Source organism: Mycobacterium gordonae, from assembly GCF_001417955.2.
GTDB classification, from domain to species: Bacteria; Actinomycetota; Actinomycetes; order Mycobacteriales; family Mycobacteriaceae; genus Mycobacterium; species Mycobacterium gordonae_B.
Genome location: NZ_LKTM01000307.1, coordinates 1 through 50373 on the forward strand (window position 1 = coordinate 1; position 50373 = coordinate 50373).

Annotated in this window: 53 protein-coding genes and 1 pseudogene; 28 read left to right on the forward strand and 26 right to left on the reverse strand. The window is 65.9% G+C overall.

Going from position 1 to position 50373, the window contains the following annotated elements; genetic code table 11:
- The coding region (locus tag AO501_RS20025; RefSeq protein ID WP_156452696.1) for an alpha/beta hydrolase at positions 1-306 on the forward strand (306 nt) is incomplete at its 5' end.
- Between the two features lie 43 nt (positions 307-349).
- Here the strand turns inward: AO501_RS20025 and AO501_RS20030 are convergent.
- On the reverse strand, positions 350-1999 hold the full coding sequence (locus AO501_RS20030) for an MFS transporter (RefSeq protein ID WP_063892899.1): 1650 nt from the start codon (positions 1997-1999) through the stop codon (positions 350-352).
- A gap of 220 nt (positions 2000-2219) precedes the next feature.
- Here AO501_RS20030 and AO501_RS20035 point away from each other — a divergent pair, with 220 nt between their 5' ends.
- On the forward strand, positions 2220-2594 hold the full coding sequence (locus AO501_RS20035; protein WP_055579399.1) for an FKBP-type peptidyl-prolyl cis-trans isomerase: 375 nt from the start codon (positions 2220-2222) through the stop codon (positions 2592-2594).
- A 28-nt stretch (positions 2595-2622) separates the two neighbouring features.
- Here the strand turns inward: AO501_RS20035 and AO501_RS20040 are convergent, their stop codons facing one another.
- Both AO501_RS20040 and AO501_RS37350 read right to left on the reverse strand, forming a co-directional pair.
- On the reverse strand, positions 2623-3414 hold the full coding sequence (locus AO501_RS20040) for a methyltransferase (protein ID WP_055579359.1): 792 nt from the start codon (positions 3412-3414) through the stop codon (positions 2623-2625).
- Between the two features lie 118 nt (positions 3415-3532).
- Positions 3533-3727 (reverse strand): hypothetical protein, encoded by a 195-nt coding sequence (locus AO501_RS37350; protein WP_156452697.1) that lies wholly within the window; start codon positions 3725-3727, stop codon positions 3533-3535.
- Positions 3728-4032: 305 nt separating this feature from the next.
- On the opposite strand from AO501_RS37350, the gene AO501_RS37355 reads away from it, so the two are divergent.
- The 3 genes from AO501_RS37355 to AO501_RS20050 all read left to right on the forward strand — a co-directional run bounded on the left by AO501_RS37355 (position 4033) and on the right by AO501_RS20050 (position 8319).
- A complete protein-coding gene (locus tag AO501_RS37355; RefSeq protein WP_156452698.1) occupies positions 4033-4191 on the forward strand; it encodes a hypothetical protein in 159 nt (52 codons plus the stop codon).
- A gap of 93 nt (positions 4192-4284) precedes the next feature.
- Complete coding sequence (locus AO501_RS20045) at positions 4285-5121, forward strand: DUF1206 domain-containing protein (RefSeq protein ID WP_082658741.1); 837 nt, start codon at positions 4285-4287, stop codon at positions 5119-5121.
- A 45-nt stretch (positions 5122-5166) separates the two neighbouring features.
- Complete coding sequence (locus tag AO501_RS20050) at positions 5167-8319, forward strand: cytochrome P450 (protein ID WP_055579361.1); 3153 nt, start codon at positions 5167-5169, stop codon at positions 8317-8319.
- 9 nt (positions 8320-8328) lie between these two features.
- Here AO501_RS20050 and AO501_RS20055 read toward each other — a convergent pair whose 3' ends face one another.
- Entirely contained in the window at positions 8329-8997 is a 669-nt protein-coding gene (locus AO501_RS20055) for a FadR/GntR family transcriptional regulator (RefSeq protein WP_055579362.1), read from the reverse strand.
- A gap of 47 nt (positions 8998-9044) precedes the next feature.
- On the opposite strand from AO501_RS20055, the gene AO501_RS20060 reads away from it, so the two are divergent.
- Together AO501_RS20060 and AO501_RS20065 are read left to right on the forward strand one after the other, a co-directional pair.
- Positions 9045-10274: a CynX/NimT family MFS transporter gene (locus tag AO501_RS20060; protein ID WP_082658742.1), complete on the forward strand. Its 1230-nt coding sequence runs from the start codon at positions 9045-9047 to the stop codon at positions 10272-10274.
- Between the two features lie 33 nt (positions 10275-10307).
- Positions 10308-11111: a crotonase/enoyl-CoA hydratase family protein gene (locus tag AO501_RS20065; RefSeq protein WP_055579363.1), complete on the forward strand. Its 804-nt coding sequence runs from the start codon at positions 10308-10310 to the stop codon at positions 11109-11111.
- 23 nt (positions 11112-11134) lie between these two features.
- On the opposite strand, the gene AO501_RS20070 is transcribed toward AO501_RS20065, so the two are convergent.
- The gene (locus AO501_RS20070; protein WP_055579364.1) at positions 11135-12022 is read right to left on the reverse strand and encodes a universal stress protein; all 888 of its coding nucleotides are present in this window, start codon (positions 12020-12022) and stop codon (positions 11135-11137) included.
- A 254-nt stretch (positions 12023-12276) separates the two neighbouring features.
- Between AO501_RS20070 and AO501_RS20075 the strand changes: the two genes are divergently transcribed.
- Together AO501_RS20075 and AO501_RS20080 are read left to right on the forward strand one after the other, a co-directional pair.
- Entirely contained in the window at positions 12277-13680 is a 1404-nt protein-coding gene (locus AO501_RS20075) for a PE domain-containing protein (RefSeq protein WP_055579365.1), read from the forward strand.
- A 16-nt stretch (positions 13681-13696) separates the two neighbouring features.
- Positions 13697-13996 (forward strand): hypothetical protein, encoded by a 300-nt coding sequence (locus AO501_RS20080; RefSeq protein WP_055579366.1) that lies wholly within the window; start codon positions 13697-13699, stop codon positions 13994-13996.
- A gap of 10 nt (positions 13997-14006) precedes the next feature.
- Here AO501_RS20080 and AO501_RS20085 read toward each other — a convergent pair whose 3' ends face one another.
- The 3 genes from AO501_RS20085 to AO501_RS20095 form a co-directional block, all read right to left on the reverse strand.
- Positions 14007-14594, reverse strand: coding sequence for a TetR/AcrR family transcriptional regulator (locus tag AO501_RS20085; RefSeq protein ID WP_082658743.1), 588 nt, complete (start codon positions 14592-14594; stop codon positions 14007-14009).
- Position 14595: 1 nt separating this feature from the next.
- Entirely contained in the window at positions 14596-15513 is a 918-nt protein-coding gene (locus AO501_RS20090; RefSeq protein WP_055579401.1) for a hypothetical protein, read from the reverse strand.
- 258 nt (positions 15514-15771) lie between these two features.
- The gene (locus AO501_RS20095; protein WP_055579368.1) at positions 15772-16383 is read right to left on the reverse strand and encodes a TetR/AcrR family transcriptional regulator; all 612 of its coding nucleotides are present in this window, start codon (positions 16381-16383) and stop codon (positions 15772-15774) included.
- Positions 16384-16484: 101 nt separating this feature from the next.
- Between AO501_RS20095 and AO501_RS20100 the strand changes: the two genes are divergently transcribed.
- A complete protein-coding gene (locus AO501_RS20100; RefSeq protein WP_055579369.1) occupies positions 16485-17498 on the forward strand; it encodes an NADP-dependent oxidoreductase in 1014 nt (337 codons plus the stop codon).
- 33 nt (positions 17499-17531) lie between these two features.
- Here AO501_RS20100 and AO501_RS20105 read toward each other — a convergent pair whose 3' ends face one another.
- Entirely contained in the window at positions 17532-17957 is a 426-nt protein-coding gene (locus AO501_RS20105; protein ID WP_231752553.1) for a hypothetical protein, read from the reverse strand.
- Positions 17958-18110: 153 nt separating this feature from the next.
- Between AO501_RS20105 and AO501_RS20115 the strand changes: the two genes are divergently transcribed.
- From AO501_RS20115 to AO501_RS39540, 3 genes are all read left to right on the forward strand, one after another.
- Entirely contained in the window at positions 18111-18665 is a 555-nt protein-coding gene (locus tag AO501_RS20115; protein WP_156452699.1) for a hypothetical protein, read from the forward strand.
- Positions 18666-18861: 196 nt separating this feature from the next.
- Positions 18862-20007 carry a hypothetical protein gene (locus AO501_RS20120; RefSeq protein WP_055579373.1) on the forward strand — a complete coding sequence of 382 codons (1146 nt, stop codon included), beginning with the start codon at positions 18862-18864 and terminating at the stop codon, positions 20005-20007.
- Between the two features lie 23 nt (positions 20008-20030).
- Positions 20031-22658 (forward strand): glycoside hydrolase domain-containing protein, encoded by a 2628-nt coding sequence (locus AO501_RS39540; RefSeq protein ID WP_063892901.1) that lies wholly within the window; start codon positions 20031-20033, stop codon positions 22656-22658.
- Positions 22659-22664: 6 nt separating this feature from the next.
- Here the strand turns inward: AO501_RS39540 and AO501_RS20130 are convergent, their stop codons facing one another.
- Positions 22665-23120, reverse strand: a complete 456-nt coding sequence (locus AO501_RS20130) for a PE family protein (protein ID WP_197419910.1) — start codon at positions 23118-23120, stop codon at positions 22665-22667.
- 119 nt (positions 23121-23239) lie between these two features.
- Here AO501_RS20130 and AO501_RS20135 point away from each other — a divergent pair, with 119 nt between their 5' ends.
- Positions 23240-24400, forward strand: a complete 1161-nt coding sequence (locus tag AO501_RS20135) for a PE domain-containing protein (RefSeq protein WP_082658744.1) — start codon at positions 23240-23242, stop codon at positions 24398-24400.
- 11 nt (positions 24401-24411) lie between these two features.
- Here the strand turns inward: AO501_RS20135 and AO501_RS20140 are convergent, their stop codons facing one another.
- On the reverse strand, positions 24412-25200 hold the full coding sequence (locus AO501_RS20140; RefSeq protein ID WP_055579375.1) for a 2-oxo acid dehydrogenase subunit E2: 789 nt from the start codon (positions 25198-25200) through the stop codon (positions 24412-24414).
- On the opposite strand from AO501_RS20140, the gene AO501_RS40295 reads away from it, so the two are divergent.
- Positions 25201-25323, forward strand: coding sequence for a hypothetical protein (locus tag AO501_RS40295; protein WP_269435182.1), 123 nt, complete (start codon positions 25201-25203; stop codon positions 25321-25323). It abuts the gene before it with no gap.
- 85 nt (positions 25324-25408) lie between these two features.
- Here the strand turns inward: AO501_RS40295 and AO501_RS20145 are convergent, their stop codons facing one another.
- Positions 25409-27181: a serine/threonine-protein kinase gene (locus tag AO501_RS20145; protein WP_055579376.1), complete on the reverse strand. Its 1773-nt coding sequence runs from the start codon at positions 27179-27181 to the stop codon at positions 25409-25411.
- A gap of 73 nt (positions 27182-27254) precedes the next feature.
- Positions 27255-27587: a hypothetical protein gene (locus tag AO501_RS20150; RefSeq protein ID WP_055579377.1), complete on the reverse strand. Its 333-nt coding sequence runs from the start codon at positions 27585-27587 to the stop codon at positions 27255-27257.
- A 166-nt stretch (positions 27588-27753) separates the two neighbouring features.
- Between AO501_RS20150 and AO501_RS20155 the strand changes: the two genes are divergently transcribed.
- Entirely contained in the window at positions 27754-28920 is a 1167-nt protein-coding gene (locus AO501_RS20155; RefSeq protein ID WP_156452700.1) for an NDMA-dependent alcohol dehydrogenase, read from the forward strand.
- A gap of 1 nt (position 28921) precedes the next feature.
- On the opposite strand, the gene AO501_RS20160 is transcribed toward AO501_RS20155, so the two are convergent.
- The 3 genes from AO501_RS20160 to AO501_RS20170 form a co-directional block, all read right to left on the reverse strand.
- Complete coding sequence (locus tag AO501_RS20160) at positions 28922-30946, reverse strand: sensor domain-containing diguanylate cyclase (protein ID WP_055579379.1); 2025 nt, start codon at positions 30944-30946, stop codon at positions 28922-28924.
- Between the two features lie 104 nt (positions 30947-31050).
- Positions 31051-31758, reverse strand: coding sequence for an N-acetylmuramoyl-L-alanine amidase (locus tag AO501_RS20165; protein WP_082658745.1), 708 nt, complete (start codon positions 31756-31758; stop codon positions 31051-31053).
- A 3-nt stretch (positions 31759-31761) separates the two neighbouring features.
- On the reverse strand, positions 31762-32622 hold the full coding sequence (locus AO501_RS20170) for a phytanoyl-CoA dioxygenase family protein (RefSeq protein ID WP_055579380.1): 861 nt from the start codon (positions 32620-32622) through the stop codon (positions 31762-31764).
- A 127-nt stretch (positions 32623-32749) separates the two neighbouring features.
- On the opposite strand from AO501_RS20170, the gene AO501_RS20175 reads away from it, so the two are divergent.
- Entirely contained in the window at positions 32750-34228 is a 1479-nt protein-coding gene (locus AO501_RS20175) for a serine hydrolase domain-containing protein (protein ID WP_055579381.1), read from the forward strand.
- A gap of 2 nt (positions 34229-34230) precedes the next feature.
- Here the strand turns inward: AO501_RS20175 and AO501_RS20180 are convergent, their stop codons facing one another.
- From AO501_RS20180 to AO501_RS20200, 5 genes are read right to left on the reverse strand one after another with little or no spacing between them, the layout of a single operon-like run.
- On the reverse strand, positions 34231-34917 hold the full coding sequence (locus AO501_RS20180; protein ID WP_371935020.1) for a M15 family metallopeptidase: 687 nt from the start codon (positions 34915-34917) through the stop codon (positions 34231-34233).
- The gene (locus tag AO501_RS20185; protein ID WP_231752554.1) at positions 34917-35792 is read right to left on the reverse strand and encodes a VOC family protein; all 876 of its coding nucleotides are present in this window, start codon (positions 35790-35792) and stop codon (positions 34917-34919) included. Before AO501_RS20185 ends, AO501_RS20180 begins: the two co-directional genes overlap by 1 nt.
- Before the next feature lie 40 nt (positions 35793-35832).
- Positions 35833-36204 carry a DUF4345 domain-containing protein gene (locus AO501_RS20190; RefSeq protein WP_055579383.1) on the reverse strand — a complete coding sequence of 124 codons (372 nt, stop codon included), beginning with the start codon at positions 36202-36204 and terminating at the stop codon, positions 35833-35835.
- A gap of 34 nt (positions 36205-36238) precedes the next feature.
- Positions 36239-37306 (reverse strand): DUF2855 family protein, encoded by a 1068-nt coding sequence (locus AO501_RS20195; RefSeq protein ID WP_055579384.1) that lies wholly within the window; start codon positions 37304-37306, stop codon positions 36239-36241.
- 21 nt (positions 37307-37327) lie between these two features.
- The gene (locus AO501_RS20200; RefSeq protein WP_055579385.1) at positions 37328-37534 is read right to left on the reverse strand and encodes a three-helix bundle dimerization domain-containing protein; all 207 of its coding nucleotides are present in this window, start codon (positions 37532-37534) and stop codon (positions 37328-37330) included.
- A gap of 233 nt (positions 37535-37767) precedes the next feature.
- Between AO501_RS20200 and AO501_RS20205 the strand changes: the two genes are divergently transcribed.
- Complete coding sequence (locus AO501_RS20205; RefSeq protein WP_055579386.1) at positions 37768-38118, forward strand: hypothetical protein; 351 nt, start codon at positions 37768-37770, stop codon at positions 38116-38118.
- A 22-nt stretch (positions 38119-38140) separates the two neighbouring features.
- Here the strand turns inward: AO501_RS20205 and AO501_RS39545 are convergent, their stop codons facing one another.
- Positions 38141-38785: a hypothetical protein gene (locus tag AO501_RS39545; RefSeq protein WP_231752555.1), complete on the reverse strand. Its 645-nt coding sequence runs from the start codon at positions 38783-38785 to the stop codon at positions 38141-38143.
- An 88-nt stretch (positions 38786-38873) separates the two neighbouring features.
- Entirely contained in the window at positions 38874-39209 is a 336-nt protein-coding gene (locus tag AO501_RS20215) for a hypothetical protein (RefSeq protein WP_055579387.1), read from the reverse strand.
- Positions 39210-39414: 205 nt separating this feature from the next.
- Here AO501_RS20215 and AO501_RS20220 point away from each other — a divergent pair, with 205 nt between their 5' ends.
- The 4 genes from AO501_RS20220 to AO501_RS20235 are packed head-to-tail and all read left to right on the forward strand — an operon-like array spanning position 39415 to position 43459.
- A complete protein-coding gene (locus AO501_RS20220) occupies positions 39415-39861 on the forward strand; it encodes an SRPBCC family protein (protein ID WP_055579388.1) in 447 nt (148 codons plus the stop codon).
- The gene (locus AO501_RS20225) at positions 39845-40396 is read left to right on the forward strand and encodes a TetR/AcrR family transcriptional regulator (RefSeq protein WP_055579389.1); all 552 of its coding nucleotides are present in this window, start codon (positions 39845-39847) and stop codon (positions 40394-40396) included. Before AO501_RS20220 ends, AO501_RS20225 begins: the two co-directional genes overlap by 17 nt.
- A 24-nt stretch (positions 40397-40420) precedes the next feature.
- Complete coding sequence (locus tag AO501_RS20230; protein ID WP_055579390.1) at positions 40421-41302, forward strand: TIGR03854 family LLM class F420-dependent oxidoreductase; 882 nt, start codon at positions 40421-40423, stop codon at positions 41300-41302.
- 48 nt (positions 41303-41350) lie between these two features.
- Entirely contained in the window at positions 41351-43459 is a 2109-nt protein-coding gene (locus AO501_RS20235; RefSeq protein ID WP_055579391.1) for a hypothetical protein, read from the forward strand.
- A 4-nt stretch (positions 43460-43463) separates the two neighbouring features.
- Here AO501_RS20235 and AO501_RS20240 read toward each other — a convergent pair whose 3' ends face one another.
- From AO501_RS20240 to AO501_RS20250, 3 genes are read right to left on the reverse strand one after another with little or no spacing between them, the layout of a single operon-like run.
- On the reverse strand, positions 43464-44309 hold the full coding sequence (locus AO501_RS20240) for a mycofactocin-coupled SDR family oxidoreductase (RefSeq protein ID WP_055579392.1): 846 nt from the start codon (positions 44307-44309) through the stop codon (positions 43464-43466).
- Positions 44310-44343: 34 nt separating this feature from the next.
- Positions 44344-45129: a carboxymuconolactone decarboxylase family protein gene (locus tag AO501_RS20245; RefSeq protein ID WP_055579393.1), complete on the reverse strand. Its 786-nt coding sequence runs from the start codon at positions 45127-45129 to the stop codon at positions 44344-44346.
- Positions 45129-45917, reverse strand: a complete 789-nt coding sequence (locus tag AO501_RS20250; protein ID WP_197419911.1) for an SDR family oxidoreductase — start codon at positions 45915-45917, stop codon at positions 45129-45131. Before AO501_RS20250 ends, AO501_RS20245 begins: the two co-directional genes overlap by 1 nt.
- A gap of 61 nt (positions 45918-45978) precedes the next feature.
- On the opposite strand from AO501_RS20250, the gene AO501_RS20255 reads away from it, so the two are divergent.
- From AO501_RS20255 to AO501_RS39555, 6 genes and pseudogenes are all read left to right on the forward strand, one after another.
- Complete coding sequence (locus tag AO501_RS20255; protein WP_055579395.1) at positions 45979-47433, forward strand: aldehyde dehydrogenase family protein; 1455 nt, start codon at positions 45979-45981, stop codon at positions 47431-47433.
- Positions 47430-48233, forward strand: a complete 804-nt coding sequence (locus tag AO501_RS20260; RefSeq protein ID WP_055579396.1) for an SDR family oxidoreductase — start codon at positions 47430-47432, stop codon at positions 48231-48233. The genes AO501_RS20255 and AO501_RS20260 overlap by 4 nt, the downstream gene beginning before the upstream one ends.
- Positions 48230-49045, forward strand: coding sequence for an NAD(P)-dependent oxidoreductase (locus AO501_RS20265; protein WP_055579397.1), 816 nt, complete (start codon positions 48230-48232; stop codon positions 49043-49045). Before AO501_RS20260 ends, AO501_RS20265 begins: the two co-directional genes overlap by 4 nt.
- A complete protein-coding gene (locus tag AO501_RS20270; RefSeq protein ID WP_055579398.1) occupies positions 49042-49677 on the forward strand; it encodes a TetR/AcrR family transcriptional regulator in 636 nt (211 codons plus the stop codon). Before AO501_RS20265 ends, AO501_RS20270 begins: the two co-directional genes overlap by 4 nt.
- Before the next feature lie 167 nt (positions 49678-49844).
- A pseudogene (locus AO501_RS39550) lies at positions 49845-50036 on the forward strand (PE family protein); the annotation flags it as partial.
- Positions 50037-50129: 93 nt separating this feature from the next.
- Positions 50130-50373: PGRS repeat-containing protein (locus tag AO501_RS39555; RefSeq protein WP_419775684.1), on the forward strand; the 244-nt coding region annotated here is incomplete at its 3' end.

Consider the following 50373-nt stretch of genomic DNA (forward strand, 5'->3'; position numbering starts at 1 on the left):
CTCCTGTCGCCGTGGCTGGACCTGACGCTTGGACGCGAGGTCGGCATGTGGTGGGGCGACAACCTTTCCGTTACCAACCCCATGGTTAGTCCGCTCTATGGATCGCTTGCCGGACTGCCGCCAACGTATGTCTATTCGGGTGGGCTGGATGTCCTCGTGATCTCCGCTAATGCCCTCCAGCAGGCGGCCATTAGCCAGGGTGCCCCGTTCAGCTTCCTCACTGCACCTTTCGAACACCACGACTGGGCTCTGGCGGATTGGCTGCGGTGGCCGCAGATCAACCGTGAACTCGGTATCGCGGCCTGATCGCTGGTCACCGCGTCGGCGCACTACCGACGAACCGTCAGCCCTACAAAGTCTTCTGGTCGACCGAGGCTCCGCCCGTCGGTGCTCTGTTTCCGCACGGCCGTTGTCGGCCTTGTGCCCAGCGGGCCCGGAGGGCGGATACGAACCGCAGTTGTCGGTCGTCGCGCCCGGGCGCCCACAGTCCGATCAGGACGGCACTGACGGCCACGAACACAGCAAGCACCAATAGCGAGCTATTCATGGCGTCGATGAAGGCGACCTTGCTGAACTCGGCCAGGCGGTCACCCGCGGGCCCTAGCCGCCGGGCAACTTCGAGGGCTTGCCCCACCGAAGTCGAGGCGGCGTCGCTGACCTGCTGGGGGAACCCGATCATCTTGGGAGCCAGCATCTTCGGATAGTTGGCGGCCAGCATAGACCCGGCCAGCGCGATGCCGAGCGCGGCGCCGATTTCCCGCGTGGCGTCGTTGACCGCCGACGCGACCCCCTGCTTGTCGTCCGGAACAGTTGTCATGATGACCGACGTCGTCGGTGCGGTGCACAGGCCGATGCCGGTGCTCAGCACCAGCATGGGCCATGCGGCCCTCCAGTAGGTCGAGCCCAGCTCTACTCCGAGCAGGCAGACCAACCCGAACGCGATCAGCATCAGTCCAGAGAAAACCACCGCGCGCAGCCCGAACCGGGGTAGGTACCAGAAGGACAGCAGTGACAGCACGAGCAGCGGTCCCATGATGGGAGTCAGTGCAAATGCGGTCTTGATGGGGCTGTAACCGAAGATCAGCTGCATGTACTGCATCAGCAGGAACATGTAGCCGAACATCGAAATGAAGAACACCGTGATGGTGGCAGCCCCGGTGGCGAACGCCGGAACCGCGAACAACCGCACGTCCAGTAGCGGATAACTCTGCCGCACCTCGACAAAGCCGAAAGCGATGCCCATGGCCAAACCGGCGCCGATGCTGCCGAGGACCAACGGGTGCGTCCATCCGCGCGCCGGCGCTTCGAGGATGCCGAAGACGAGTGCCGCCACCGCGCCGCCGATGACGAAGGCACCCCGCCAATCCAGGGGCCGGGCCTCGGATTGCTTCGAGCTCGCGATCGTCAAAGTGAGGACGAACAAGGTCAACCCGCCGCCCGTGAAGGCCCAGAAAATGGAATGCCACGACCAGAAATGCAGCAGGGCCCCGGACCCGAGCATCCCGACGACTGCGCCGGCCCCGGCAACCCCGGCCCAGATGCCGACTGCCTTGTTGCGCTGATCTTTTGGATGGGCCGCTGTGATCAACGACAGGGTGGCCGGCATGACCAGCGCCGCGCCCACTCCGGCAGTCGCCCGGGCGAGGATGACGATCGTGGGGTCAGACCAGACCGCCGGCACTACCGACGCAAAGCCGAACACGGCGAGCCCCACCAACATGGCGCCGCGGCGTCCGTAACGGTCGCCGAGTGCTCCCGCCGGTAATAACAGGCAGGCCAGCACGAGGGTGTAGCTGTCCACGATCCAGGTGAGCTGAGTCTGGGTAGCCGACAGAGCGGTCGCCATGTCCGGAATGGCGGTGTTCAGCGCGACCATCGAGGACATCACCAACAACACACCGAGGGACGCCACGGTGAGTAGCCAGCTCCGTGCGCGCACCGACAAATCGGCGAGCGCAAAATCGTCTACTTGACTTGGCCGCGCCTGCGTATCGACCACGCCCCACCCCCTCGGCGGATACGATCGAAATTTGAGACTCCCCGTCTATGAACGAGACTAACAGTCTCGTTCGGCGGTGACCACCGCGAGCTTTCGCGGATCACAATCAAGTCCTCAGTTCGACGAACGCGGCGAGACCGGTGATCCTGCTGAGGTTTACACCTGTCCTGAAACGACCCTTCGGCAGAACCACCGGCGACCATCTGTAAGGGTGGTGAGCATGACTGCACAGAAGCCCGAGATCGATTTCCCCGGCGGAGAGCCGCCTACCGACCTGGTCATCACCGATGTCGTCGAGGGCACCGGCGCGGAGGCCACCTCCGGCAACACGGTCGTCGTGCACTACGTCGGCGTCGCGCACTCCACCGGCGAAGAGTTCGACGCTTCCTACAACCGCGGCGAGCCGTTGACGTTCCGGCTCGGCGTCGGCCAGGTCATCCAGGGTTGGGACCAGGGCGTGCAGGGCATGAAGGTCGGCGGCCGCCGGCAGCTGCTCATCCCAGCACACCTCGCGTACGGCGACCGTGGCGCCGGTGGTGTCATCAAGCCCGGCGAATCGCTGATCTTCGTGGTGGACCTGCTCGAGGTCCGGTAGCGACGCACCGGTCCCAGCCTCGACCTGATCAGATCAGCCCGGGTATCAACGCTTTTCGCTCGGGCGGGTAGTCGGGAAACTTCTCCTGGTACCACTTGTGGGTGGCGAACGCCCGCGGGATCAGATTGCCCGCCGTGATCAGAAATATGATCACCCCGGCGAGCGACCAGGTCAGCAGGGAGAATCCGGCCCACGCGATCAGCTCGCCCAGATATGCCGGGCTGGTGACGAACCGGAACCCCCCGCCGTACGGGATCTTGTACTCGGTTGCGCCCGGGTTCGCCTTGTCGCGCAGGTTACGCACGATCGACTCCGACCGGACCAGCAGGACGAATCCGCCGAGGTACACAACCAGCCCGATGAGAAACCGCGGATCGGACAACCAGCCGACGCCGTACTGGTGCTTGTAGTCGTGGCTGAAGAACGCGCCGTTGAGGTAGCCGTGCATCGTGGTGATCACCATTCCGAAGGCGAGCACGACGATGTTGAAGCTGCCGCGTTTGCCCGGCACCTGTCTGATCGACAACGGGAAGAACCAGCCGCGGTTGCCGTAGTGCATGAGCCAGATGGCCGCGAGTACGAGCGGCGTCGTGTCGAATCGGTGTGGCCCGGTGAGATAGAAGACCGCGAACACCACGGTGGCGGGTATCTCCATCAGCCACCAGCCGAGCTTCGGATTGAGATTCACCCCGCGTGCCGTTGCGCCGAATCGGCCATAAGGACTCTGCTGGAACAATCCGCCGATGATCACCAACGCCGCGATGACCAGACCTATCGTCACCACGGTGTCGTAAGTGGTGTTGCCGGTGTACCAGTTCATCAAGCTCCCTTCGAGAGCCGACATCGTCGAGCATGTCGAGCAAGCGCCTGCCGCAGTAGAACAACTTCTATCAGTACGCGATCAGCAGGGCCTGCGAGGGACTGTCAGCGTCCGCGGCCTACGAGCAGAAGTCGCATGAATCCTCTTTGACGGGAGGCGGATTGGGTCCGTCCCATACATCACTCGGCAGCCGACCCTGGTAGGGGACGTTGCCGGCCGAGTTCCGCACCCAGTACCAGGTGTGGCAGACATTCATGTCCCATCCGTAGGCCACTCCCGGGCCGGACGACATGTCGTAGCGGGAGTACACCATCGAGTCACCTGGACACCAGGTGTGCGGTGGTAGGGGTCCCGCCTGCGCCGGAGCTGCCAGCCCTAATCCACAGCCGGTCAACACAGCGGATGCGAGTGCCGCGATTCGTCGGGCCATGTTCCGGTCTCTCTCGTGGTCGGTCACCACAGCGTGCGCCTGACGCCTTGCGGAACTCTTGCGCGGGCGCGGCGGCGCTATGTTGGTCGTAACGTCGCACGACACCCGAAGGAGCCATCGGTGGCTGTGGAGTTCCGTTGAACGGAGACCGACCCAACTGGGGCTGGGGGGACAAAGAGCCCGTGCCGATGTTCACCGAGGCCGAGATCCGATCGGCCTGCAAGGACTTCGGGCTGCAGGACATCGACACGGACAGCGTCATTGAACAACTCAATGAGAACCGTCAGACCGAGCGAGCCGCCGGGCGAGATCCAGGTGAAGGTGGACCGTCCGAGCTTCGCCGCTGAACAGACATGAATTAACGCCTGCACGTATCGCCAGGGCCCGCGCTGGGTAATTGCTTATTACACAGCGGTCCACTAGGCGAAGGCGAGTACGCGATGAGCAGAGCTACGGTCAGTGCACAAAGCCATGCGGGAGACGTCAGATCCAAAGTGGCGCGGGTAGGCCTGATCGGCAAGGGATCGCTGTACGTGCTCCTGGGTTTCCTGGCGATCAAGGTCGCAATGGGTGACAGCTCCGCGGCCGGTGCCAGTAAGACCGGGGCGATCCAGACGGTCGCGCAGGCACCGTTCGGCAAGTTCCTGCTGATCGCCTTGACAGTGGCTTTGATCGCACTGGTGGTATGGAAATTCAGCCAGGCCGTCTCCGGTGACCCGATCGAAGGGTCCGACGGCAGCGATCGGGCCAAGTACGCGGGCAAGGGCATTCTCTACAGCGGCGCGGCGCTGGCGTCGCTGTCTATTCTCATCGCGAACTGGGGCGGTGATGCCGGCGCGGTCCCCGGTGGCGGTGGTGGTGGCGAGGGCCAGCAGCATGCCGCCGGAGTGGTCATGAGTCTGCCCGGCGGACGGTGGATCGTGCTGATCGTCGGCCTCGGCGCAATCGGCTTCGGTGGTTACGAGATCTATAAGCACACCATCAACTGCGGCTTCATGAAGCGCACCGGAACGCTGAGCCGGGACAAGCGGAAGGTCATCGAAACGCTGGGCCGCGCGGGCTACTTGGGAAGCGGCCTGGTGGCCATCGGTGTCGGCTTCTTCTTCGTCGTCGCAGGCCTGACTTTCGACCCGGAGAACGCCAAGGGATTGTCCGGGCTATTGGCCGAACTCGCCGGCCAGAGCTGGGGACAGGTGGTTCTCTGGCTGATCGCCGTCGGCCTGTTTGCTTACGGTCTGTTCTCGTTCGCCGAGGCGCGCTACCGCCCCGCCACTTAGCGCGGATTGCAGACAAGCCTCCGCGCCGAAACCTATGCTGCGCGGATGAACGAGTTTCGCGCGTCGGCACCGCCGGACCTACCGGGCGTCCCCTCGGTCGAAGGACCCCTGCCCGGGCCCGATCAGTTGGTCGGGCGCCCCCGCGCGTTGCCGGTGGACTTACTCGGTGAATTGCACGGTCCGCTGTTCTACTCGGACTTCAACGGCGGCATCAGGAAGCTCTACGCGTGCTCGCTGGAGCTGGTCACCGAGCTTTGCGATGAGAGCCGCTTTGCCAAGAACCTCACCGCAACCCTCGCCCGCGTCAGACCGTTGGCCGGCGACGGCCTGTTCACGGCCTACCACGGCGAACCGAACTGGCAGCGAGCCCACGACGTCCTGCTACCGGGTTTCAGTTACGCGGGCTTGCGGCGGTATCACGAGGCGATGCTCGACATCAACTGCAAACTGATTGACCGCTGGGACGCCAGTGTCGGGGTTGGGCCGGTGGATGTTTCGAACGACTTGCAGAAGCTGGCCATGGACACCGTGGCGCTCGCCGGATTCGGTTCGCGATTCGATTCTTTCGAATGTCCAGGGCTGGCGCCGATTCCACAGAGCTTCACGACGGCCATCGGGGAGCTGGGATCGGGAGCGACCACGCCAGTCTTCAACAAAGAACTGGCCACTTTGCACACATTCATGGACGGACTCATAGCGGAGCACCAATCCGGTGCCAGTGCATCCGAGGACCTGTTGGCGCTGATGCTGCAACAGGATTCGAGCGGCAAACCGGTGCTGGACACCGAGAACATCCGCAATCAGATCATGACCTTCCTGATCGCCGGCCAGCTCACCACGTCGGAGTTGATGCCCAACACGCTGTACAACATCATCAACGATCCGGCCGTGCTGCACCGCGTCCAAGCCGAAGTGGACACCGTCTTCGGAACGGACGACGACTACCTCCCCGGTTACGACGACATCGGCAAGCTGACGTATCTGCGCCAGGCCATCGAGGAAACCCTGCGGCTGTCCCCGCCGGTGCTGCAGTTCGACCGAATGGCATTGGAAGACACCGTGATCGGCGGCAAGTATCCGATCAAGCGCGGTGAGGCGGTCACGGTGCTCACCGGCGCATTGCACCGCCAGCCGGGTTGGGGTGACAACGTCGAGCTCTTCGATCCGGACCGCTTCGCTCCCGAACGCTCGGCATCGCGGCCGACTGCGTTGTTCAAACCATTCGGAACCGGGGCACGATCCTGCATCGGCCGGCAGTTCGCGCTGCACGAGGCGGCCATGGCACTGGCCCGGCTCATCCATCGCTACCGCCTCATCGACGCCTATCACTATGTGCCGCAGTGGGAGACGCCGAACAGCCGCCGACCGGTCGGGTTCCGGCTCGATGTCCGCCGGCGCACCCCGCAGGACCGCAAAGCCGATGTACCGGGCCGCGAAGCCGCTACCGCACAGAGCGCGGCGCAGCGCCCGACGGCGATCACGGCCGGCACCAGGCTGGCCGTCCTGCACGGCTCCAACCTCGGCACGTGCCGCGCTCTGGCCCGTCAATTCGCGGACGATGCAACGTCTTTGGGCTGCGTAGCGACGGTGGCGCCGCTCGACGACGCGGTCGGCGGTTTCCCCGATGCCGAGGCCATCCTGATCATCGCCTCCTCCTACAACGGACAACCAACCGACGATGCGCGCGCCTTTCTCACCTGGCTGCTCGACGCCGACACCACGTTGAATCCGGCACCCAACGTCGCGGTTCTCGGTGTGGGTGACCACAACTGGGCCGACACCTATCAGGTGGTCCCGCAACGCATCGACGAGCGCCTCGGCGAACTGCAAGCCAATCGATTGGTTCCGCGGGCGGCGGCCGACACCTCGGGGGACATCGTCGGCACGATCGAGGAGTTCGCCGCCGCGCTGTGGTCGTCCCTGACCGAGCGTTTCGGTGACCCCGACGCCGCGCCGCTGACTGATGCTGCCGAACCGCTCTACGAGTTGCGCCGAATCGTCGGCCCCGTGACGGCGGCGATGGACGCACGGTCGTCGGTGATCCCGATGACCGTCGTCGAAAGAACCGAACTGGTCAGCCCCGGGTTGGGACAAGCCAAAACCAATATCCGCGTGGAACTTCCGGACGGCGTCGACTACCAGACGGGCGACCACCTCACGGTGATGGCCGACAACCCGCCCGAGGTTGTCGACAGGGTGCTGACCCAACTCGACCTTGACCCCGGACTGCGGCTGGCGATCAACCCCCGGCGCAGCTCCAGACGGCTCATCGCGCTGGACCGAGAGGTCAGCGTCCGAGAACTGCTCACGCACTTCGTCGAATTGCAGAAACCGGTGACCAGCAGTCAACTACGCAAGCTTGCGGCAGCCAACACCAGTCCTGCCGAAAGTCAGCGGCTCACCGAACTCGCCGACGATCCAGAAGGCTGCCCGCTCAGCGTGATGGAATGCCTCGACGAATTCCCCGCCTGCGCTCTCACCGGTGCCGAACTCCTCGAACTGCTCGACCCCATGGTTCCCAGGCATTATTCGATCGCGTCGTCGTCACTGTTGTCACCACGCACAGTGGGACTGATCGTCAGCGTCCTGGACGCACCGGCCCGCTCCGGGCACGGCCTGTTCAAAGGTGTCGCGTCCAACTACCTCGCGACCGTCCAGCCCGGACAGCTGATCCGGGCGCGCGTGGACCCGGCCCGGCAGGCGTTCCGGGCCGGTGCCGATCCGGCCAGGAACGTGATTCTGGTCAGCGCCGGTACCGGCGTCGCGCCTTTCTGCGGTTTCCTCGGTGATCGGCTGGCCGCAAAGAACGCCGGAACGCCGGTGGAGCCCGCGTTGTGCTTCTTCGGCGTACGTGACCCGGAGGTCGATTACATCTTCCGAGACCAGTTCGAGCAGGCCGAGGGACTCGGCATCGTCCAGATGCGGCCGGCGTTTTCCCGGGCACCGCAGGACGGGGTTCGCTACGTGCAGGACCGCATCGCCGCGGACGCCGACGACGTCTGGAACCTCTTGGGTGACCCGGGCAAGGACGCCCACGTCTACGTGTGCGGCGACGGCGCGCGGATGGCGCCGGCGGTGCGCGGGTCCTTCCTCGACATCTATCGGGCACGGACGGGTGCTGATGAGGGTCAGGCCCGCGACTGGTTGAACAGTCTCATCGAAACGGACCACTACGTCGAGGACGTGTGGGCAGGGTGACTGGCATCCTCAGGACGGCAGTTCCTCGATGAGCTCCGCGAGGAAGCCGCCGGCCTCCCGTCCGGCTTCTTCGACGTCCCGCGCGGCGATCGCATCGATCAAGCCGCCGTGCCGGATCTCGCGGGGTTCGTGAGTCAAGCTGGTGGCTGCGACGCTGGCTGTGACGACTTCGGTGAGCCCGCGGTACAGCTCCGTCAGGACGGTGTTCCCGGATGCCTGCACCACGGCGAAGTGCAAGGCTGCGTCGGCTGCCGCGAAGGCGGCGCGATCTTCTCCGCATTCCAGTTCATCTCGGCGCCGAAGCAATTGCCTCAGCGCGGCGACGTCTTCGTCGGTGCGCGCAACGGCCGCCAGTCGTGCTGCCTCGACCTCCAGGCAGCGGCGCACCTGCAGTACCTCGCGTAGCTCGGAACCGCACAGGCGGCGCAGCGCCCCGGAGACTTCGCTGGTGGCGCGCACGTAGGTGCCGTCCCCCTGTCGGACCTCGAGGATCCCGCCGTGCGCCAGGGCGCGCACCGCCTCCCGCACCGTGTTGCGGCCTACACCCAGCGCCTGAGTGAGGCTCGGTTCATTGGGTATACGGGATCCGACGGGCCATTCTCCGGAAGCAACGGACTGCCGCAGTTGATCGATGACCTGCTCGACCAGGCCTGTTCGGCGAGTTGTTGCCAAGGGCACAGCGTCCTCAATTCATCCAATCATGGGATGTATGACAGACTAGCTGAGTGAGTGCGGAAGTGGCAGGAATATGCGCCGAAGCGGACGGGCGCGTAGCCACGGCCGAAGAGATCCATCCAGCCGCCCGGCTGGCGGGCGGTGGGCTCCTGATCGCCGCGGTGGTCCTGACGGCGCTGAATCTGCGGCCCGCGCTCACCAGCGTGGGGCCACTCCTGGGCGCGATGCGCGAGTCGCTCGGCGCCTCGGCCACCTGGGCGGGTGTGCTCACCACGTTGCCCGGATTGTGTTTTGCCGCAGCGGGACTCGCTGCGCCGCGGCTGGCCCGCCGAGTCGGCCTGCAGCATGCGATCAGCGCCGCGTTGGCGATACTGGTGGTCGGCCTGTTGCTGCGCGTACTGGGCGGTCCCTTCGTGGTCATCGGGGGGACGGTGGTGGCCGCCGCCGGCATCGCGTTGGTCAATGTGTTGATTCCGGTGGTGATCAAGGGCTCGTTCCCGGCTCAGATCGGGGTGATGACGGGCATCTACACCGCTGCCCTGCAGGGTGGCGGCGCGATGGGATCGGCGCTGACACCGCTGATGGAGTCCGCGTTCGGAAGTTGGCGTGGTGCGCTCGGCGGCTGGGCCGTCCTTGCGCTGCTGGCTCTCATCGCCTGGCTTTTCGGCGCCCGGGGAGTGAGTACCGTCGAGCTGCCGGCCCGCCCCACCGGCGGATCGCTGCTACGAAATCGCTTGGCATGGACGGTAACCCTGTTCTTCGGCTTCCAGTCCACACTCGCGTACATCATCTTGGGCTGGCTGCCCGAAGTGTTCATCGACAGCGGTGTGCCGAAGGCGACCGCGGGGATGCTTGCCGGCCTCGTGTCGCTGATCGCCGTGCCGATCAGCATTTTCCTCGCGCCGATGGCCGCCCGATCCGCCAGTCAGAGCGGCTGGATCGTGGCGCTGGGCGTCATCGGACTCGTCGGCGTCATCGGCCTGCTGGTTGATCCGGCAGCGGCGCCGCTGTTATGGAGTGTGCTCGTCGGCCTAGGTCTGAGCGTATTTTCGTTGGCGCTCACCGTAATTGCGCTACGCGCGCGCACCACGGAGGATACTGCTCAGTTGTCGGGGATGGCGCAGGGCTTCGGGTACCTGCTTGCCGGCATCGGCCCCTTCCTGTTCGGGGTGCTTCATGATGTCACCAGTGGGTGGACCGTGCCGTGGATCTTCGTCCTCGTGATCTACGTTCTGCAGATGACGATGGGCGCTCTGGCGGGCCGCAACCGCTACGTCTGATACCGACGGCAGGCGCGCGATAGATTGCTACTCGTGAGCGAAGACAGAGTCCGCGTGCGGATCGACGACAACGGTGTGGCAACGGCAACGATGGTGCGCGCCGACAAGCACAATGCGCTCGACCAGGCGATGTTCGAAGCCCTGGTGGATGCCGCCGCGCAACTCAAGGGCGACACCGCGGTCCGCGCGGTCGTTCTGCACGGTGAGGGCAAGAGCTTCTGCTCAGGTCTGGACGTGGCAAGTTTCATGGGCGGCGAGCGCGGCACGGGCGTGCTGTTGACCCGGGACGGAGATCGGCCGGCTAACCTCGCCCAGCGGGTGAGCTACGACTGGTCTCTGGTACCCGCGCCAGTCATCGCCGCAATACACGGCAACTGCTTCGGCGGCGGTCTGCAGATCGCGCTCGGCGCAGACATCCGGATCGCCGCGCCGGACGCCAAGCTCAGCGTCATGGAGATCAAGTGGGGACTTGTTCCCGACATGGGCATCACCCAGGCACTGCCGAGACTTCTTCCGATCGACGTCGCGAAAGAATTGACGTTCACCGGCCGCATCGTTTCCGGCAGCGAGGGCTCCGAGCTCGGCCTGGTCACCCGGACGGACGCGGACCCGTTGGCGGCAGCTCTGGCACTCGCGAATGAGATCGCATCAAAGTCTCCGCATGCGATCCGTGCCGCGAAGCGCTTGTATGACGAAACCTGGGTCAGCAATGACGCCAGGGCTGCTCTCGCGCTCGAATCAGAGCTGCAAACCGGACTGATCGGCTCGCCGAACCAGATCGCTGCCGTGGTGGCTGGAATGTCCGGGGAGCGGCCCGTTTTCGCCGACCCCGCTTAACGTCAACCAGCCCACATCAGCCGTCAGGGCTGACGCGCGACGATCACGGGGACTTTAGCCTTGTTGACCGCCGCCGCCCCGACCGATCCCAGCAACGTGCCGCGGAGCCTGCTGCAGCCGTGGCTGCCGACCACGAGCAGTTGCGCCCGTTTGGACGCCTCGATCAGGCACCGTGCCGGGTCGCCGATTTCGATGGTGCGGGTGATCGGTACATCTGGATAGCGTTCGTGCCACCCCGCCAGCCGTTCGGCAAGGCTCTCCTCTTCTTCGGACAGCTGAGCGTCCCATTTGGAGTCTTGGAAGGATGGCCGGGAGCTGGAAACCCAGGGTTCGGTCCAGGCGTGCAAAGCCGTGAGGCCGACACCACGTTGAGCGGCTTCCGCTAAAGCAATAGCCGTCGCCGCTTCCGAGGCCGGCGAGCCGTCGATGCCCACCAGCACCGGTGCCCGCGCGACATTGCCGATGTCGGTTTGGTCGTCATGGACCACGGCGACCGGGCAATGCGCGTGGTAAACCAACGCCGAACTCACCGACCCGAGGCCGCCCCGGGCCGACACGCCGCCATGTCCCCGGTAACCGGCCACAACCATCTCCACCTGAGCCGACAGTTCGACAAGCGTCGGGGTCGGGGCCGAATTGAACACCTTGGTGAGGATCTGCAACGGCCCGTGCCCATCGGCGCTCGCCTCGGCGACCCGGACCGCCGCGTCGATGACATCGTGGGTCCGATCGCCCTGCCGCTGCCTACCGCCGGCCGCGAGCCACTCCGGTACGGGAGCGTCGGAGAGATGGACCAGAGTCAGCGGCGCATTCCGCAGTGCTGCGTCACGGGCCGCCCAACGGACGGCGCCCAGTGCCGCTGCCGAGCCGTCAACGCATACCAGGATCGCGCCTCGTGGTGGCTGCCACATGTCTGCAGCATCACCGAGGTGAGGCCGCGACCATCAGGGCCGAAGAGACGCAAGCAGAGGGACCAAAGACACCGATCGAAGTCCCGGCCGTTACCGATTTTCTCCGCGTTCCACTAACGATTCGGCGACGCCAACGATAGATTTCGTAAAGGCGGGTGACTCGTCCGAGTCGGTTTGATGAGCGCGGCAGGCGGATCGATCTTGACGCAGCCTGAAAAAAGATTGGGCCACAGGGGGATTGAGGGGGAGATGTCATGTCGTTGATGGTTGTGCCGGAGTGGGTGACAGCCGCGGCAGCGGATGCCGCGGATGTCGCCTCGGCGATCGGCGCTGCCAACGCAGCCGCGGTGGCCCCGACGACCGGCCTGCTCGCTGCCGCCGAAGATGAGGTATCGGCGGCCATCGCGGAACTGTTCTCCGCTCACGGCGAGGGCTATCAGGCACTGAGTGCCCAGGTCGCACGGTTCCACAGCCAGTTCGTGCAGACCCTGACGAACGCCAGCGGCGCGTATGCCGCCGCGGAGGCCGCCAGTGCCGCGCCGCTGCAGACGTTCGAGCAGACCGTCACCCTCTTCCAGCGGGAGATCGCACAGTTCCCCACCGGCGTCGCCGCCGGCTTCAACCGGATAGCCAACGAAGTCTTCACGACTATCTTCGGCGCGACGGCCGGTCCGCCCATTCCCGCTGGGCAGACGGGCACCTACACCGGCTCGCCGTCGTTGCTCACGAGATTCGAAGAGGCGTTGCTGTACCCGGTCAAGCCGCTGCTGAGTCTGTCGGGGCTGGACACCTACATCGCGACGCCCGGTAACCCCATATTGCAATCACTGGCCAGCGATGTTCCGCCGTTGTCCTGGTTCCTGGGCAATTCCCCGCCGCCGTTGTTGAATCTGCTGCTCGGGGAGACGGTCTCCTACAGCACCTACGACAATCCCACCGGCGGAACCATGAGCGTCGTGCACATCACGCCGGCCAATCCCACCGGCGAGCAGGTTGTCGCCATTCACGGGGGCGCCTTCATCTTCCCGCCGTCCTTCCTGCACTGGATTCACTATTCGGTGATGGCCTACCAAACCGGCGCGACCATCCAGGTGCCGATCTATCCGTTGCTTCAGCAAGGGGGTACGGCTGGGCTCGTCGTGCCGATGATGGCGAACTTCGTCGCCGCGCAAACCGCCCACTACGGCACGCCGTACGTCAGCGTCATCGGGGACTCCGCGGGCGGAAATCTCGCGCTGGCGGCCGTCCAGCAGATGGTGCTCAACGGTGCGCAGATGCCGTCGTCCATGGTCCTGCTGTCTCCCTGGCTCGACCTGTCCATGACCAACCCGAACATCGCGTTCGTCCAGGACCCGTTGCTGCCCGTCGGGCTGGCCCAGCAGTTCGGCAGACAGTGGGCCGGCAACCTGCCCATCAACAATCCCTGGGTGAGCCCGATCAACGGCTCGCTGGCCGGCCTCCCGCCGACAACGGTCTACACCGGCAATCTGGACATACTGTCCCCGGATGCATTGGTGCTGAAGGCAAATGCCGCGATCGCCAATGCGCCGTTGAACTTCGTTCTGGCCAACGGCCAAATCCACGACTGGCTGATTCTCACCCTGGACGGGCCCGCATACTGGCACCAGATCAACCAGGAACTCGGTATCGCGGCCTGATCGCGCCCCGGCACTCTTGTCCAATCGAACGGCGGAACCCACCGATGACGGGCACTACCTCGTCATCGACGGTCGCAGGTGGCGCGCGACCGATCCGCTGATACCCGAGGACCGCAGGCAAGAGCTGGTCCGGATCTTGATGGCGTGGCGCCGACAGGTGCGTCGTACCAAGGGAACGCCTGAGGAATCGACGGCCCGAGCGGGCGTGCATGCCGCGAAAGTCGCTCTCGGAGAACGTGGCTCACCGCCGTGGTGGGAGGCGAGCGCGGAGCAACGCCGCGCCCGGTGGCAGGCCGAGGTGGGCGAGCCCAGCTGAGCCGAAAGCCTCAATCGTGGGTGTGACGCCCGGCGTTGCCGAGCAGGGATGTCAAGAGCAACTCGAAGGCTCGGTCGTCCTGCGATGGCGGGGCCAACCGCCCGAGCAGCACCGAACCCCGGACAAGCTCGGAAACTGCCGCGTACGTCTCCTGAGCTGTCTGCTCATCGAGACCGGCACCGATCATGCTGGCGATCGCCTTCTCCGTTTCCTGTGCGCCGAGTCGGCGGGCCAAGGGGCTGAGCGCCCCGCGAATGAGGATGAGATCCGTCAACACCGGATCGCCGAGGAACGTCTGTCGCACTCCCCGGGCGTGTAGCAGCAAAGACTCGCGCCAGTCGTCGGACTCGACGAAGGCGGGGAATCCCTTGCGGCGCAACGCGCGATCGGTCATGGCATCCAGAAGCTCCGACTTGTTGCGGACATGCCAGTAGATGCTGGTGACTCCGACGCCCAGCGATTTGGCCACTAGGGGGATGCTCAGCTCGTCAACTGACGACTCGGCTGCTATCGAGAAGGCGGTATCCACGATCGTGTCTGCGGTCAGCGAGCCTCGCGCTCGTCGTTGTGGTGGCGCCTGCTGGCGCGGCGCTGCCATCTCAGCGCCGGGTCTGGCGGGTCACGATCGAGGGGCCGGACAGCGGCGCCGGCACGAGTCCGGGTGGGGCGTCGATCACCGCGGGTATCGCGTTGATCGCCGCCATGGCCGTCGCCGCGACGCCAGGGTTCGTGGTGTCGCCCGGCGTGGGGTCGAGATGGAGGTCCAGGGTCATATTGGGCGAGCCTTCGACCCGGAACACCATTCCTCCTCGGCCGGGTTGCGCTGGGCGCGGCCAGGATTCGGGCCACGGCGTAGCGGTCACCGTGGCGAAATATTGAACCGAGACGACGGGCCGCTCGTCGTGAATCGCGGAGAGTTGCCAGCGGTGAGCACAGATCGTGTCCTTCGGAATGACGCCGAGTGCGGTGTCGAGGTCGTGCGGAGCCAGGATCGCCTCCCAGTCCAGCGCCACCGTGTCGACGCCGACACCGAGTGTGTCGGCGACGTAGCGCACCACGGGTTCCCAGTCGTTGTTGACCTTGCCCACCGCGATGCGGATGGGAACGTGGCCGTCCGGCTTTCCGAAACCCATTGACTCGTGCAGGACTTCCCATATCGGGTAGGCCAGGTCGAGGTCGAGCGCGTACTCGTCCATCCGGTACGAGTTGACCACGCCGGCGCCCGCCAATAAGGCGGTGGGCAGGTTCAGGCTCACGAAGCCCGGTTCGCAGCCGGTCGCATAGAAGGTCGCGCCACCCTTTTCCGCGGCGCGCTCTATCGGTTCGCGCCAATTGGCCGGGGCCGCTTCGGGATAGACCATCGGGATCGCGGAGATGGTGACGACGTTGATGCCGGCATCCAGGTAGCCGACGATGTCGGCGATCACCTCGTCCTCGCGCCTGACAGCGGTCGCGCAGTACGCGACGCAATCCGGCTTCGCGTCCAGAACTTCAGTGACGTCGCCCGTCGCCGTGATGCCCACATCGGGACGCCCGCACAACTGACCAGCATCCGCGCCGATCTTCCCCGGCGAGGACACTTTGACCCCGACCAGATCCAGTGCCGGGTCATCGATGGTCGCGCGCAGCGCCACGCTGCCGGTCATGCCGGTGCCGACATGAAAGACCCGCCGCCGGGCGGCTGTACTGCCACGAGATTGAGCCACAGGCGTTGCCTCTCAAACGATGCCGCGATGGTGACCGATACTGTAGATCAATCCAGTAACCTTTACTAGTCAATCACTCGACAACAATCCGGCTCGGGCCGCATGGAGTGCGACGCTCACCGCCCGGGCGATGAGGGCCTCGTCGATGGGTTCGCCGGTGGTGACCATGCGATAGAAGAGCGGAGCCCGAAAGGTGGTCAGTAACGCGTTGGCGTCACAGGTGGCGGGTAGCTCACCCCGGTCGATCGCCTGGGCCACAAGCGGAATGGCGCGCTCTGCCTGGTAGTCGAAGTAGCGCCGGGTCGCAGCGCTGAGCTGTGGCGAGCGCAAGCCCGCGGTCAGCACCATCGCGACAACCTGGCGTCCGACGCCACCGTTGAGCGCGGTCGCCAGTTCGTTGCCGAGCGCGAGCAGGTCGGTCTCGATGTTGCCGGTGTCGGGCGCCGGCAGGGCTTCCAGTGACCATGTGGTGAGCGCGTCAACCACCAGGTCGTCGAGGGTGGGCCAGCGTCGATACACGGTGGTCTTGTTCACGCCGGCGCGGGATGCCACCGCGTCCACGCTCAGCGCCGCATACCCGCCGCCGACGAGTTCGTCCAGGGTGGCGGCAAGGACCGCCTGGCGCACCCGCGCACTGCGACCGCCGGTGCGCAGCCCTTTGGTGATCTGCCGCTTTTCCACTAATCGCCTCGCTTGGTTGCTTTACAGACCTGCTTGTGCCAGCCTGATCTTAAAGCAACATGTTGATGCGATAAAGGTGTGAGTGAAATTTAGGGAGAGCGATGACCGCGACGATGAAAGCGATTCAGGTGCAACGTTTCGGTGGCCCCGAGGTGCTGAGCTACGAGTCGGTACCGGTGCCCGAGTTGGGGTCAGGTGAGGTGCTGGTGCGCGTTTACGCGGTCGGCATGAATCCTCCCGACTGGTATCTGCGCGACAACTACGAGCATGCCGACCTGCCGCCGGAGGTCAGGCCGTCGATCCCGTTGCTGGTCATTCCGGGGTCGGACGTGTCGGGTGTCGTCGAGGCGGTTGCGCCCGACGTGCACGAGTTCTCCGTCGGCGACGACGTCTTCGGCATGATCCGCTTTCCCAGCTTCGGTGACAGCGCGGCCTATGCGGAGTATGTCGCCGCGCCTGCCTCCGACCTGGCGCACAAGCCGGCCGGCATCGATCACGTCCATGCCGCGGCCGCGCCGATGTCGGGGCTGACCGCTTGGCAGTTCCTGATCGATCTCGGCCACGACGAAACGAATCCGTTGCAGCCGCAGGTACATCGCCCGGTGCCGCTGGACGGCATGACGGTATTGGTCAACGGCGCCGCGGGCGGCGTCGGGCACATTGCCGTGCAGCTTGCGAAATGGAAAGGGGCACAGGTGATCGCCGTAGCGTCGGGCACGCACGAGTCGTTTCTGATCGACCTCGGCGCGGACGAGTTCATCGACTACACCAAGAACCGCCCGGAGGACGTCGCGCACGACGTCGATCTTGTCCTCGACACGCTCGGAGGGCCCGCCACCAGCCGCTTCCTGCCCGCGATAAAGCCTGGCGGCGCGTTATTTCCGGTATACCCAGGCTTTTCCGACGCCGAGACGGCCGCGGCGCGCCGCGTCACCGTCTCGATGACCCAGGTTCGCTCCAACGGTTCACAGCTCGCAGAGCTTGGGCGCCTGCTCGGCGCGGGCACCGTCCGGGTGGCGATCGACAGCACCTACCCGCTGGCCGACGCTCGCGCCGCGCACGAGCGCGCCGAGCAGGGGCATGTGCGAGGCAAACTCGTGCTCACCGTCGCCTAGCTGTCCGGCTGAACGACCTCGGGCCGCCGGCCGTTACCAGAGCACGCCGTGCTCGATGGACAGGATGAAGCCGTGGTTGCCTTCGGTCTGGCAGTGCACGGCGCCCTGCTTGTCGACCGCGCAGGCACCGCCCAGGGTCTGGACCCGGTATCCGGCGGGCAGCACGGCTAGGTTGCTGGTGAAGGTCTTGGTGTCTGAATGCCGGTACTCAGCGGGGTGCATCGCGTCGGCGAAGGTCTGATTGGTGCCGGGCGGGGCGTCGGCGGGCACCGCGTCACACCCGACTGGGCCGCCGTTGGGGGCGAGGCCGCAGGACCGCCCGTCCGGTGTGGTGAAGTAGACCCACGAGCGGTATGAGGTGGTGTAAGTGCCCGGCGCGATCGGATAGCCGTCGAGGTTGTCCGGTGGGCCGTTGTCATCACCGGGCGCGGCTCCTGCCGGCGCGACGGAGATCGCCATCGCGCTCAACATAGCCAACACCCCGAACCGCCATCGCCACATCCGATCACCCTATGCGGCGCCGACCTGGATGTGTGGCGGACTTACGGCCCGAAGTCCAGGGTCCTTAGTCTCTAATCGCGGCGTGTTCGGACGCCGATACTGGTGAGCCTGATGTGGGCAAACTTATGTCGGGTCGTTGCGGCCACGTCGACGGCACTCGCGCTGGCGGGCTGCGCCTCGACGCCGAATAAGCCTGCGGTCGCGCCGTTCACGATCATCACTGGACCATCCAGCACCACCACCTCGCGGGACCAGAACGGCGCCGGCCTGCCGCCCATGAAGCACTTCCAGATCGGCGGTGACAGCTACGGGCCGGTGCAGGACTGCCATGTCGTCGACGCCGCGGTGACCTGCACGGCGAGTTGGGACCAGCCCTATCAAGCGGATACGTACACCGGAAGCTTCACCGGCACCCTGTCGGGGATGACGATGACGGGGACGTGGACGACACGTCAGACCGGCCACGACGCGAAAGACCCGCGCTGCAGGTGGCAGACGGAGACGTCGGTGCCGAGCACCTTCCAATTCAGCCTGGACGGGACCGTGGTGGACCGCTCCGGTCCGGGGCAATGGCGGACAACCCACAGCGGGAGCTGTTCGGGGGAGGAGTCCGGCACCAGTTCGGCCTCGGAGGGCGGTCCCATCGCCTGGAAAGTACTTGAATAGCCGAGTAATTCCGTTGCAGAACAACGATTTCCGATCCGTCGCCAGGTCAGGACTTTCGGCCCTATCGACGCACCCGGCTGAATGCTGTGATGAAACCATCCTTGACGGGCGGGGTGGCAAACATCATGGGCCATAGTCGAAGTCGCCGTTGACGGGGGTCCGGCGTGTCGTCCTGGCGGTGTGGCAGGAGATTTAAATGGCGAATGACGCGAATGGGCAGTGGATCGGCCTGGGCGTCGGCGACGTCGACAGCGCGGACACCCCACGCGACGCGCCGAATTGGGGCGCGATCCAGCTGCTCACGGCCAAACTGCACGACAAATATCAGTGGGCACGCGACCTGGGGGTGGTGGCCCAGCCCAACTATGACGATCTGGTGGCTCGCGCCGTCGAGCAGTTCTGCCAGCGCACCGGGCTGCCGATCATCCGCGATCCGGTTGGGCGCGCGGTCGCCAATCTCGCTGTGCGGCAACGACTGGGCAGTTACCCGGCGCCTGGCACCCGGGACAGGGTGCGCTCCGGCTCCGCGCCGATGTTGCCGATCATGTTCACCGTCGAGGGGCACCAGTCGGACATGTTCGCCGGGCCGGTGGCCGGCACGGCTTCGCAGCTGGAGGGCGAGGGTCTGTGCCGCCACCAGCCGATCGGCTACAACAACGCGGCATTCCCGTTCGACAACGCCAGCGGGGAGAACGAACTCGCCCGTCTGGTCGGAGCGACTGTGATGGACAACGGGGTGCCGTTTCCGGCGGGCACCAAGTGGGTGCTCGGGATCTTCAGTCAGGGCGCGATCGTCGGTTTCGACTTCTGGATGGACCACCTCGCGCCGGGCAAGCCGCTGGAGTGGCGGGAAGCCGATCTGCTCGGGGTGCTGGCCTACGGCAACCCGTGTCGCCAAACCGGCAGCATCGCGGCCTGGGCGGCGGGCGGGATCAAGAAGACCGGTACGCACGGCCTGGACCCGTACCGGCGATTCGGCCTACCCGGTTTCCCGGTGAAGCCGGACAACTGGATGGACGTCTACCGCGAGGGTGACATCTTCGCCGAGAACGGCGACGACGATGCCAGCAAGGCGAAAGCTGCGGTGTACCAGGCCGTCGCCCGCGGCGATATCCTCTCGGATCCGATCTCGCTGGCCTTTCAGATCAGCAAGCTTTTCAGCAGGCCCGTGGAGGAGATCTGGGCCATCATCGAGGCCATCATTTCCGGGGTCGTGTTCCTGCACGACAAGCCGAATCCGCACTACTCCCCGTATGACATCGGCGGAGGCGTGGACTGGGTGCGGGGCCTGCTCACCGGACGTCTGGCGGCACCGCGCGCAGCCGACCCGGTCAATGCGTGATCTCGGCAGAACAGGAATCGAGAATGGCATCAAAACAGGCCACCAAGCCAAAGACGGTCCGCCAGTTGAGGATTGATCAGCCCACCAGGATCAAGTACCACCCCCTGGTGCCCGGCACCTACACCGGTGACAGCAGCGGCTACCGCACCGGCGATCGTCCCGACCACCGGGGTGTCGACATCGCAGCGGCCCACGGAACACCGATCTACGCCCCCGCAGACGGATTCTTCGTGCACGTTGGAATCAACGACGACCCCGGCGGTTTCGGTTCGTGGTTGTGGATCGATGCGCAGCAGCAATGGGGGCTGGACTTCGTTCTCGGGCACATGCCGCCGTCATCTCTGGTAAATCCCGACACGGGTCGGCCGTGGCAGACCAACGACACGGTGCGCGCCGGCCAACAGATCGCCGTCGTGGGCTCCGAGGGCGGTTCCTCGGGTCCACACCTGCATTTCGAGACCTGGGGTCCGCCCGGGCGCAGTGGCGGACAGGACCGCGACCCCAACAAGGCATGGCTCAAGGACGCTGTGGATCCTCGGTTGGCGCCGAAAGGTCAAGCAGCACAGCCTGTTACCTCGTTGGTCGGTCAGGTGCTCGTCGACTACTCCGCCGGTGTCCCCAGCGCCGAGCAGATCCGGGCCGCGGGGTATGCCGGTGCGGTGCGTTACGTCTCCGATCCCCGCGAAGACTGGATGCACGGCAAGCCCTTGCGCAAACAGGAAGCCGACGACCTGCGTGCCCGCGGACTGGCAGTGGTGTCGAATTATCAGTTCGGCAAGGCCGACTCCGCGGACTGGAAAGGCGGGGCGGCGCAGGGATATCAAGACGCCGAGCGCGGGCTGCGACTGCATGCCGAGGCCGGCGGTCCGGATACCGCGCCGATCTACGTGTCGATCGACGCCTGCCCCAGCCAGGAAGAATGGAATACCCGATGCCGCCCGTACCTGCTTGCCTGGCAGGAGCAACTCGGTAAAGACCGGATGGGCGTGTACTGCAACTTCCCCTGCATCGAGTGGGCGCTCCGCGACGGCATCGGCACGTATTTCTGGATGCACGACTGGGACGAGGGTTACAGCGGGGGACAGGTCCATCCCGCTGCCCACCTGCACCAGTTCGAGATCGACAAACAACGCGTCGGCGGCGTCGGTGTGGACCGCAACCGCATCCTGCGAGAGGACTTCGGGCAGTGGGACGTCGTCACCTCAAGCGCTGCGGTACAACAGGATTCCGCGCGCTGGAAGGGCCTGAAACGGCTGGGTTCACTGACGCGGCAGTCCGGCTTCGATGCCGTCGCGGAAGTCATCATCGGTGAAACCCTGCGGCGCCGCTACGAGCGTGAGGAAGTGATCGCGTGCCTGTCGACCGCGATTCAGGAGTCTGGGCTGCGCCCGGATGCCGAAGGCGGCGAGGGCGCCTGGCATGGTATCTACCAGCAGGACGACAGCTACCCGGGCCGTGACGACCCCAACGAGAACATCCGGGTGTTCCTCGACAGACTCGACGAGAAGCGTTGCAGCGCAGGAGCGTCGCCGGACATCTGGAAGAACATCTTCTGGCTCCAGCAGCGTCCGGGCGAAACGTCCGCCGACGACGCTTTCAACGATCCGGACGCGCGCCGTGACTACCTCAATGAAATCCGCAGCCGCATCACAAAAGCCGGCGAGATGTTCGAACGCTTCGCCGAAATGTCAGAGGGAGGAATCGACGTGACGTACACCGGGGACCCTGTGTGGTTGGAAGAAGTTCTAAGTTCGGCGCTCGGCGACCGCTTGGTCGTTCATGACGGTTGGCAGGACTGTGGCACCGGATCCGGTGAGAACGGCTCCCATGCGATGGGGCCGATCTGGGGTGTGATGATCCACCACACGGGCAACGTCAACGAAAAGTGGGAGGTCATCCGCAATGGTGTGATGCAGCCCCGGGGGTGGCTGGAAGGGCCGCTGTCGCAAGCGCTGATCACTCCCGACGGCCGCCTGCACCTGGTCGCAGTGGGCCCGTGTAACCACGCCGGACCGGGTTGCTATCCGGGCATCCCCGACGACCTCGGCAACACTCGGCTGATCGGCTTCGAGTGCGCGTGGCAAGCGGGGACGCACTACGCAGGCAACGAGACGTGGCCGCCGGCGCAGATCATCACCATGCGCGACGCGAGCGCGGCGGTGCTCAAGAAGCTGGGTTACGACTCGAGTCACGTCATCGGGCACAAGGAGTGGGCCGGTGCGGAAAACCCGCTCGGCATCAACAAACAGGGCAAACCGGACCCGGGCGACATGGATATGACGTGGTTCCGCGCAGAAGTCGCGAAAGCAATGCTCGGCGTGTTCGAGAAGTTCGAGAAGAAAGAACCGGAGGTCGAGGAGCAGAAGAAGCCGGAGGCCACCGATCACGTTCTGTTGCAAGAGATCTGGGAGCAACTGCTGGGGCCCGAAGGCAAGGGCTGGCCACAGCTGGGCGGCAGGACTCTGGTCGACGCGCTGGCGGAGGTTCTCAACGCGGACGGCGGCTCTGTCGCCGAGAGCCGGCCTGCGACGACCGCGGCTCCCGCATTGAGCAAGTCGACTGCCGCTCGCTCACGCCGGGCCCCGGCGAAGAAGAAGGCCGCCACCCGGGCCAGGAGAGCCACCGGTCCATCGTCGCTGCAGGACGCCTGAGCGGGTTTACGCGTTGCCCAGGACGATCTTGCTGAACAACATCGCCGCCCAATAGGTCGCCAGCAGGGTCGAGGCGAAGCCGAGCAGCGCAACGAAAATGGGCGGCGTCAGGATCAGCGCTCCCAGTTGGACGAGGAAGGTCCAGGGATTGTCGTCTGCAGCGGGCGCCGCCGACGCCAACACCGCGGCGTTGGAAGCCTCCGCACTCGCGTACGCATTCGCACCCCCGGCGAGGTTGCGGGTGAACTGCTCATGGAATGCCGCCGCCTGGGCGGACACTTGCTGGAACTCCTCGGCGTGCGAGCCGAACAGGCCGGCGATCGCCGTCGACACCTCATCGCTCGCGGCGCTGGCGATGTTGGTTGTCGGCGCTGCAGCCCTCAGATGGGCGAAATCCAGATCGGATCCGATGGCTGCCAAATCATGTGATGCGGTGATGAGACTTTCTGGCGCGACCTGCATCTTCGGCAGCATATCCATGACGGCAAAGCCAGATATGGGTTTCCGGCAAACCGCTCCCTGAACCCTCGAGGGCGACATAAGCTCCCGACAATCGGGCGATCGAAGGGTGGAGCGGCGCTGTGTCATATGTTGTTGCGTTTCCCGAGCTGATGTCCGCCGCGGCCACCGACGTGTCTTCGATCGGTTCGGCGGTCGCGACCGCGAACCGGGGCGTGGCGGGTGCCACCAGCGCGGTGCTGGCGGCGGCCGAGGACGAGGTGTCCGCGGCGATCGCCGCCCTGTTCTCGGCCCACGGCGAGGGCTATCAGGTACTGAGCGCGCAAGTGGCCGTCTTTCAGGAGCGGTTCACGCAGGCGTTGACGGGCGCGGCCGGGGCATACGCCTCCGCTGAGGCGGCAAGCGCCGCGCCGTTGGCGGCTTTCGAGCAAGTGGTACTCGGAGTTCAGCAGATCCCTGCAAACGTGGCCGCAGGATTTGCTTCGCTGACTTCGGTGCAGGGTTCTCCGCTGCTGGCGCTGATCGCCAGTGACGCACCGCCCCTGTCGTGGTTCCTCGGTAACTCGCCGCCACCGCTGCTGAACGCGCTGCTGGGACAAACGGTCCAGTTCACCTCCTATGACGGGATGCGGGTCGTCCAGATCACGCCGGCCAACCCAACGGGCGAATACGTCGTCGCCCTGCACGGCGGTGCGTTCATCTTCCCGCCGTCGTTCTTCCACTGGATCAACTACTCGGTGACGGCCTACCAGACCGGCGCGACCTTCCAGGTGCCGATCTACCCGCTGCTGCAGGAAGGCGGCACCGCCGGGTGGGTGGTGCCCCGGACGGCTGGCCTGATTTCCTCGCTGATCACCCAACACGGTGTGCAGAACGTCAGCGTCGTCGGTGATTCCGCGGGCGGCAATCTCGCACTGTCCTCAGTTCAGTACCTGGTCAGCCACGGTGCCCCGGTACCGGCGTCGATGGTGCTGCTGTCGCCGTGGCTGGACGTCGGGGCCGGCGGCCTCGGCGCGGTCTGGGCGGGCGGCCTTTCCACGACCAACCCGATGGTGAGCCCGCTCTTCGGGTCACTCGCCGGGCTTCCGCCGACCTATGTGTATTCCGGCGCGCTGGATCCACTCGTTCAACAAGCGGCCGTCCTGCAACAGGCAGCCATCGCTCAAGGGGCCCCGGTCAGCTTCATCCTGAACCAGACCGGGATTCACGACTTCATCCTGCTCACTCCGAGCGGGTTGCCCTACTGGCCGAACATCAACCGGCAACTCGGCATCGCGGCCTGACCGCGTTCTGCCTACACGGTCGCCGCGCTCTTCGCATCGGAGTTCGTGGGCTCGCACTCGCCCGACGAGATTTGAGCAGGAACCGGGTCGAACGCCGCGGGGTCGGCAAGGTACTCACGGAAGATGCGGGCCATCGTCGCGGCCTGGTAGCCGTCGACGAACCGGTGGTCCAGGTTAATCGTCAGCGGCAACACCGGACGGACGACGGGTTGACCGTCGCGGGCCAGCACCTTGTCAGTCACGGCTCCCAGCAGGATCGTGATCGGTACGTGGCAGAAGTTCGGCACCGGGGCAGCCGCCGAATCGAGGCCGTAGGTCCCCACGTTGCTGACGAGGATGGATCCGTACGGGCGGGCCTCGAGTCCGGTGAACGGAAGGGGCAGCTGCAGGCTCTCGGTGACGAATCCGACGCCCGCCATCAGGGGGCGCAGCAGCAACGGCGGCAGCCCCTTGACCATGGCCTTCATCTTCTTGAACTGCGGGTCGTGATCGTCGCGGATGCGGCCCGCGCGGTCGGCCAGCTCCTTGGCGATCGCCCAGGGCGGCTTCTCATTAATGCGCCGCACCACGGTCCCCGACAGATCGGTCCTGGCGGCCTCAACCCCTGATACCGGATCGGTCCGCAGCGATACGACGAAGAAGCAATCGACGGTCGGAGACGGCAAGAAGCTGCCGAACACCACCCGGCCGTTGAGCCCCGGCAACGCCTCGACGACCTTGCCCGCGGCCCGACCGACCAGGTCGACGGGCGTGATGTGCTGGCCGGTCGCTTGCCGAACCTGGTCGATGTAATCGAGCAATTGACCGGCTTCGACGTCGATCGTGGCGATATCGTCGGGTCCGTCCGGGGACGCCAGGTCGCCATGGCGATCTTGCGCCAGACGGAGAACGGGATTGCTGACGGGGTCTCGGTCATGCTCTGAGAATCTGTGACCAGAGCCACACGCGGCCAGAGGACAAGGTCACCGGCCGGCAGGTCTTTCGGACGAAAGCTCCGCGTGAGCTGCCTTAACCGGCCGCCTGCAGGGTGATATCAGACAGCTCCGTGCGGCTCTGGCCGTTGGTGGAGCCGAGCGTGGAGATCCACACCAGCACATTCGACGTCTTCGTCTGGTTGGTCACCGTGATGCGGTTGCGTCCCGGTTCCAGTGACGTGGTCGGGGCGATTTCGGTGGTGTCGGCCAGCTTCGCGGGCTTCTCGGTGGGGGACGAGCGGATCTGCACCTGGGTCCCGGTGCTGGGCACGTCAAGGGTTACCACGCTCAACGCGGTCGGTTCGGACAGATGCAGCATCAGGCCCATGCCCTGAATGAACTTCGGGAACGGCACGGCGTCCGTGTAGGTCACGGTGGACCAACCCGTGTTGGGGTCGCCGTCGATCGCGAGCTTGGCGTCCTGCGGGTTGTCGGGCGTGCCGTCGGGGGAGAACACCGTGGCGCTGACCGGCTTGACGATGGGGCCGGGACGCGTCTCCGTGCTGAAGGCGTGCGTGAAATACAGCACGCCACCGGCGGTCAGCACCAGAACGGCGACAACGGCAAGGGCAGCCAGGACCCAGACTTTCCTGCCTTTCGGCGACTTGTCGCTCGGCGCGATCGGAGCTGTCGGCGTGGGCGAAGGGACCTCGGGACGGGGACGCTTCGGCCGCGCGCCCGCCGACAGGTTGACGATCTTGTCGGCGTCGAGGATCTCGCCGTCCCACATGCCGGTGACCTCGACCTCGTCCCCGTCGGTCAGCTGACCCGGGACGAGGTCGGTTTGTATCTCGACCGGCAGCAGAGCGGGCAGGTCCTCGAGGGGCTCGTGTGGCACCACGTGCAGCGACAAGGTTCCGAGGTCGTCGACCCCGGCCGGACTGGATTGCACGGCGCGGGCGGTCCCGCTGACGATGAGACGTTCGAGGCGCTGGGTCGTCGGACGTTCGGCCGAGCGGGGGCTTTCGGTGCGACCCGCCTGCGACAACGCCCGGGCGAAATCCGCACACGTCGGGTATCGCTTGTTCGGGTCCTTGGCCAGCGCCTTGGCCAGCACCGCGTCCAGGTGTGCGAGTTCGGGCCGGCGCTCCGAAATCCGCGGCGGCGGCGAATTGAGGTGGTGGCTCAGCACCACCGCGCGGTTCGAGTCTTGGAACGGCGGAGCTCCGGTGAGCAGGAAGAACGTCGTGGCAGCCAGCGCGTACTGGTCCGCCCGGCCGTCCAGCGACTTGCCCAGGAGTTGCTCGGGGGCGACGTAGCTGATGGTCCCGACGGCGACGTTGGCCTCGGTGAGGTTGCTGACGTCGTCGATCTTGCGGGCGATGCCGAAGTCGGTCAACAACACCCTGCGGCGGTGGCCGTCGGCCGCCGCCACCAGGATGTTCTCCGGCTTGACGTCCCGGTGGAGCAGACGACGATCATGACCGAAGTCGAGCGCGTCGGCCACCGCGGTCACGATTTCGGTCACATCCTGTTCGGGCATGCCGTCCGGGTGGCGATCCCGTACCAGCTGGCCCGCATCCATGCCGTCCACGTATTCCATCGAGATCCACAGCCGCCCGTTGAACTCACCGCGGTCCAGCACGCCCACGATGTGCGGGTGCCACAGTGTCGCGGCCAGTTCCGCTTCGCGCTTGAACCTCGCCTGAAACTCCTGGTCGGCGGTAGCGGCCAGGGACAGGACCTTCAGCGCGTCGTGACGAGGCAGACGCGGGTGCTGTGCGAGGTAGACCTCGCCCATCCCGCCAGTGCCGAGCAGCCGCTCGATCACGTAGCCAGCGAAGACCTCGCCGTTTTTGAACGGCATGCCCGAAAGCCTACAAACCGGCACGGCGGGGGAGCGAATTCCGCACCCGAGCGGCTGTGCCGGCCGGCGGCGATCATTCAGCGGGCGGCTTGGCCTCGGCCTGCTTGTGCAGTGTCTCGTTCGCGCTGCTCACCACGCTGCGGATGAACTCGTACTGGGTCTTGACGAGCTTGTCCGCCATGTCCAGGGCGGCATCCACGATCGTGTTGCGTCGTGACGGGTGGTCGTCACCGTGTCCGGGTATCGAATCCTCGACGGTGCCGACGAACTTACGCACGGCGTCGATCGCCGCCCGTTGTCCGGATTCGACCGATTTCAGGACTTCGTCAGACAGGCCGGCTGCTCGATCGGTCAGGTCTGCCGCGAGTTCGGCAACGGTCTTCTTCTCGGTGTCTGTGTCTGCCATGATGGCGCTCCTCCCGATTTAGGCAGTGACCAGCATGCGCTTCCATCGGGAGGCTTCTGTAGGGCCAATAGTCCCTGTCCCGAGGGCTCATCGGCCGCAATGGGATGCTCGGCCGCAACGATTGGCATCGGTGCAGACGGGATGTGGCAATGGGCACGGTGTTCGGATGAAATGTCGGGGTGCGGTGTTGCGGGGCGCGCGCCGCGATTGGGAGATCGACGAAATCGAACTGGATCCGCCAAAGGCCGGTGAGGTGCTGGTGGAAGTGGCGGTCGCCGGGATCTGCCACTCCGATGACCACTACGCGACCGGCGACGGTGTGGCGGGTGAGCGTCTGGCGGCGATCATGCGGACGCACGGTATTCCGGTGCCCGATCTGTACCCGATGCTGGGCGGGCACGAAGGCGCCGGCGTCGTCGTCGAGGTCGGCCCGGGCGTTCGGTCAGTCCAGCCCGGTGACCGGGTGGCGACGTCGTTCATCCCGGCCTGCGGGGTATGCCGGTGGTGCTCCTGCGGTCTGAGTTACCTCTGTGACCTCGGGGCCGGCACGGTGTCGAAGGAGATGACGACCGACGGCACCCCGCGCCGTCACCTGGGCGGCGATGCTCTGACGGCGATGACCCAGCTGGGCACGTTCGCCGAGTACGTGGTGGCCGCGGAGTCGTCAGTGATCAAAATCGACGACGACATCCCCTTCCACGCGGGGTCTTTGGTGTCCTGCGGCGTCATGACCGGCTGGGGTTCGGCGACCGTGGGTGCCGGCACCGAGGCCGGTGACACCGTCGTGGTGATCGGTGTCGGTGGTGTCGGCATGAATGCGGTGCAGGGCGCGCGAGCCGTCGGGGCCAAATACATAATCGCGGTGGATCCCGTTGTTTTCAAACGTGATTCGGCGATCTCATTCGGCGCCACCCATGTCGCGGCGTCCGTCGGGGAGGCGGCGCCGCTGGTGCGGGAGCTGACCCGCGGCGTGATGGCCGACCGGGTGGTGCTGACTCCCGGTGTGATGCCGACCGAACTGCTTTCGCCGGCAATGATGTTGACGCGCAAGGGCGGCACCTGCGTGCTTACCGGACTCAGTCGCTATGACGAGTTGCCGGTGCCGCTCGTGCTCAACGACATGGTGTTGTCGGCCAAGCAGCTCAAGGGAGTGCTGGGCGGCGGCATGAATCCGCGCGCGAGCATCCCGATGCTGTTGTCGATGTACCGCGAGGGCAGGCTCAAGCTCGACGAACTGGTCACCCGCCGTTACCGGCTCGAGCAGATCAACGAGGCGGTCGACGATATGCGGGAAGGCCGAAATATCCGGGGCCTGATCGACTTTCAGTGGTGAATCACGATGCTTCCACGGGCTTGGGGCGGCGCTTGTCTTCGTACATGGCGGCGTCGGCCCGGCTGAGCAGACGGTGTAGTTCCTCGGGCTCCGACGCCAGAGCAACCCCGATAGAAGCGCCGATGGTCAGTCGGACATCGGGGCTTATCGCAATCGGCTCGCGCAGCGACTGACGGATACGCTCTGCCACCAGGGCGGCGCCCGCGGCATCCGCCCCGGGCAACAGCACGAAGAACTCGTCACCGCCCAGCCGGACCGCAGGCGGCCTGTCCGCACCGGCGCGAATCACGACATCGGCCCCGGCCCGGGTGACCTCGGCGATGCGCCGGGCCGCCTCCCGCAGCACACAGTCGCCGGCTTCGTGGCCGTACTTGTCGTTGACCGCCTTGAACCGGTCGAGGTCGATGAAGATGGCGGCCACCGGAGCCGCTGACGATGCCCCCGCCAGCATGTTCGCCATGACACTGCTCAGGTGGTGGCGGTTGGGCAGCCCGGTCAGCGGGTCGTGCATACCGAGGTGCGCCAATTGGGCCTGAGCACGGCTGAGCTGCGCCGATTCGATGTCATATGCCAGCAGGCGCGCCGCCCGCAGGTCGGCCTCTGTCCACGGCACACTCGAGCCGGTGACCTGCTGAAGCCAGGTGTCGAACGACTTGCGCGGATTCAGCAATCCAGTGGCGTGCGTGCGCGGATCTCCCAGCCAGCGGAGTTGTTGCAGACGGTCGCGCCGAAACCAGATCACGAAGTCGTCGGGCGCGCTGAGCGCGACGAACAAACAGCCGGCCGCACCGAGATCGTCTGCCGTCTGCTGTTGCAAGCGATCGGAGGCCCAGGGCGAACCCGGCGACCTGGACGCGCGGATCTCGCTCGCGAGTCGTCGCACGGCCTCCTCGGCCGGCGCTGATCCGATCGAGCGGTATTGCCCGTCCACAGATGCGGCCGCGCTTTCCGCCTGGCAGAGCTCCAGCAGGTCTTCGGCAGCCGACGTGAGGCCTTCGGGGATGGCGGTGGCCGCCTGCATCGCCGCCCGCAGGCGGTTGCGGATGGATTCCCTTCGCGCGGCATCGTTCAATCTGGAGATCTGTTCGGCCGCGGAGACCTGAAGCTTTGCCTGCAGGACCAGCAGTTCACACGCACGGCGCGTGGAGCGCGAAAGCCATTGGGGTTTCTCAGATGTGCACGAGACGAGACGGGTCAGCCGGCCCCCATCGGCCATCGAGAACGACACGCTGGCCGCGGTGTCCATGTTGCGCATGAACTCGAGGTGGAACGGGGAAACACTGCGCAGCGCAGCGTGACTCAGGTCGAGGCTGGTGCCGGCCATCCGCCGGGAGGCGATCACGGCGACGTCGCCCTCATCGACGTCGGGGATGTACCGCGACGCTTTGCGGGTGTAGATGTGACGGGCTTGCAGCGGGATGTCGCTCGCCGGAAAGTGGTGTCCGAGATAACGAACCAGTCCGGGAAGGCGATCCTCAGCGACGATCTCCCCGTGCTCGTCTTCATGGAACCGGTAGACCATCGCCCGGTCGAAGCCGGTCAAGGCCCGGACGGCGCAAGCGACGGCCAACTCGATTTCGGGCACGCTCTTGGCTTCGCCGATCTCCTGCGACGCATACAGCACCGGAACGAGATTCGCCTGATAGTCCCCGTGCGATTTCTCGATCTCGATGACGATCTGTCCGGCCACCTGATGCAGGATCACATCGACCCTGCCGTGGGCCTCGGCCGCCAGGCGGACGCCGTACAGATCCGGGGAGGACGGCCGGTATCCGCTCTGCTCCATCGCCTGCTCGAGGCGCTGCAGTTCATCCGCGAAGAAGATGCTCGTCAGCGGCGCGTCGAAGAGCTGATCCGGCGCGGCGCCGATCAGCTCTTCGGTGTTGGCGCTGGCATAGGTGATGCGACGGTCTTGCAGGTCAGCGGCGATCAGCGCCCCATGGGCCTGGATCCGGCCGGACAGGTGCAGCTGCTCACTCGCGCAATCGGCCAGAGCCGGCGCGCTCGGGTGCGCTTCGCTGGTCATCCCGGGCCTCGTGCCACTCTCGAAGGATAAGCGTTCGGCCGACGGCGGTTAAGCCTTGGACGTAATTGCATCGCTCAACGCAATTACGTCGTTGACAACGTGCGTCAGTTGCCGGCCTCGATGGCCGCGACCTTCGCCAAGCCGTCAGATCCGGACAACCGCTGAAGGTCGATTCCGCCGGAGGCCTGGAACCCGTCGATCCGGCGCTTGAGGTCGCCCGAGGACAGGTATGCGTAGAGGTTCTTGCCGGGGCATGACGTCTGCGCGAAATCTCGATGGCCCGCCAGCGTAGTCGTGGAGAGCTTGTAAGTGCTTGCGGCCCAGGCGAATATGCGCGCCGCGCCGTCAACCTGCGCCTCTGGCACGACTTCCCGATCGAAGTCACCCTCGCAGATGACCAGGAAATGGCCGATCGTGTTGTAGTCGGTCGCGGTGTCACCCGCAATCTCGGGTCTGCGCAGTTCGTAGATGTTGCCGTTCCCGTCGACGCCGAAGTGGTACGCGATGTCGATCCAGCCCAGCGTGTCCTGGTGGTAACGCTGGTCCGCACGGAACCGGGCCGGAGCGTTGCGATTGTCGCCCAGCACCACGGCGGCGTGGTGCAGGGTCATGCGCGTAATCGTCTGGGGCGTACCTCCGGGGCGTGCGGGACGGGCGCCCCAGGCGTCGCGGCTGATCACCTGTGTCGCGACGGGCCGCGCGGGATCAGCAGCCGTCCGGCCGACACACGCGCCGACTGCGGCCGTCAACCCCAGGCCGCCCGCCAGTGATAACAGCCGGCGGCGGCTGACGCGATCCTTTTCGGCGGCCATGCGCTATTCCTGCTCGGTTCCCAGCAACCGCAACGGGTGCAGTCCGTCCACCGCTCCGACGAACGGCGGATGGATGCTGTAGCCGAGCATGCGCTGGATGTCGTCGGACACCGTTCGGGCGATGTCGCGCGACACCGACAGGGTGAAGGCCTCCATCGGTCGCAGCCACGGCTGGCAGTACTGGGCGGTGACGGCCAGACGGTCGTGCGTGGACGTGTTCGCGCCCCCGCCATGCCACAACGTGCCGACGAAGAAGACGCAGGAACCGGCGGGCATCACGACCGGCAGAGCGGTGTCGTCCGGGCCGGGACGGCGCTTACCCCACCGGTGGCTGCCGGGTATCACCACGGTGGCGCCGTTGTCGGCGGTGAAGTCGTCGATCGCCCAGATCGTCGCTGCCGCAAGAGGTTCCCGCGGGCGCGGAATGGGATAGAACCCGTCGTCGTGGTGAGGCAGCTGGGCGGACTCGCCCGGCTGAATATTGATGGCCTGCAAGGCCGAAAGCAGATAGTTGGGCATCAGCAAGCGGTCCAGCACCGCCAGCACCCTCGGGTTGTCGACGAGCCGGTCACATAACCTCGTCCGACTCAGCACGCTGTAGACGCGTTGCGTGCGCCTGCCCTCGAAGGAATTGCGTCCGGTATGTCCCAGCCACGGACGCACGGTTTCCCGGATCTCCCGGCACTGCTGGGCATCGAGCAGGTTTTCCCAGATGACGTAGCCGTCGCGGGCCAGGGCCGCCACGTCGGCTTCGACCACAGCGCTGTCGACGGTGCTTCCGCCGCTGGGCGTCCACCTGTATCGCTGCGCCAGGTCGCCCCGTAGATCTTCCAGCGTGGTGACGGACTCTTCGTCGGTGTTCATCTGGTCCGTGTCCTTCGGCTAGTGCTTCCGACCACACTAAGCTGAAATCGCTCCATCCATATCCGTGAACGCGGGGAATAACGCGGGGAATCACGTGAACCGAAAGGCTGTCGCACTCGCGACGCTCATGGTTGCTGTCGTCGCGGGATGCTCGCACGACTCTGCAGCGCACACCGCGGTGAGCAACGGCGGCCAGGCAGCGCCCGCTCCCGCCCACGTCCACACACCGTCGCCGGCGCTGCCCGAAATGGCCGACGCACCCGCCTTCGGCGCCGTCTCCAAGCTGGTCAACGACGCGATCGCGGCAGACAAATTGCCCGGCGCCGTGATTGAGATCGGGCACGGGGGCGCCGTCGCACTCCACCAGGCCTACGGCTTGCGCAAGCATGCCGGCGAAGCCGGCCTGGACGGCCGGCCGTCGCCGGCTGAGCCGATGACCGAGGACACCATTTTCGACCTGGCGTCACTGACAAAGAATCTGGTCACCGCCACTGCCGTCATGCAGCTCTATGAACAGGGCAAGGTGCGGTTCGACGATCCTGCCCAGCAGTACCTGCCGGACTTCAACCCGTCGAACGACCCGCGGCGCGCCAAGGTGACGATCCGGATGTTGCTCACGCACACCTCGGGCGAACCGGGAGACGTCGAACTCAAAGATCCGTGGGGACTGAACGGCCCCGACAAGGCAGAAGGCCTGCGGCGCGCGCTGGGCACCCCGCTGCAGTCCGGTCCCGGCGACGGCTTCCGCTACTCCGACATCAACTTCATCCTTCTTGGTGAGCTGGTGGAAAAGGCCAGCGGTGAGGCTCTCGATGTGTATGCGCAGCAACACATCTTCGACCCACTCGGAATGGACGACACCCGGTTCCTTCCTGCGGCCAGAGCGTGCGGGCCGCACGCGACGTACGGGTCCGCGATTGCCTGGGCGCCGGGGGCCGGCCAGCTGCCGACCACCTGTCCGGCCGGCACCTGGAACACCGGCCTGCTGCCGCGCATCGCACCGACCGCACGAGACGAGGAAGGCCGAGCCGATCCCGGCAAGAACCCCGATCTCGATCACCTGCTTCGGGGCACGGTGCATGACACGACCGCGCGGCGGATGGGCGGGGTGGCCGGCCATGCCGGCGTGTTCTCGACGGCACGCGATGTGAGTGTCTTCGCCCAGGCCCTGCTCGACCGCCTCGCCGGCCGCCCGAGCCAATTCCCGCTGCAGCAAGCAACTTTGGCGATGATGACCTCGCCGCAGCAGCCGGGACATACGCCCCAGCAGGTCGAAGCGGCCGACCAGGCTGCCCGCAAGGCGTTGGCGCAGCGCCCGAGCAATACGCATTCGCTGCTCGCCGCGCGCTACCCGGCGATCGCGGGCCAGAACCTGCGTGGCTTCGGCTGGGACATCGACACGGGTCAGTCCGCGCCGCGGGGCGCGGTCTTTCCCGTCGGCAGCTTCGGCCACACCGGCTTCACCGGAACCTCGTTGTGGATGGACCCGGCCTCCGACACCTACATCGTGCTGCTGTCCAACTCGATTCACACCCGGGGCAGCCCACCGATGTCTAATCTGCGGGGAGAGGTGGCGACGGCTGCGGCGCGGGCTTTGGGCCTCTGAGCTCAGGGCCGCTCGAAGTGCTGGTAGTCGATGGGCGTGGTCCAGTCGCCGCCCCAGCGCAAGCCGCGATCCGTGAAGGCGCGCACCGCGGGGTCACCACGGTGCAGGGTCCCCGCGTCGGTGCGGTTGCGATCCAAATATGTTGCCGCATTGTGTGGTTCGAAGGTGCCATCGGCGTAGCGGCACGGGTTGAGGCGCGGGTTGAGGTCGATCGCGCGGCCGTACGCGTGTTGGGCCCATCGACCGGTGCCCGGGATGGCCCGGCAGTTGAATGCGGAGGTGTTGTTGTCCTCCATCGACAGTTCGTCGTCGGCACCCGGATAGTGGTCGACAGTCTGCATCCGCTCGATGGGATAGCCCAGTCGGTAGAGCTGCTCGAAGATGTCGGTGACGTCCGCGACCAGGTCTTCGTGCACGACCAGCTCGCCCAGGTGTGTCTGGCCGTCAAAACCCCTGTAGCGGAGATGGATTCGTCGTAGTTGCGCGGGTTCGACGGGGCAGCCCGGGCGCCAGCTCGCCCCGAGATCCGCGGCGGTGACCGCCTCCGCCGCCGCCGTGGCCGGTGCCCCACTGGCCGACGATGACGGAGAAGGCGGCGCCGGAGTGGCCGGATGCGGAGGCTCCGCATGCGCGCACTGCACCACTGCGGCGAGCAGTGCGAGCAGGGTGAGCGCCCGCAAGCACGAAATCAACTGGGCTCGATCAACAACGTCGGTACCCCGCAGGTGCCGTCCTTCACACTGACTACCCGCGTGCCGGGCTTGCGCCCGGGACGAACCTCGGAGACATCGAGGCCGGCTGTAGCGAGCCGCGCCCGCGCCGCGTCGGCGTCCGGAACACGCCAGGACAGACCCCACAGTTGGTCGGTGTGCGGCGGCAACGGCGCGTCGCGCAGCGGTTGCGCGATCTCGACAGTGACACCGCCGACCCGCATGAACACCAGCCGCATGCCCCAATCCGGAAAACTGCGGTCCAGCGCGAGGCGCAGGCCGAGCCCGTCGCGGTACAGCGCGACCGCGGCGTCGGCGTCGGCGCTCTGCACGACAGCGTGGTCGATTCCGGTCACGACGGCGTCCGCGTCGCCGACCGGCACGGCCTCCGGCAGGCGATCCGGGGATTCGTGCTGGATCGCGATGATCAGCACGCCGCGGGTGCGGGATTGGGGGAGCAGCACGCTGCGCCAGTGCCGGACCAGTCCGGTATCGGTGTCGATGCCCTGACCCGGCGAGACCGGCGGCGGCTCAAGGCCGTTGGCGATGAGCTGAACATGCGCGTCATCGAGATCCGCGGTGGCGAACGCGAGCCCGATCGGGCCGTCGCCGCACCGGTCCAACTGCGCCGCGACCGTGCGCCCGAGAGGACCGTCACCGTGTGGCGAGATCAGCTCGAGGTAGGTGTTGTCGAGCCTGAACAGTGCGTTGGCCGTGCCCCAGCCGGGATGTTCGCCGCGCCACGAAGGGTTGCGCGACAGCAGCGTGGCGTAGCGGCGCGTGGCGTCGCTGAGGTCGCGGACGGCGACAATGACGTGGTCGAGGGCGTCGAACACGAACTCAGCATGCCGCATCGCCCCTCGCGGATCTGTTCGGGTCGCCGTCGGCGGCCGGTTAACCCGCGGCGGTCAGCAGCAGTGCGCCGCCGACCACCGCCTCCACGATGAAGTAGAACCAGTTGGGGTAGAACGGGGTCCTGCCGTCGATGACGGCCGAGACGAGCCGACCGAATGCCATGCCCGCCAATGCCAGTCCGACGGTGATCATGACCCCCGTTCGTGCCGGGCTCGGCTGCAGGGCCGCAAACGCCAGCACACCCGCGATCGCCACACCGAAGCCGCCGTAAACGGCCCGCACCTCGGAGCGGGACTCACGCGTGGGCAGGGTGATGCCGAACACCTGGATCATCCTGGCCGGAGCGGCCAACGCGTAGAGGCCCATGCCGAGAAAGAACACGGCGGCGAACGCGCTCACCGCTGTTGCCATTGCAGCCTCCTCGCCGCGGTTGCGGACCGGTGAATTACAGATCGACGATGGTGCCTGCTGTCGGGTCGACCTTCCCGTCGAGCAGCTCGAGGTAGGCCTGCTGGATCTCGTCCTCGCTCGAAATCCGTTCGATGCGAAGCCAATTCGAAGCCCAATCGGCGAACGGCGCCCATGACTCGGCGACGTTCTGGTCGAGTTTCGCGGCGCCCCAGTCGGCGCCCCGCTTCTGGATGCGGTCCGGGGCGAAGAAGAAGACGGGCTTGGGCCCGGCGAGATCGGTGCTGCCTTGCGCCATCTGGGTCCAGTGGGTCATACCGACGGCAGAGCTGTGGGCGAGGCGGTCGCCGTAGCGAGCGTGCACGTCGGCGCGGACCGCGCCGTCACCAGAGATGTCGACGTACACCGCACGGTCGCCCGGCAACTCAGAGATGTTGTCGTACAGGTGAACTGAATCGTAGACGTGCAGTCCTTCGACGAATGCGCGGTTGCCCGCCGACGTCAGGCCTACCAGGTGGATGCCCTCGCGCTTGGCGAGCAGGTAGGCCGCGATGATCGCGGTTTTCGACGAGGCGCTGGAGATCACGATGGTGTCGGCGCCGAAAAAGCCCTCATCGGCGACGAAGTCATCGATGAGGAAGGACGTGAAGAAGAGCGGGAAGAACAGGATGTGCTCGGCTTCGCGGTCGGGCGAATAGACGGGATCGGTGGTGACGTCGCGGTAGCCCTGGTAGGCCGAGGGCAGCGGTAGCCGATGCGGCGCGGCGTCGATGAACCCTTTCTCGTTGATGCGGTCCGGCGTGATCAGCAGGTGGCTGGCGCACGGTAGGTAGCCGTAGACGCGCATGCCCGGCGCCAGGTCGGGGTGCCGCGATTCCTCGACGTGGGCGTAGCCCCAGACGTTCAGCTTGCCCCAGTCCGGGTCCGAGGCGGGGAAGAAATCCCAGTACCGCATGGCTTCGCCGAAGACGGCGTAGGTGATGTTGTTCGATGTCAACCCGAAGGACTCGACCCGCAGCAGGGCTTCGCCGTCAGCCGGTGCCGGGGCGTCGGCGGATGCGAACCGGGTCTGGTGCAGATCCTTGCGGAGTATTTCGAAGTCCATGGAACGAGAGCCTATGACGCTCTACGCGAGTCTGGTCAGTTCCTGTCGAACGCGCTTTTCGACGAGCAAGGGGATGAAATCCCGGATGGGGCTGGCGGCGAACCGGGAATGATGTTCGCGGACTGTCTCGTCGAGGAACGTCGCATTGACCTCGGGGAACTGCTCCATCAGGCGGCGCTCGATCTCAGCGATCCGGGTCTGCTCACTGATCCGTGCGCGCGGAGGCATGCAGAAAGGATTGCCTGGAAGGTGACGCTTCGTCAAACCCAAGATGAACGGTCGCCTGTGGGGAAGAGTTCCGCTCCTCGCCCTTGCGAGACGAGGCGATCGCTGCTCCTGTCAGGGCCAAGCGCTGTCCCGGTAGCGCTATGACAGTGAGCGCACAAACGCTTCCTTTGAAACATGTTGGTAGCGTTGCTTTGAACGACTTGATCGGTAGGTGTGGCGAGTCTGGTGACTGTGTGCCGTACCCATTCTGGCGGACCAAAAGGGAACCGTACTGGGGTGAGCTTGAACAGGCGTCGGTGCCCTTCGTGGAGCGGGTTCGTGGTGAGCTCCGGCATCTTCGCGAATGGGCGGAAACGTACCGGGACGCAGATATCTGGGTCGAGTGCCGCCTCAAGCCGTTCGCGCCGGGAATTTCCGCGGTTCGGCTGATCGCTCATCGGGCAGGCGAGGCTGGTTTCGTCGCGGTGCAGCGTCCAGAAGCCGAAGTCGTTGAAGCGGTCCGGGGTGTGGACTGGACACGAGGAGTGGTCGTCTGGGTCCGGATCGGGGGGACGGTGCTGCGACGGCGTCGCGGCCTCGCCTGAGGCGTGCCCGCTGTCGCGGGGATTATTTGCCGACTTTGGCCAGCGTCCGCTTGGCTTGAAGGCGCACTTCGCTGTCGGCGTCGTCAAGATACGGTTCGATTCTCGGACGCAACGATGCCGGCAGATGTTTGATGACCCGCAGTGACCGGAGGATGTATGGCCGGACCGATGGGTCGTCGAGTCCATCAAGGGCGATGGGGAGGGCGTCCTCCGGGTCGGCCCGGAGCAACCACTCGATGACAGGGGCTCGGCCGGAGCCCAACGAGCGGTCGGTGGCGACCTCGCGCATCCGTGCATAGTCCGCGGGTGCCGCAAGGTAGCTGAGCGCGTTGCCGATCGCAGCCAGCGTCGTGGCCGGTGCGGGCGGCTGCAGGTAGAGGCTGTCGAACAAGAGCGGCACCGCCTCCGTCCCCATCGCGTCGATCGTCGTCAAGGATCGGTACAGGCCGTTTCGAAACCGATGTAGTTCGACGGGGTCGGTGAGGCCGCTCTTTGTTTCGGTGTTCTGCACCCAATCGACGAGTATTGGGATGAGGCTCGGGTACCGTTCGTTGGTATTGATTAGATCAGCATTGGTTCTGAATGGCAGCTTGTTCCGTTTAGCCGTCTCGGTTATATCCGCACTCAGACGTTCGTGGGCGCGTGCCCATTCGGGTGTGGGAGGCATCAGTTGAGCGCCATTCGCAGCATCTTCAATTTTCCACCGTCGATAAGCGCCTGGAGGTTGCTCGAGATCGTCGTGCGAGTGTCAACAATCAGCGTCTCTGGATAGCGATGTCACGGTGCTCGAGGTGGATCTCGATTAACTTGTCCGTCGATTCATCGCTGACTCTGCTGACGAGGGCAAACGATCTGATCGCCGGCGCGGAACGCTTCAAGGACCGGGCCAGTTCGTCGCGGCTCGACAGGCCGTGTGAGTCCTCAGCCATCACCACGGACTTGCCACCGTCGGCATCGACGGCAATGGCCGTCGGGTCCAACCCCCAGTTCCGCACCAAGTTGTTCGCCGCGATGTCGATGCACTCGTCCAGCAGCGCATCAAAATCGGCCTGACACTCGTCGCTGGCCGTTTCTCGCCACGACACACTCATCAGTTCTCCGCTCTGATCTCCTCGCGGGGCGGTCGACCGATGCCGGCCCGCCGTTGCCTGCTCCGCGAGCTTCCGAGCCAGCCACCGCTGCGGATAGCTCCGTCCCACTGTGTAGTGGATCCTAACAAGGCGATGAGCCGATTTTCGGCGCCGATTTGTGCCTGGCCCCTGTTGGCCGACCCCGACGGCATGTACCATTTGGTACATGATTACAGAGAGCGGCGTCGAGATCGCCGCACCTGCAAGTCTGGTGTGGGATGTGTTCAGCGACGTCGAGCGCTGGCCCGAATGGACCGCCTCGGTCACCGAGTTGGTCGCTCTGGACGGCCCCGGTCTCGCCGTGGGAAAGCGGTTCCAGATCAAGCAACCAAAGCTGCCGAAGCTGGTGTGGGAAGTCACCGACGTCGTGCCGGGGGCGTCGTGGACCTGGGAACAACGTTCGCCGGGCGGGGCCACGTCCGCTCTGCATTCGCTGACGCCGATGGCCGGCGACCGGACGCTGGTGCGTCAGGTTCTCGACCAGCGAGGCCCGGTTGGTGCTCTGATCGCCAAGCTCATGATCCGCACCACCCGCCGGTATCTGGAGATGGAGGCCCAGGGGCTCAAGGCCCGCAGCGAGCAGCTGCGCCAGTCACTTGGCCCGCACTCCTGACGTCGGGCGGCGCCGGCAGCTGCTCGATGCCCTGATCGACGAGTTCGCTTCCGGCGGCATCGGCGACCGGTCCCTGCGTGACGTGGCGGCCGCGGTCGGAACCAGTCACCGAATGCTGTTGCACCACTTCATATCCCGCGATGAGTTGCTGCTGGCGATCGTCGCGGAGGTCGAACTCCGGCAGATGGCGGTGCTCGCCGAGTTGCCCACCGACCCGGCCGAGAGTTTCGCCGCGATGTGGGCCACCCTGTGCCGGCCCGAATTGCGTCCCTTCGAGCGGCTGTTCTTCGAGTGTTACTCCCGGGGTGCCCAGGGCGAGCAGCCGTTTGCCCGGATGGTGCCCGGCGCTGTCGACGACTGGCTGGCCGAAGCTGCGAGAGTCGCCGGGGATGCCTACGACCCGGCGCTGGTGCGACTGGGTCTTGCCGTCATCCGGGGACTGCTGCTGGACCTGGTGGCCACCGACGACGACGCGGGCGTCACCGGGGCCGTGCAGGCTTTTGCGGATCTGCTCCGGGCGCCGGGACTGAAATAGCGGACGCGCCGCGTTGCACCCTTTGTGAAAATTCGATTCGGGGTCGGTCTGGGCTCGGACACCCCGCCCGATCACCTTCCCGCGATCATCGACCAGTTGGAGTCCAGTGGGGTTGACTCGCTCTGGTTCTCCGAGCTGGTCTATTCGCCGGCGGTCGATCCGATGGTCGGAATGGCTTATGCACTGGCGCGGACCACGCGGTTGAAGGTGGGTACGTCGGTGGCGGTGTTACCGGGCCGGCACCCGGTGCTGGTGGCGAAACAGTTGGCATCGCTGGCAACACTGGCGCCGAAACGCGTGCTTCCCGTCTTCGGGCTGCGCTCGGCGATTCCGGCCGAGCGTGAGGTGTTCGTGGTTCCTGACGGCGAGCGGGCGGCGGTGTTCGACGAGTCGCTGCGGATCCTGCGCGCGGTGTTGGCTGAGGATGCCGCCAGCTATCGCGGGAAGTTCTTCACGGTCACCGGGGCCGCGGTCGCGCCCCGGCCGTCGCCACCGCTGGACATCTGGGTGGGCGGCTCCTCACCCGCGGCATACCGGCGCATCGGTGAGCTGGCCGACGGCTGGCTCGGCAGCTTCCTCACTCCGGACGAAGCCAGGCAGGCGCGCGCGGCGATCGAACACGCCGCGGCGCAGGCAGGTCGGCATGTCGAACCCGACCACTTCGGCATCTCGTTGGCGGTGGCCGACGGCGAACTGCCCGCGGAACTGGCCGCAGCGGTACGCCGGCGTCGTCCGGATTGCGCTCCCGAGGAGCTGGTCGCCGCGGGCTGGGATGAGCTGCACCAGCAACTTGACGGGTATCTGGCAGCCGGGTTGACGAAGTTCGTCATCAGGCCGGTGGGTGTGCCGGCCGTGGACGGCTTCATCGACCGCTTCGTCACCGAGCTGCTGCCTCGCCAGAACTGAGCACGCTCGGGTGATTGACTCCTGAGTCTTTGTGGGTACAGCATCCGCATGGACCGCCCCGACACGATCATCGAAATTCATCGTGAACGAGTCCAGGACCAGACGGTCGAGATGTTCAGCGGTGACAAGCGCACCGAGTCCGTCGATGGCACGGGTTATTCAGCTACCGCCACCCTGGACCTCACGCTCGACCGGGTCTGGTTTATCGTCGACTCCCATCAGCGGCCGTGGCAGGAACAGGTCGACGGCGAAAACCGGGACCCTTTAAGGCATTTCGCGATCGATCTGGTGATCTTCGACTCGAGCATTGTGATCGATTCCGTAACCTGCATCCCCCTGGTCGAGCTTCCCCCGTCGACCATCACCATCCCGGACGGGCCGCGGGCCGGGGAGTCACGGGAGATCCCCTACAACGAGATCCCGCTGTTCGGGCGGTTGATCATTCATGACCAGCTCGAGCGGCACGAGATCGAGCCGGGGAAGCAGACGATCGCGCTGAACTTCACCGCTCAGGATGCTCCGGTACTGGTGGCCGGCCCACCGGCCGACCAGTTCGCGGCCCGACTGTTCGGGCCGGACGTCGAACGCCGCGGCGACGGCACCACCGTGTTCACCGGACAGGACCCGCGGATCAGCTGGGAAATCGACTACGCCGAAGCGCACTGGATCACCCACAGCATCGCCGGCCAGCTTCTGGTCAACATGGAAAAGCTGCAGCATCCCAGCCTCTCGGACGGCGAGGCCAGAACCAGGGTGCTGGACTCGCTCGCCACGCAGATCGCCGACGCGGTCCGCCCGCAGCTGGCCGAGATGGGCGACAACGGCATTCAGAGCCTGCTGCCGACGCCCCTGGAGGTCGACCCGCACGCGGACGACGACAGCACGGTCAAGGCTCTGGACGCCGTCGTGCAACGCTTCGACGTCGGCGAGACCACCGAGGAATCCATGGTGGTTCAGCTGCAAACACTGCGCGGCCTGCCCGCCGGTGAGCAGCTCCCGCACTCCATTCTTGCCGAAAACCCGTATGAGAAAACGGGATTGGCGACCGCCGGGTGGGGCATTCTGCGCCAGGTGAGCGACACCGTGCGCAACAGTTTCGACCTCGACGAGACCGACTTCGACCCTGACGCGCCGTGTCTGTTACGGGGCCCCAAAACCGTCAGCATCGGTGGCGAAGAGCGCAGCCTGGACTCACTGGACGCCGACATCCTGCCCCGCACCGGCGACGGCCGGCTGGTGGTCGACGGCACCGTCAGCGCCGAGACGAAGCTCTACGACTTCAAGGCCAGCTTCAAGGTGACCTACGAGATGGGCCTCGACGAGATACCACGCGACCCGAAGGTGGAGGAGAGCCGTCGCGCCAACTTCAAAACCGTCGAAAGTCTGGAAGAGGCACTGCAATCCGCGGGTGAGAAGAAACGGGCGGGTGAGCTCAGCGGCGAGGAATACGAGGCGGAAGTCAAGCGAGTCAGTGAGCTCTTCGATGAGCTGCCGCGGACAGTCGGGGTGCGGCCGGCGCAGAATCCACCGGAGCCCGAGGTGCATCCGGACTTCAGTCTCACCGCGGCCGGAAAAGTGGCGACCGCGGCAGGCGCCGTGGCCGTCGCCGGCCTGATCGCGCTTCCGGTGACCGCGGCGGCGGGCGCGGCGGGCGTCGGGGTCGCCGGAGCGGGTGGCCTTCTGACCCTGGCGATCGCGCAGTACCTCACCACCGTGTTGACGATCGACTGGTTCGGCACCGGGCTCGGATCGCGTCAGGTCAAGAAGTCGCTGAACGACCAACCCGAGGGCACGTCCCTGCCGCCCATCGGCATACCGGTCGACGTCAATCTGAACCGCCAGCGGCTCGCGGTGTACTTCCGCCCGCTGCCCGGCAAGTTGTGGGTGAAGTGCCTGCAGGCGGAGGAATCCGAAGACGCTGAGCGCCTGGACATCCGGACCGTCGGCGGGGTTTGGCCCACCGACGGCCGGCCGTGGAAGCTGTCCAGCGACGACGCCGTGGCGTACGTCGATTCCGGGGAACTGGAACTCCTCGTGGAGCCGGATACGGCCGGGGCCAACGAACTACCCATCAGCGTCGCCACGGATGACGACGGGCAGCCCTACTTGTGGGTCGAGGGAGATCCCGACCGGCTGCGCCGGCTACCGCGCGAATAAGTCCTCAGAACTTGGCCACGGCCCCGGCATCGACCGGCAAGGCCGCGCCGGTGATGTACTGCGACTCGTCGGAGGCGAGGAACAACACGGCGTTGCTGACGGCGCGCGCCTCGATCAACGGCTTGGGCAACAGGTGGAACTGTCCGATGATCTCGCCTGCGTCCTGCACGGTGGGATTCGGCAGGTCAGGTCTCAGTGTCCGGACGAACCAGTCGTTGTCGAGCATCGGCGTCAACACGTTGCCCGGGTGGATCGAGTTCACCCGGATCCATTGCGGTGCAAGCTCATTGGCCAGCGAGTTCATCAGACCGACGACGGCGTGTTTGGCGGAGGCGTAGTGAGCCATGTAGCCGCCGCCGCGAATGCCCAGCATCGAGCTGATCAGGATGATCGAACCGCCGCCGTTGGTCATGTGCGGCAGTGCCACTTTGACGGTGTGCCACACCCCGGTCAGGTTGATGTCCATCATCGTCTGCCATGCCGATTCTTCGATCATCGCCGCGGGTGCGGGAACCCCGCTGATGCCGGCGTTGGCCACCACGATGTCGAGCGGGCCCAACGCGTCCACTCCCTGTGCGACCGCGGCACGCAGACTTTCCACGTCCCGCACGTCGGCCTTGGCGGTGACGATGCGGCGGCCCGACTTCTCGACCAGGTCCGCGGTGTCGGCGAGGTCGCTGTCGGTAGCTCCCGGGTAGGCGACGCCGTCGATGTCCGCGCAGACGTCGACCGCGACGATGTCGGCGCCCTCCTCGGCCAACCGGATCGCGTGTTCGCGACCCTGGCCCCGTGCCGCGCCGGTGATCAGTGCGACCTTGCCGGCGACTCTGCCGACCCTGTTGTCTGCCATAGCGCTAGATCCTCCCATGGCGGCTGGGAGCGTCTCAGGCGTCGTCGATGCCGCCTGCGACCTCAAGCAACAGGTCATCTAGGCGCCGGGCCAGATTCCAGCCCAGGTAGACGGCGAAATGCACGACGAGTTCTTCGAGATCGTTCCGGGTCATCTCGCCCAGGGTCAGTGCGGCACTCAGGTGATCGGTCACCTCCTCGTCGATCGCGGCGGATGCGGCGCTGCAGATGCTGATGATGCGCCGGTCGCGGCGGGTGAGATACTTTGTCCGCGTCCAAATTTCGCCGTACAGATAGTCCAGGCGGGCGTGACCCTGAAAGGCAGTCGAGGCCCGCGGCGGCGCCTCACCGTGGATCTGTTGATACGCCGAGACACCACGGCGGCGGCGGGCATCGTCGTCCACCGGTTCCGCCCAAAGCTCGAAGTCCGGCGCCTCGACCGGGGAACCGGACTCCTCGGCGATCTTGAAGGCGCTCATCATCCCGTGCACCTGCATCACCGATGCCTTCGGCCAACCGGCCTGGGTGCCGAAGTGCAGCACGAATTCGTCGAACTCTGGGTAGCTGATCTCTCCGCTTTTCAGAGCCGCGTACACGTGGGTCTCGATCGGGGTGATCGCCCCAGCCGCGCCCACGCACGTCAGCGTTATCCAGCGGCGGTCGCGCGGGGTGAGCACGCCGCGGCGCCACATCTCACCGAACACATAGCCGATCACGCCGGCCTCGAGGTAGGCCCCAACCGGTTCCGGGCTAGCTGTGGTCATGATGCGTTCGTACTCGGCGCGCGCGACCGCGCGCCGTTCCTCGCGGGTTTGCGCCATCAGAGTCGCATGATCCAGCCACCGTCGACCGAGATCGTCTGGCCGTTGATCCAATCCCCGGCGGGGGAGCACAGCAGCAGCATCGTGCCGACCAGGTCGGCCGGCGGGCCAGAGGTCTTGCCCGGGATCTGCGCGCCGAGGATGTCGCGGATCGGGGAGTCCTTCGGCAGGCTCACGTAGGCGCTCTCGTTGTCGACGAGTCCGGGCGCGATGCCGTTGACGTTGATGCCGCGTGACCCGAGTTCGCTGGCGAGGTTGCAGGTCAGGCCGTGCAACGCATATTTCGAGACTCCGTAGATGCCGCCGGCCATGAACGCGCCGGCGGACAGGCCATTGACGATGCGGCCACCACCGCGGCCGGACATCGACTCGACCACGGCCTGGGTGCACAACAGCGGGCCGCGCAGGTTCACGGCGAGCACCCGATCCCAGTCCGGGACCGGCATATTCGACAGCCCATATGGGGGTAGGTCGGTCATCACCGCCGCGTTGTTGATCAAGATGTCGATGCCGCCGAACGCGGCGATCGCCGCGGATGCCATCTGGGCTGCCGACTCGGCCGACGTGACATCCAGATGCACCGCCGTCGATCGAAAGCCTTTGTCTGCCAGCGTATCGGCCGTGCGTTGTGCCGCATCAAGGTTGATGTCGGCGATGACGACGGCGGCACCGACGTCGCACAGCGCCTCGGCGTACACCTCGCCGATCCCGCCGGCGCCTCCGGTGACCACGGCGACCTTGCCGGTGAGGTCGAAGAGTTGGTTCAGGTCCATTTGAGCATTAGGCACCAGTTGATTAATGAAGTCAAGTGCCTTAGAAATAAGTAATCCGACTTAACGAAGGGCGCACATGACCGTTGATCTGAGCGTTCCCGTGGTGCATCTACACATCGGGGGAGAGGCGCGCACCACCGGTACGGGCGGTGTGCATCAGCACGTCTATCCCGCGACCGGCGAGGTCCAGGGCCCGGTGCCGCTGGCGGGTCCGGACGACGTCGACGAGGCGGTGCGTGCGGCGCACGACGCGTATCGGGAGTGGCGCGCCTGGTCGCCGGCGCAACGGGCGCGGGTGTTGCGACGGCTCGGGGAACTGATGGAGCGCGACATCGCCGAAATCGCCCGACTTTCCGTGCTGGACAACGGAATGTCGGCAGGCATGAGCCGGCCCCTCGTCAGCATCATGGCGAACTGGACGGCGTACTACGCCGGTTGGGCCGACAAGGTGGAAGGACGTGTCACGTCCTTCCCGGCGAACCAGCGTGAACTCGGCTACTCGATGCCGGAACCCTACGGTGTCGTCGGGATCATCCTCACCTGGAACGGCCCGGTTGTCTCGGTGGGCATGAAACTGATCCCGGCGCTGGCGGCCGGGAACACGGTCGTCATGAAGCCGTCCGAGCTGACCCCGTACGCGACGGAACACCTTATGGGCCTGGTCAGAGAAGCCGGAATCCCGCACGGCGTAGTCAATCTGGTACTCGGCGGACCGGAGACCGGGGACGCGCTGGTGCGCCATCCACTCGTGCAGAAGGTCAGCTTCACCGGTGGCCCGGCGACCGCCCGCAAGATCCTCGCGCGGTGCGCCGAGTCCCTCAAACCGGCCGTGCTGGAACTCGGCGGCAAGTCCGCCAATGTGCTCTTCCCCGATGCCGACCTGAATACGGCGGTCGCCGTCAACGCCTTCAGTGTGCTGGGCACGCTGGCCGGACAGGGTTGCGCAATCCCCTCGCGCATGATCGTGCACAACGACATCTACGACGACGTCGTGGATCGCGTCGTCGAGATCGTCTCCGGCATGCGGTGTGGTGACCCGTTCGACCCGGCAACGCTCATCAGTCCCGTCGTGACTCGTCGGGCGCAGCAACGGATTTTGGCCATGATCGAACGAGCGCAGACCGACGGCGCGAAGCTGCTTGCCGGTGGCGGGGTGCCCGACGACCTAACCGGGGGATTCTTCGTGGAACCGACGGTCTTCGGAGACGTGGCCCCCGATTCCGAACTCGGCCAGATCGAGGTGTTCGGGCCGGTGCTTTCCCTGATGCGGTTCGAGGCTGAGGAGCAGGCGATCGCGATGGCGAACTCGACTGAATACGGTTTGGCCGCCTACGTTTACACGAAAGATATCGGCCGGGTGCAGCGGATGGTGTCCGCGCTCAAGGCGGGCGGTGTCTACGTCAATGGAGCCAGCCCGGTCACCGGCTGCGAGCTCGCCTTTGGCGGTGTCGGCATCTCCGGCTACGGCCGCGAAGGCGGCGAGGAGGGATTGTTCGAGTTCCTGCGCACCAAGGCGGTGGGAATCGCGTGAGCAAGCCACTGAAATTGGCCGGTGCGGTCGCGGTACTGACCGGGGCGGGCAGCGGCATCGGACGCGCGACCGCAATGGCATTCGCCGATCGGGGCGCGTCGGTAGTGGTAAGCGATCTGTCCGAGGACCGCGCCGCCGCTGTCGCCGAGGAGATCACGGCGTCGGGCCGGCCGGCGGTTGGACTGCGGGTCGATGTGACCGTCGAAGCCGATCTGGTGAAGCTGCGCGACGTCGCGCTGCAGCGGTTCGGCCGGATCGACGCGGTGATGAACAATGTCGGCGTGCTGGCGATCGGTGCTCCCGAAGCGTTGCCCGACGAGGCGTGGACGCGCACCGTCGACATCAACCTGTTCAGCATCGCGCGCAGCAACCGGGTTTTTTTGCCGGGACTGATCGCGCAGGGCAGCGGCCATCTCATCAACACCGCGTCGGCTTCCGGATTGCTGAGTTACGGATTCGACCGGCTTCCCTACGTGGCGTCCAAACATGCCATCGTCGGGCTGTCCGAGGCGCTGGCGGCCTATCTCGGAACCAAAGGTGTTGGTGTGACCTGTCTTTGCCCGTCCGGGGTGATCACGAACATCCTGGAAGGCATAACGGTGTACGGCGACGCGGCTCCGACCCCGCGGGCGCCGGCGCACCAGATCGTGGCGGCCGAGGATGTCGGCAAACTGACGGCCGATGCCGTGGAGGCGGGGCGTTTCCTGGTGGTGACCGCCCCGGAGGTGCACGATGCACTCATGCGGCGCGCCAACGACATCGAGGCCTACATCCGGGAAAGCATCGAGGCACAGGGATGACCGCCCTGCGAGTCGGCTTCGCGGGTGTGGGGTCGCAGGGCGGTCCGATGGCGCGCCGGATCGTCGAGGACGGGTTTCAGACGACACTGTGGGCGCGCCGGCCGGAGTCGCTCGAACCCTTTGAAGGTACCGGCGCCGTGGTTGCCGCCGATAGGCGTGCGCTCGGTGCCGCATCGGATGTGTTGTGCCTCTGCGTCATTGGTGATTCGGACGTCGACGACGTGTTGCGCGGCGATGAGGGCGCGCTGGCCGGGATGGCCGCCGAGGGCACCGTGGTGATTCACAGCACCGTCCATCCCGATACCTGCCGGCGTCTGCAGGCCGATTTCCCGCACCTGCATTTCGTCGACGCCCCGGTGTCGGGCGGCGGGCATATGGCCGCGGCGAAGGCGTTGCTGGTGATGGTCGGCGGCGACGATGACGCGGTCGAGCGCTGCCGGCCCGTGCTGGAGACGTTCGCGAATCCGCTTGTGCACGTTGGTGGCCTGGGTGCCGGCCAGGCGGCGAAGCTGTTGAACAACGCGCTGTTCAGCGCACACCTCGGGCTGGCCGCAAGCGTCTTCTCCGTCGCCGACAGACTCGGAGTGGACAAAGCAGCCCTCGCCGGCGTCCTGTCCAAGGGGAGCGGCCGCAGCTACGCCGCCGAGGTGATCAGCGGCTCCGGGCACGGCCTTTCGGTGATGGCGCAACTCGCCGGCGCCCTGCTTGCCAAGGATGTCGACATTCTCGCCGACCTGGTCGGCCGGGATTCCGCGGAAGTTGTCCGAGTGGCCACGAATACCATCGACGCCATGAATCTCGGCGCCCGGTGACGCCCGGCCCTCTTCCGGCCACCGCCCTGCAATTGCTGTTGGCGGCCGAGCGACTGTTCGCTGAGCACGGACTGGCCGGCGTGTCATTGCGGCAGATCTCCATCGAGGCGGGGTCGTCGAACAATTCGGCAATCCGGTATCACTTCGGCTCCAAGGATGACCTGCTGCGCGCGATCTTCAGTTATCGTCTCGGCGATCTGACGCAACGCCGCGCGCTGCTGCGGGCCCGTGCACGGCCGGATGATCTTCGGGCCCAGTTGGAAGCACACATCGTTCCGCTGATCGAATTGGCCGAATCGCCGGACAGTTTCTACGTGTCGTTCATCGACCAGCTTCAGCGCACCGGCCAGGTCGAGGTATTCCTGCGCCAGGCCGACGCGATGAAATCCCAGGACGAATTCATCTTCGGGATGCAGCGGCTGCTGCCGGACATTCCGGAACCCATGCGCTCTCTGCGGATTCAGCAGGCCCAGGATCTTGCGGTGCACCTGGCCGCCGAACGGGAACGCGCTGTCGCGCGCAACGACGCCGTCGTGAACTTCGCGCTTTTCGTCGCCGGCGTGGTGGACGGCCTTTCCGGCTTTCTGGCCGCGCCCGCGTCCGCGGAGACTCGGCAGCTGCTCGCCCGTTAAAGCGCAAATAAACCGCGAATTCGGGAAAACCCGAAATCACCGGTTCGGATGGCGCTATTCTCCGCTTCTGCGGCTGGTATTCGGGGCCGTGACGTTTTCTTGTTCGGACCTATTCGGGCTGGTCGTACTCGGGAGATGTCATGTCATTTGTTGTTGTGTCGCCGTCAATGCTGGAAGCGGCGGTTTCGGAAATAACCGGTATCGGTTCGGCGCTGAGCGCGGCCAACACGGCCGCGGCGGGCGCGACTACAGACCTGGTGGCCGCCGCGGCCGACGAGGTCTCGGTGGGCATCGTTGCGCTGTTCGGCTCGCACGCGGCGGAATATCGGGCGGTCAGTGCCCAGGCAGCGGCATTTCAGAGTCAGTTTCTGCAGGCGTTGAATGCGGGCGCGGGCGCATACGCCAGCGCGGAGGTGGCCAGTGCCGCACCGCTGGACGGTCTGCAGCAGGTCCTGCTCAATCTCATCAACGCACCCGCACAGGGTCTTTTCGGGCGCCCGTTGATCGGTAACGGGGCCAACGGAGCACCGGGAACCGGCGCGGCCGGGGGAGCGGGCGGGTTGCTGTTCGGCAACGGCGGAGCCGGCGGGTCCGGCGCCGCCGGCCAAAATGGCGGTGCCGGCGGTGCCGCCGGCCTGTTCGGCGCCGGAGGAGCCGGCGGGGCGGGCGGTGGTGCCGTTGCCGGCGGGATCGGCG

Coding starts and splice junctions, on each gene's coding strand:
- AO501_RS20035 (WP_055579399.1), top strand. CDS start 2,220: ATGACTGCACAGAAGCCCGAGATCGATTTCCCCGGCGGAGAGCCGCCT.
- AO501_RS20040 (WP_055579359.1), bottom strand. CDS start 3,414: ATGAACTGGTACACCGGCAACACCACTTACGACACCGTGGTGACGATA.
- AO501_RS37350 (WP_156452697.1), bottom strand. CDS start 3,727: ATGGTGTACTCCCGCTACGACATGTCGTCCGGCCCGGGAGTGGCCTAC.
- AO501_RS37355 (WP_156452698.1), top strand. CDS start 4,033: ATGTTCACCGAGGCCGAGATCCGATCGGCCTGCAAGGACTTCGGGCTG.
- AO501_RS20045 (WP_082658741.1), top strand. CDS start 4,285: ATGAGCAGAGCTACGGTCAGTGCACAAAGCCATGCGGGAGACGTCAGA.
- AO501_RS20050 (WP_055579361.1), top strand. CDS start 5,167: ATGAACGAGTTTCGCGCGTCGGCACCGCCGGACCTACCGGGCGTCCCC.
- AO501_RS20070 (WP_055579364.1), bottom strand. CDS start 12,022: ATGTGGCAGCCACCACGAGGCGCGATCCTGGTATGCGTTGACGGCTCG.
- AO501_RS20075 (WP_055579365.1), top strand. CDS start 12,277: ATGTCGTTGATGGTTGTGCCGGAGTGGGTGACAGCCGCGGCAGCGGAT.
- AO501_RS20085 (WP_082658743.1), bottom strand. CDS start 14,594: ATGGCAGCGCCGCGCCAGCAGGCGCCACCACAACGACGAGCGCGAGGC.
- AO501_RS20100 (WP_055579369.1), top strand. CDS start 16,485: ATGACCGCGACGATGAAAGCGATTCAGGTGCAACGTTTCGGTGGCCCC.
- AO501_RS20105 (WP_231752553.1), bottom strand. CDS start 17,957: ATGGCGATCTCCGTCGCGCCGGCAGGAGCCGCGCCCGGTGATGACAAC.
- AO501_RS20115 (WP_156452699.1), top strand. CDS start 18,111: ATGTGGGCAAACTTATGTCGGGTCGTTGCGGCCACGTCGACGGCACTC.
- AO501_RS20120 (WP_055579373.1), top strand. CDS start 18,862: ATGGCGAATGACGCGAATGGGCAGTGGATCGGCCTGGGCGTCGGCGAC.
- AO501_RS39540 (WP_063892901.1), top strand. CDS start 20,031: ATGGCATCAAAACAGGCCACCAAGCCAAAGACGGTCCGCCAGTTGAGG.
- AO501_RS20130 (WP_197419910.1), bottom strand. CDS start 23,120: ATGCAGGTCGCGCCAGAAAGTCTCATCACCGCATCACATGATTTGGCA.
- AO501_RS20145 (WP_055579376.1), bottom strand. CDS start 27,181: ATGCCGTTCAAAAACGGCGAGGTCTTCGCTGGCTACGTGATCGAGCGG.
- AO501_RS20150 (WP_055579377.1), bottom strand. CDS start 27,587: ATGGCAGACACAGACACCGAGAAGAAGACCGTTGCCGAACTCGCGGCA.
- AO501_RS20155 (WP_156452700.1), top strand. CDS start 27,754: ATGAAATGTCGGGGTGCGGTGTTGCGGGGCGCGCGCCGCGATTGGGAG.
- AO501_RS20160 (WP_055579379.1), bottom strand. CDS start 30,946: ATGACCAGCGAAGCGCACCCGAGCGCGCCGGCTCTGGCCGATTGCGCG.
- AO501_RS20165 (WP_082658745.1), bottom strand. CDS start 31,758: ATGGCCGCCGAAAAGGATCGCGTCAGCCGCCGCCGGCTGTTATCACTG.
- AO501_RS20170 (WP_055579380.1), bottom strand. CDS start 32,622: ATGAACACCGACGAAGAGTCCGTCACCACGCTGGAAGATCTACGGGGC.
- AO501_RS20175 (WP_055579381.1), top strand. CDS start 32,750: ATGGTTGCTGTCGTCGCGGGATGCTCGCACGACTCTGCAGCGCACACC.
- AO501_RS20185 (WP_231752554.1), bottom strand. CDS start 35,792: ATGCGGCATGCTGAGTTCGTGTTCGACGCCCTCGACCACGTCATTGTC.
- AO501_RS20190 (WP_055579383.1), bottom strand. CDS start 36,204: ATGGCAACAGCGGTGAGCGCGTTCGCCGCCGTGTTCTTTCTCGGCATG.
- AO501_RS20195 (WP_055579384.1), bottom strand. CDS start 37,306: ATGGACTTCGAAATACTCCGCAAGGATCTGCACCAGACCCGGTTCGCA.
- AO501_RS20200 (WP_055579385.1), bottom strand. CDS start 37,534: ATGCCTCCGCGCGCACGGATCAGTGAGCAGACCCGGATCGCTGAGATC.
- AO501_RS39545 (WP_231752555.1), bottom strand. CDS start 38,785: ATGCCTCCCACACCCGAATGGGCACGCGCCCACGAACGTCTGAGTGCG.
- AO501_RS20215 (WP_055579387.1), bottom strand. CDS start 39,209: ATGAGTGTGTCGTGGCGAGAAACGGCCAGCGACGAGTGTCAGGCCGAT.
- AO501_RS20220 (WP_055579388.1), top strand. CDS start 39,415: ATGATTACAGAGAGCGGCGTCGAGATCGCCGCACCTGCAAGTCTGGTG.
- AO501_RS20235 (WP_055579391.1), top strand. CDS start 41,351: ATGGACCGCCCCGACACGATCATCGAAATTCATCGTGAACGAGTCCAG.
- AO501_RS20240 (WP_055579392.1), bottom strand. CDS start 44,309: ATGGCAGACAACAGGGTCGGCAGAGTCGCCGGCAAGGTCGCACTGATC.
- AO501_RS20245 (WP_055579393.1), bottom strand. CDS start 45,129: ATGGCGCAAACCCGCGAGGAACGGCGCGCGGTCGCGCGCGCCGAGTAC.
- AO501_RS20255 (WP_055579395.1), top strand. CDS start 45,979: ATGACCGTTGATCTGAGCGTTCCCGTGGTGCATCTACACATCGGGGGA.
- AO501_RS20265 (WP_055579397.1), top strand. CDS start 48,230: ATGACCGCCCTGCGAGTCGGCTTCGCGGGTGTGGGGTCGCAGGGCGGT.